At 71.6% G+C, this 55,397-nt stretch carries 56 protein-coding genes (2 of these 56 only partly in view); 20 read left to right on the forward strand and 36 right to left on the reverse strand.

The window, feature by feature from the left end; genetic code table 11:
- A protein-coding gene (locus AAT21_RS25735) for a CocE/NonD family hydrolase (RefSeq protein ID WP_046779288.1) crosses the window boundary here: on the forward strand, positions 1-477 show its end. 1,530 nt of this gene lie to the left of the window's left edge; 477 of the gene's 2,007 nt are visible here — the last part of the coding sequence; its start codon lies off the left edge, out of view; it ends in the stop codon at positions 475-477.
- 62 nt (positions 478-539) lie between these two features.
- Here the strand turns inward: AAT21_RS25735 and AAT21_RS25740 are convergent, their stop codons facing one another.
- On the reverse strand, positions 540-1,358 hold the full coding sequence (locus AAT21_RS25740) for an HAD family hydrolase (protein ID WP_046779289.1): 819 nt from the start codon (positions 1,356-1,358) through the stop codon (positions 540-542).
- Between the two features lie 141 nt (positions 1,359-1,499).
- On the opposite strand from AAT21_RS25740, the gene fahA reads away from it, so the two are divergent.
- Positions 1,500-2,723, forward strand: coding sequence for a fumarylacetoacetase (fahA, locus tag AAT21_RS25745; protein WP_046779290.1), 1,224 nt, complete (start codon positions 1,500-1,502; stop codon positions 2,721-2,723).
- Between the two features lie 151 nt (positions 2,724-2,874).
- On the forward strand, positions 2,875-3,489 hold the full coding sequence (locus AAT21_RS25750; RefSeq protein ID WP_046779291.1) for a hypothetical protein: 615 nt from the start codon (positions 2,875-2,877) through the stop codon (positions 3,487-3,489).
- A gap of 265 nt (positions 3,490-3,754) precedes the next feature.
- Here AAT21_RS25750 and AAT21_RS25755 read toward each other — a convergent pair whose 3' ends face one another.
- Positions 3,755-4,417 (reverse strand): response regulator, encoded by a 663-nt coding sequence (locus AAT21_RS25755; protein WP_046779292.1) that lies wholly within the window; start codon positions 4,415-4,417, stop codon positions 3,755-3,757.
- Positions 4,392-5,564, reverse strand: a complete 1,173-nt coding sequence (locus AAT21_RS25760; RefSeq protein ID WP_046779293.1) for a sensor histidine kinase — start codon at positions 5,562-5,564, stop codon at positions 4,392-4,394. Before AAT21_RS25760 ends, AAT21_RS25755 begins: the two co-directional genes overlap by 26 nt.
- Before the next feature lie 177 nt (positions 5,565-5,741).
- Here AAT21_RS25760 and AAT21_RS25765 point away from each other — a divergent pair, with 177 nt between their 5' ends.
- Together AAT21_RS25765 and AAT21_RS25770 are read left to right on the forward strand one after the other, a co-directional pair.
- Positions 5,742-7,994, forward strand: a complete 2,253-nt coding sequence (locus tag AAT21_RS25765) for an MMPL family transporter (RefSeq protein WP_046779294.1) — start codon at positions 5,742-5,744, stop codon at positions 7,992-7,994.
- An 84-nt stretch (positions 7,995-8,078) separates the two neighbouring features.
- Positions 8,079-8,699 carry a Uma2 family endonuclease gene (locus AAT21_RS25770; protein ID WP_046779295.1) on the forward strand — a complete coding sequence of 207 codons (621 nt, stop codon included), beginning with the start codon at positions 8,079-8,081 and terminating at the stop codon, positions 8,697-8,699.
- Positions 8,700-8,765: 66 nt separating this feature from the next.
- On the opposite strand, the gene nuoN is transcribed toward AAT21_RS25770, so the two are convergent.
- Genes nuoN through AAT21_RS25840 form a run of 14 tightly spaced genes read right to left on the reverse strand, consistent with a single transcriptional unit; the run spans position 8,766 to position 24,576 of the window.
- The gene (gene nuoN, locus AAT21_RS25775; RefSeq protein WP_412180341.1) at positions 8,766-10,412 is read right to left on the reverse strand and encodes an NADH-quinone oxidoreductase subunit NuoN; all 1,647 of its coding nucleotides are present in this window, start codon (positions 10,410-10,412) and stop codon (positions 8,766-8,768) included.
- Between the two features lie 5 nt (positions 10,413-10,417).
- Positions 10,418-12,010: an NADH-quinone oxidoreductase subunit M gene (locus AAT21_RS25780; RefSeq protein ID WP_046779297.1), complete on the reverse strand. Its 1,593-nt coding sequence runs from the start codon at positions 12,008-12,010 to the stop codon at positions 10,418-10,420.
- Position 12,011: 1 nt separating this feature from the next.
- Positions 12,012-13,907 carry an NADH-quinone oxidoreductase subunit L gene (nuoL, locus tag AAT21_RS25785; protein ID WP_046779298.1) on the reverse strand — a complete coding sequence of 632 codons (1,896 nt, stop codon included), beginning with the start codon at positions 13,905-13,907 and terminating at the stop codon, positions 12,012-12,014.
- A gap of 9 nt (positions 13,908-13,916) precedes the next feature.
- Complete coding sequence (gene nuoK, locus AAT21_RS25790; protein ID WP_030958925.1) at positions 13,917-14,216, reverse strand: NADH-quinone oxidoreductase subunit NuoK; 300 nt, start codon at positions 14,214-14,216, stop codon at positions 13,917-13,919.
- Positions 14,213-15,019, reverse strand: a complete 807-nt coding sequence (locus AAT21_RS25795; RefSeq protein WP_046779299.1) for an NADH-quinone oxidoreductase subunit J — start codon at positions 15,017-15,019, stop codon at positions 14,213-14,215. The genes nuoK and AAT21_RS25795 overlap by 4 nt, the downstream gene beginning before the upstream one ends.
- Positions 15,016-15,618 (reverse strand): NADH-quinone oxidoreductase subunit NuoI, encoded by a 603-nt coding sequence (nuoI, locus tag AAT21_RS25800; protein ID WP_046779300.1) that lies wholly within the window; start codon positions 15,616-15,618, stop codon positions 15,016-15,018. The genes AAT21_RS25795 and nuoI overlap by 4 nt, the downstream gene beginning before the upstream one ends.
- Before the next feature lie 3 nt (positions 15,619-15,621).
- Complete coding sequence (gene nuoH / locus AAT21_RS25805; RefSeq protein ID WP_046779301.1) at positions 15,622-16,974, reverse strand: NADH-quinone oxidoreductase subunit NuoH; 1,353 nt, start codon at positions 16,972-16,974, stop codon at positions 15,622-15,624.
- Positions 16,971-19,475, reverse strand: coding sequence for an NADH-quinone oxidoreductase subunit G (locus AAT21_RS25810; RefSeq protein WP_046779302.1), 2,505 nt, complete (start codon positions 19,473-19,475; stop codon positions 16,971-16,973). Before AAT21_RS25810 ends, nuoH begins: the two co-directional genes overlap by 4 nt.
- Complete coding sequence (gene nuoF / locus AAT21_RS25815; protein WP_046779303.1) at positions 19,472-20,821, reverse strand: NADH-quinone oxidoreductase subunit NuoF; 1,350 nt, start codon at positions 20,819-20,821, stop codon at positions 19,472-19,474. The genes AAT21_RS25810 and nuoF overlap by 4 nt, the downstream gene beginning before the upstream one ends.
- Complete coding sequence (nuoE, locus tag AAT21_RS25820; protein ID WP_046779304.1) at positions 20,821-21,576, reverse strand: NADH-quinone oxidoreductase subunit NuoE; 756 nt, start codon at positions 21,574-21,576, stop codon at positions 20,821-20,823. The genes nuoF and nuoE overlap by 1 nt, the downstream gene beginning before the upstream one ends.
- Positions 21,573-22,913: an NADH-quinone oxidoreductase subunit D gene (locus AAT21_RS25825; RefSeq protein ID WP_046779305.1), complete on the reverse strand. Its 1,341-nt coding sequence runs from the start codon at positions 22,911-22,913 to the stop codon at positions 21,573-21,575. The genes nuoE and AAT21_RS25825 overlap by 4 nt, the downstream gene beginning before the upstream one ends.
- Complete coding sequence (locus tag AAT21_RS25830) at positions 22,913-23,650, reverse strand: NADH-quinone oxidoreductase subunit C (protein WP_046779306.1); 738 nt, start codon at positions 23,648-23,650, stop codon at positions 22,913-22,915. The genes AAT21_RS25825 and AAT21_RS25830 overlap by 1 nt, the downstream gene beginning before the upstream one ends.
- Positions 23,647-24,201 carry a NuoB/complex I 20 kDa subunit family protein gene (locus AAT21_RS25835; protein WP_030028258.1) on the reverse strand — a complete coding sequence of 185 codons (555 nt, stop codon included), beginning with the start codon at positions 24,199-24,201 and terminating at the stop codon, positions 23,647-23,649. The genes AAT21_RS25830 and AAT21_RS25835 overlap by 4 nt, the downstream gene beginning before the upstream one ends.
- Before the next feature lie 15 nt (positions 24,202-24,216).
- Positions 24,217-24,576, reverse strand: coding sequence for an NADH-quinone oxidoreductase subunit A (locus AAT21_RS25840; RefSeq protein ID WP_030010013.1), 360 nt, complete (start codon positions 24,574-24,576; stop codon positions 24,217-24,219).
- A gap of 801 nt (positions 24,577-25,377) precedes the next feature.
- Between AAT21_RS25840 and AAT21_RS25845 the strand changes: the two genes are divergently transcribed.
- Together AAT21_RS25845 and AAT21_RS25850 are read left to right on the forward strand one after the other, a co-directional pair.
- Complete coding sequence (locus tag AAT21_RS25845; protein ID WP_046779307.1) at positions 25,378-26,211, forward strand: C40 family peptidase; 834 nt, start codon at positions 25,378-25,380, stop codon at positions 26,209-26,211.
- Positions 26,212-26,392: 181 nt separating this feature from the next.
- Complete coding sequence (locus tag AAT21_RS25850) at positions 26,393-26,665, forward strand: hypothetical protein (RefSeq protein ID WP_046779308.1); 273 nt, start codon at positions 26,393-26,395, stop codon at positions 26,663-26,665.
- 16 nt (positions 26,666-26,681) lie between these two features.
- On the opposite strand, the gene AAT21_RS25855 is transcribed toward AAT21_RS25850, so the two are convergent.
- Positions 26,682-27,965: a geranylgeranyl reductase family protein gene (locus AAT21_RS25855; RefSeq protein ID WP_046779309.1), complete on the reverse strand. Its 1,284-nt coding sequence runs from the start codon at positions 27,963-27,965 to the stop codon at positions 26,682-26,684.
- 97 nt (positions 27,966-28,062) lie between these two features.
- On the opposite strand from AAT21_RS25855, the gene AAT21_RS25860 reads away from it, so the two are divergent.
- Entirely contained in the window at positions 28,063-28,602 is a 540-nt protein-coding gene (locus tag AAT21_RS25860; RefSeq protein WP_046779310.1) for a GNAT family N-acetyltransferase, read from the forward strand.
- A gap of 60 nt (positions 28,603-28,662) precedes the next feature.
- Here the strand turns inward: AAT21_RS25860 and AAT21_RS25865 are convergent, their stop codons facing one another.
- Both AAT21_RS25865 and AAT21_RS25870 read right to left on the reverse strand, forming a co-directional pair.
- Positions 28,663-29,580, reverse strand: a complete 918-nt coding sequence (locus AAT21_RS25865) for a glutaminase (protein ID WP_079025972.1) — start codon at positions 29,578-29,580, stop codon at positions 28,663-28,665.
- A 32-nt stretch (positions 29,581-29,612) separates the two neighbouring features.
- Positions 29,613-30,305, reverse strand: coding sequence for a demethylmenaquinone methyltransferase (locus AAT21_RS25870; protein WP_046779312.1), 693 nt, complete (start codon positions 30,303-30,305; stop codon positions 29,613-29,615).
- Between the two features lie 265 nt (positions 30,306-30,570).
- On the opposite strand from AAT21_RS25870, the gene AAT21_RS25875 reads away from it, so the two are divergent.
- Together AAT21_RS25875 and AAT21_RS25880 are read left to right on the forward strand one after the other, a co-directional pair.
- Positions 30,571-31,476, forward strand: coding sequence for a DUF3152 domain-containing protein (locus AAT21_RS25875; RefSeq protein WP_046779313.1), 906 nt, complete (start codon positions 30,571-30,573; stop codon positions 31,474-31,476).
- A 50-nt stretch (positions 31,477-31,526) separates the two neighbouring features.
- A complete protein-coding gene (locus AAT21_RS25880; RefSeq protein WP_046779314.1) occupies positions 31,527-31,910 on the forward strand; it encodes a response regulator transcription factor in 384 nt (127 codons plus the stop codon).
- On the opposite strand, the gene AAT21_RS25885 is transcribed toward AAT21_RS25880, so the two are convergent.
- The 4 genes from AAT21_RS25885 to AAT21_RS25900 all read right to left on the reverse strand — a co-directional run bounded on the left by AAT21_RS25885 (position 31,876) and on the right by AAT21_RS25900 (position 36,685).
- Positions 31,876-32,520, reverse strand: a complete 645-nt coding sequence (locus AAT21_RS25885) for an imidazolonepropionase-like domain-containing protein (RefSeq protein WP_046779315.1) — start codon at positions 32,518-32,520, stop codon at positions 31,876-31,878. The genes AAT21_RS25880 and AAT21_RS25885 overlap by 35 nt on opposite strands.
- Positions 32,521-32,534: 14 nt before the next feature.
- The gene (gene mqnC / locus AAT21_RS25890; protein WP_030653412.1) at positions 32,535-33,734 is read right to left on the reverse strand and encodes a cyclic dehypoxanthinyl futalosine synthase; all 1,200 of its coding nucleotides are present in this window, start codon (positions 33,732-33,734) and stop codon (positions 32,535-32,537) included.
- Positions 33,735-33,812: 78 nt separating this feature from the next.
- Positions 33,813-35,606, reverse strand: coding sequence for a serine/threonine-protein kinase (locus AAT21_RS25895; protein ID WP_046779316.1), 1,794 nt, complete (start codon positions 35,604-35,606; stop codon positions 33,813-33,815).
- 215 nt (positions 35,607-35,821) lie between these two features.
- A complete protein-coding gene (locus tag AAT21_RS25900; protein ID WP_046779317.1) occupies positions 35,822-36,685 on the reverse strand; it encodes a menaquinone biosynthetic enzyme MqnA/MqnD family protein in 864 nt (287 codons plus the stop codon).
- 237 nt (positions 36,686-36,922) lie between these two features.
- Here AAT21_RS25900 and AAT21_RS25905 point away from each other — a divergent pair, with 237 nt between their 5' ends.
- Positions 36,923-37,126: a cold-shock protein gene (locus AAT21_RS25905; RefSeq protein WP_030012116.1), complete on the forward strand. Its 204-nt coding sequence runs from the start codon at positions 36,923-36,925 to the stop codon at positions 37,124-37,126.
- A gap of 176 nt (positions 37,127-37,302) precedes the next feature.
- On the opposite strand, the gene AAT21_RS37055 is transcribed toward AAT21_RS25905, so the two are convergent.
- Positions 37,303-38,997 (reverse strand): lytic transglycosylase domain-containing protein, encoded by a 1,695-nt coding sequence (locus tag AAT21_RS37055; protein ID WP_107081380.1) that lies wholly within the window; start codon positions 38,995-38,997, stop codon positions 37,303-37,305.
- A 462-nt stretch (positions 38,998-39,459) separates the two neighbouring features.
- On the opposite strand from AAT21_RS37055, the gene AAT21_RS25915 reads away from it, so the two are divergent.
- A complete protein-coding gene (locus AAT21_RS25915; RefSeq protein ID WP_046779318.1) occupies positions 39,460-40,056 on the forward strand; it encodes a dihydrofolate reductase family protein in 597 nt (198 codons plus the stop codon).
- Positions 40,057-40,164: 108 nt separating this feature from the next.
- Here the strand turns inward: AAT21_RS25915 and AAT21_RS25920 are convergent, their stop codons facing one another.
- Positions 40,165-40,713 carry a hypothetical protein gene (locus tag AAT21_RS25920; protein ID WP_157879785.1) on the reverse strand — a complete coding sequence of 183 codons (549 nt, stop codon included), beginning with the start codon at positions 40,711-40,713 and terminating at the stop codon, positions 40,165-40,167.
- A 253-nt stretch (positions 40,714-40,966) separates the two neighbouring features.
- Here AAT21_RS25920 and AAT21_RS25925 point away from each other — a divergent pair, with 253 nt between their 5' ends.
- Complete coding sequence (locus AAT21_RS25925; protein ID WP_046779319.1) at positions 40,967-41,164, forward strand: hypothetical protein; 198 nt, start codon at positions 40,967-40,969, stop codon at positions 41,162-41,164.
- A gap of 24 nt (positions 41,165-41,188) precedes the next feature.
- Here the strand turns inward: AAT21_RS25925 and AAT21_RS25930 are convergent, their stop codons facing one another.
- The 4 genes from AAT21_RS25930 to AAT21_RS25950 form a co-directional block, all read right to left on the reverse strand.
- Entirely contained in the window at positions 41,189-42,556 is a 1,368-nt protein-coding gene (locus AAT21_RS25930; RefSeq protein WP_046779320.1) for an MFS transporter, read from the reverse strand.
- A gap of 314 nt (positions 42,557-42,870) precedes the next feature.
- Complete coding sequence (locus AAT21_RS25935) at positions 42,871-43,356, reverse strand: MarR family winged helix-turn-helix transcriptional regulator (RefSeq protein WP_046779321.1); 486 nt, start codon at positions 43,354-43,356, stop codon at positions 42,871-42,873.
- Between the two features lie 119 nt (positions 43,357-43,475).
- The gene (locus AAT21_RS25940; RefSeq protein ID WP_235439223.1) at positions 43,476-45,341 is read right to left on the reverse strand and encodes an AMP-dependent synthetase/ligase; all 1,866 of its coding nucleotides are present in this window, start codon (positions 45,339-45,341) and stop codon (positions 43,476-43,478) included.
- A 1,119-nt stretch (positions 45,342-46,460) separates the two neighbouring features.
- Positions 46,461-46,808 (reverse strand): GntR family transcriptional regulator, encoded by a 348-nt coding sequence (locus AAT21_RS25950; protein ID WP_046779323.1) that lies wholly within the window; start codon positions 46,806-46,808, stop codon positions 46,461-46,463.
- Positions 46,809-46,952: 144 nt separating this feature from the next.
- Between AAT21_RS25950 and AAT21_RS37760 the strand changes: the two genes are divergently transcribed.
- Together AAT21_RS37760 and AAT21_RS25960 are read left to right on the forward strand one after the other, a co-directional pair.
- On the forward strand, positions 46,953-47,600 hold the full coding sequence (locus tag AAT21_RS37760; RefSeq protein ID WP_046779324.1) for a hypothetical protein: 648 nt from the start codon (positions 46,953-46,955) through the stop codon (positions 47,598-47,600).
- A gap of 3 nt (positions 47,601-47,603) precedes the next feature.
- On the forward strand, positions 47,604-48,137 hold the full coding sequence (locus AAT21_RS25960) for a hypothetical protein (protein ID WP_157879787.1): 534 nt from the start codon (positions 47,604-47,606) through the stop codon (positions 48,135-48,137).
- Here AAT21_RS25960 and AAT21_RS25965 read toward each other — a convergent pair.
- From AAT21_RS25965 to AAT21_RS25975, 3 genes are all read right to left on the reverse strand, one after another.
- A complete protein-coding gene (locus tag AAT21_RS25965) occupies positions 48,134-48,883 on the reverse strand; it encodes a class I SAM-dependent methyltransferase (RefSeq protein WP_046779326.1) in 750 nt (249 codons plus the stop codon). The genes AAT21_RS25960 and AAT21_RS25965 overlap by 4 nt on opposite strands.
- A 9-nt stretch (positions 48,884-48,892) precedes the next feature.
- A complete protein-coding gene (locus AAT21_RS25970; protein WP_046779327.1) occupies positions 48,893-49,750 on the reverse strand; it encodes a helix-turn-helix domain-containing protein in 858 nt (285 codons plus the stop codon).
- Between the two features lie 214 nt (positions 49,751-49,964).
- On the reverse strand, positions 49,965-50,372 hold the full coding sequence (locus AAT21_RS25975; protein ID WP_235439224.1) for an ATP-binding protein: 408 nt from the start codon (positions 50,370-50,372) through the stop codon (positions 49,965-49,967).
- A gap of 155 nt (positions 50,373-50,527) precedes the next feature.
- On the opposite strand from AAT21_RS25975, the gene AAT21_RS25980 reads away from it, so the two are divergent.
- The 5 genes from AAT21_RS25980 to AAT21_RS26000 all read left to right on the forward strand — a co-directional run bounded on the left by AAT21_RS25980 (position 50,528) and on the right by AAT21_RS26000 (position 52,854).
- The gene (locus AAT21_RS25980) at positions 50,528-51,385 is read left to right on the forward strand and encodes a helix-turn-helix domain-containing protein (RefSeq protein ID WP_046779328.1); all 858 of its coding nucleotides are present in this window, start codon (positions 50,528-50,530) and stop codon (positions 51,383-51,385) included.
- The gene (locus tag AAT21_RS25985; RefSeq protein WP_046779329.1) at positions 51,382-51,573 is read left to right on the forward strand and encodes a DUF397 domain-containing protein; all 192 of its coding nucleotides are present in this window, start codon (positions 51,382-51,384) and stop codon (positions 51,571-51,573) included. The genes AAT21_RS25980 and AAT21_RS25985 overlap by 4 nt, the downstream gene beginning before the upstream one ends.
- Positions 51,574-51,635: 62 nt before the next feature.
- Positions 51,636-51,962, forward strand: coding sequence for a hypothetical protein (locus tag AAT21_RS25990; protein ID WP_046779330.1), 327 nt, complete (start codon positions 51,636-51,638; stop codon positions 51,960-51,962).
- Positions 51,935-52,273, forward strand: a complete 339-nt coding sequence (locus tag AAT21_RS25995) for a hypothetical protein (protein WP_046779331.1) — start codon at positions 51,935-51,937, stop codon at positions 52,271-52,273. Before AAT21_RS25990 ends, AAT21_RS25995 begins: the two co-directional genes overlap by 28 nt.
- A 50-nt stretch (positions 52,274-52,323) precedes the next feature.
- Entirely contained in the window at positions 52,324-52,854 is a 531-nt protein-coding gene (locus tag AAT21_RS26000; RefSeq protein ID WP_157879788.1) for a hypothetical protein, read from the forward strand.
- Positions 52,855-52,927: 73 nt separating this feature from the next.
- Here AAT21_RS26000 and AAT21_RS26005 read toward each other — a convergent pair whose 3' ends face one another.
- The 3 genes from AAT21_RS26005 to AAT21_RS26015 all read right to left on the reverse strand — a co-directional run.
- On the reverse strand, positions 52,928-54,274 hold the full coding sequence (locus AAT21_RS26005; RefSeq protein ID WP_046779333.1) for a dicarboxylate/amino acid:cation symporter: 1,347 nt from the start codon (positions 54,272-54,274) through the stop codon (positions 52,928-52,930).
- A 404-nt stretch (positions 54,275-54,678) separates the two neighbouring features.
- Positions 54,679-54,990 carry a DUF4229 domain-containing protein gene (locus AAT21_RS26010; protein WP_046779334.1) on the reverse strand — a complete coding sequence of 104 codons (312 nt, stop codon included), beginning with the start codon at positions 54,988-54,990 and terminating at the stop codon, positions 54,679-54,681.
- Positions 54,991-55,172: 182 nt separating this feature from the next.
- Positions 55,173-55,397, reverse strand: partial view of a GNAT family N-acetyltransferase gene (locus AAT21_RS26015; protein WP_046779335.1) — the 3' end only. 300 nt of this gene lie beyond the right edge of the window; only the last 225 of its 525 coding nucleotides appear in the window; its start codon lies off the right edge, out of view — the gene reads right to left on this strand; it ends in the stop codon at positions 55,173-55,175.

Consider the following 55,397-nt stretch of genomic DNA (forward strand, 5'->3'; position numbering starts at 1 on the left):
GCGGGCAGCTCGGTGACCCTGCCGGTGCGGGCGGCCTCCCCGGCCGGGGACGACGGGATCTTCTTCGAGGCCCCGGAGCAGTCGGAGCCGCTCGGCGTCTCCCACCCGGCCACCCTGGACGAGCCGCGCCCGGAGCGCCTCGTCGTCCGGGACGTCGCGCGCGGGACCTGGCGGCTGGAGGTGGACCCGCGCTACGGCGGCACCCGCGTGTACCCGGACGGCCTGGAGTACGGCGAGGACGCGACGGAGGTGTACGAGATCCAGGACGGGGACCCCCTGTCGGCCCGGACCCGCTCGCAGTGGCGGATCCGGCTCCACCGGCCGGAGCTGGGGTGGGACGCGCGGGTGGAGACGCGCTCGGAGATCACCTGCGACGAGGGCGGCTTCATGACGTCGAACGAGGTGGTGTGCCGGGAGGGCGACGAGGTGGTCTTCCACCGCACGTGGGAGCGCCGCCTCCCGCGCGGGGCGGGCTGATCGCGCGGCGCCGCCCCGGGGAGGCGGACGGCTCCGGGCGGCGGCGCGGCGGCGGCCGGCGGTCAGCCGAACAGCCGCTCCAAGACCACCGCGATGCCGTCGGCCGCATTGGACAACGTCACCTCGTCGGCCACCGCGACCAGCTCGGGGTGGGAGTTGGCCATGGCCACCCCGTAGGCGGCCCATGCGAACATCGGGATGTCGTTCGGCATGTCGCCGAAGGCGATCGTCGCGGCCGGGGACGCGCCCAGTACGGCCGCGGCCCGGGCGAGGCCGTAGGCCTTGTCGACCCCCAGCGGCTGCAGCTCCACGGTGTACTCACCCGCCATCGTGACGTTCACCAGGTCGCCGACCACCGACCGCGCCACCCGCGTCAGCTCGTCGTCGTCCAGCTCCGGGTGCTGCAGCAGCACCTTGCTGATCGGCGCCGACCACAGACCCGACCGCCGGGCCACCCGCACCGTCGGCAGGTGCGGGTGCCACATCCGGTAGCCCGGCCCCATCAGCATCTCCGCGTCAGGGCCCTCCTGGTTGACCGCCGCGTAGACCTCACCGACCTCCGCCTCGATCTTGCCGAGGGCGACCTCCGCCAGCTCCCGGTCCATGGAGACGGAGTGCAGCAACCGGCCGTGCGCCGCGTCGTACACCTGCGCGCCCTGCGCGCACACCGCGAGCCCCGTGTAGCCCAGTCCGGCCAGGACGTGCCGGACCTGAGGGACGGGGCGGCCGGTGACGATGATGTGCCGGGCGCCGGCCGCGCGGGCCGCCGCGAGCGCCGCAGTGGAACGGGCTGAGACGCTGTCCCCGGAACTCAGCAGAGTCCCGTCCAGGTCTGTGGCGATCAAGGCATAAGGGAGGGCCGGAAGCGGCGCGGAAGTCACGCCGCCAAGGATACGGACCCCAGTGGACAAGTCCTACAAATAGAGCGCGAATCCGGCCTCCCACGCGCCCCCTCAGCCACGTAACGTGTCAACCAGCCCCCGGGACACCCCCGGACCGCGTCGAAAGCGAGGCAGTACCCCATGCCCCAGCAGAGCCCCCTCGATGTCCCCGAGGGCGACCCGTTCGGGCCGCACAACCTCCCCTACGGCGTCTTCTCGACCGCCGGCGAGGAACGCCGCCGGATCGGCGTGCGCATCGGCGGGCACGTGCTGGACGCCGGGGCGGCCGCACTCGCGCTCGGCTCCCCGTACGCCGGGCTGCTCGGCCGGTCCTCCCTCAACCCGCTGCTGGCCGCCGGGCGCACCACCTGGCGCGACGTACGCCGTGCGCTGACCGCCTGGGTGACCGACCCGGGCCACCGCCCCACGGTCGAGCCGCACCTGCTGCCGCTCGACGAGGTCACGCTGCACCTGCCGTACGAGGTCGCCGACTACGTCGACTTCTACGCGAGCGAGCACCACGCCACCAACGTGGGCCGGATGTTCCGCCCGGACGGTGACGCGCTGACGCCCAACTGGAAGCACCTGCCGATCGGTTACCACGGCCGTTCCGGCACCATCGTGGTCTCCGGGACCGATGTCGTACGCCCCTCCGGGCAGCGCAAGGCGCCCACCGACCCGGCGCCCGTCTTCGGCCCGTCCGTCAAGCTCGACATCGAGGCCGAGGTCGGCTTCGTCGTCGGCGCCCCGTCCGAGCTGGGCCGCCCGGTGCCGCTGGGTGCGTTCGAGGACCACGTCTTCGGGCTGTTCCTGCTCAACGACTGGTCGGCGCGGGACATCCAGGCCTGGGAGTACGTGCCGCTCGGCCCCTTCCTCGGCAAGTCCTTCGCGACCTCCGTCTCGGCCTGGGTCACCCCCCTGGAGGCGCTGGACGCCGCCCGCGTCACCCCGCCCGCCCGGGACTTCCCGCTCCTGCCCTACCTGGACGACGCGGCCGTCGACCGCCCCGGCGGCTTCGACCTGCACATCACCGTCTCCATCAACGGCCAGGAGGTGGCGCAGCCGCCGTTCTCGACGATGTACTGGACGGCCGCCCAGCAGCTCGCGCACATGACCGTCAACGGCGCCTCCCTGCGCACCGGCGACGTCTTCGGCTCGGGCACCGTCAGCGGCCCCGAGGTCGGCCAGCGCGGCTCGCTGCTGGAGCTCACCTGGAACGGCCGCGACGCCATCGAACTCGCCGACGGCAAGCGCACCTTCCTGGAGGACGGGGACACCGTCACCCTCACCGCCTGGGCCCCGGGCCCGGACGGCACGCGCGTCGGACTCGGCGAGGTCACCGGCCGTATCACGGGCGCCGCGTAGCGGCCCTCGGAACACCTCGCGCCTCCGGACGGGCCCGACCCCCGTTCGGAGGCGCGCCGCGTGCGGTGCGCGGGGCGGGCCGGGATGGTGGACGGACGACCGGGTTTTCGGGAACCCGTACCCCGTACCCCCCTCGCGAGGAGCCGCCGCCATGACCCTACGCAGCCTGAAGTCCGTCGTCACCTGCGCGGCCGCCGTGACCCTCGGCCTGACCGCCGTGGCCCCCGCCCACGGGGTCGAGGGGCCGGCGCCCGACCCGCGCAACACGAAGGCCATGCGGGACATGGCGACGGCGATCGCGGCGACGGCCAAGTACGCGGACGAGCGGGTGGCCATCCGGGACGGGTACGTCCCGAAGGGCGAGGACTGCATGACGAACCCGTTCGGGGTGGGCGCCATGAACTACCACTACGTCAAGCAGGCCAACTGGGGTTCGAAGGACCCGGCGAGGCCCACGGCGCTCCTCTACAGCCGGGAGAAGGACAAGAACGGCCTGCGCAGGCTGGAGACCGTGGAGTGGATGTCCACCGACCGGGACCAGGACCTGAAGACCGCCGACGACCGGCCGAGCATGTTCGGCGTGCCCTTCGACGGCCCCATGCCGGGCCACTGGGCGGGCATGCCCAAGCACTACGACCTGCACATGTGGGCGTACAAGAAGAACCCGGCCGGCCGCTTCCACAACTGGAACCCGGCCCTGACCTGCCCGAGGAAGGCCCCCACCCCGGGCAAGCCGCCCACCGCGCCGCACGCGTACGGCCACTAGGTTCTGTCGTCAAAGTAGCGCCGGTCAGGCCCGCGGTGTCCGGTGCCGTGCCTCGCAAGGCGGAGGGGCGCCCGTGTACTGGACGTACTTGGGCGCCCCGACAACGCGGCGAGGTGCGGTGCCGGGCGCCGCGGGCCAGGCGGGACTTTGACGACAGGGNGGACGTACTTGGGCGCCCCGACAACGCGGCGAGGTGCGGTGCCGGGCGCCGCGGGCCAGGCGGGACTTTGACGACAGGGCCTAGGACCTGCCGCCGGCACCCGGATCAGGTTCCGGGGAGGATCCGGCGCGTTTCGTAGGCCCACATCGCGATCTCGACCCGGTTGCGGGCGCCGAGTTTGGCCATCAGGCTGGCCAGATGCGTCTTCACCGTGCTGAGGCTGATGTGCAGTGCGTCGGCGATCTCGGTGTTGGTCAGCCCGCGGGCGACGGCGAGGAGCACCTGCTCCTCGCGGGCGGTCACAGGGGAGACCGGCTGGGCCACCGGCCGGCCGGCGGGCAGGTCCGCGAACGCCTGGAGCAGACGGACGGTGACGCTGGGCGCGATGAGCGCCTCACCGTCGGACGCCGACCGCACGGCCTGCGCCAGAAGGTCCGGTCCCGTGTCCTTGAGCAGGAATCCGCGGGCGCCGGCACGCAGCGCGCCGTAGACGTACTCGTCGAGGTCGAACGTGGTGATGACGACCACGGCCAGCGGGTCCGCGGCGCCCGGGCCGGCGACCAGCCGGGTGGCCTCAAGCCCGTCGAGTACGGGCATCCGGATGTCGAACAGGCAGACGTCGGGGCGCAGTTCGCGGGCCATGCGTACCGCTTCCCGCCCGTCGGCGGCCTCGCCGACCACCTCGATGCCGGGCTGGGCGTTCAGTATGATCCGCAACCCGGTGCGGATGATCGTCTGGTCGTCAGCGACGAGGACGCGAATGGACACCGCTCTCGCTCCTCGCTCTCGGCAGTTCGGCATCGACATGCCAGCCCCGGTCGGTCCCCGGGCCGGCTCGTAGTGTGCCGCCGAGCAGCGTCGCGCGCTCGCGCAATCCGGTAAGTCCGTATCCGTCGCGACCCCGGCCGGTGCGCCGGCCGTCGTCGCGCACGCTCACCCGTACCGTGTGCCGTTCCGCGGCGACCCGGACGACGAGTTCGGTCGCGTCGACCGCATGGCGCAGCGCGTTGGTCACCGACTCCTGCACGATCCGGTAGACGGCCGCGTCCACGGCCGGGGGCAGCGCGTCCAGTTCGCCGTCGAGCCCCAGGTCGACCCTGAGGCGACCACCCGGGGTGCGCACCAGGCGCTCCAGATCCGCGACTCCGGCAGGGGGCGCCAGCTCGGCGCCGACCCCGCGGTCGCGCAGCGTGGCGACCATGGCGCGCATTTCCTCCAGCGTGCGCGCCCCTTCCTCCTCGACCCCCTCCAGCGCCTCGACGGCGGCGGACGGGTCGGTGCCCGCGAGCACCCGGCCCGCCTGGGCGATGATCACCATGGCCGACACGTGGTGGGCCACCGTGTCGTGCAGTTCCCGGGCGAGCTGCTCGCGCTCGCGGGAGCGCACCTGGTCCAACTGCCGCTCGCGAGCGGTCACCCGGAACCGCACGGCAGCCCCGACCACGCCGGGCAGCAGCAGGAAGGCGAGGCCCACGACGTTCTCGACGACCGGGGTCTCGTCCGTGACGGAACACAGCGCGCCGACGGCGAGGGTCACCGCGCCGCCCAGCACGATCTCGCGTCCCGATCCCCACCGGGGCAGCGCGTACACCAGCACGAGCACGACCGCGCCGGTGTACAGGCCGACGGGCTCGCGCGGCGCGGCGACGAGCGAGGCCACCGCAAGCAGGGACACCGAGCCGAACGCCAGCGTCACCATCGCCAGCGGGCGGGTCCGGCGCCACAGGGTCAGCAGGCACAGCCATACGGCGAACACCACCGCCACCGGCCGCCACACGACGTCCTCGCGCAGGATGGCCTCCAGCGCCACACCGGCGAGGCCCGCGGCGAGCAGCGCCCAGTCCCGCCGCACCCGGGCGGGCGCGTCGGGCGGCCGGGGTTCGGTCCACAGGGTTCTCAGGTCGTCTCGGAGCACGGTTCTCAGCCTAGGGACCGCGGCGCGCCGCGCATCGGCCGAAAGGACGGGTCGTCACTCCGCCCCGGGGCCGGCGGATCCGCGGCCCGCGGGCCGATGCCGCGGAGCGCCGTGGCGACGAACCTTACGCATCGGCGGCCGTACAAGGACGGCCGACGACGTGGTTGGAGGACCCCGATGCTCTCGAAAGCCCTGTTGCGCCTGGGTGGGGGCGCCGCCCGCCATCCCTGGCGGGTGATCGCGGCATGGCTGATCGTCGCCACGCTCGCCGTCCTCGCCGCCGTCGCCTTCGGCGGGCGGACCGCGGACTCGATGACCGCTCCGGGACTGGACTCCCAGCGGGCCGCGGAACTGATCGAGCGGGCCGGCACCGGCCAGGAGGGGATGACCGCCCAGGTGGTCGTCACCCCCGTCGCCGGCGGTGCGACGTTCTTCGGCGACGACGGCGCGCGCACCGCTCTCACTCGGCTGCAGACCGAGGTGAGGCGGCTGCCGCACGTGCTCGGCACGAGCGACCCGGCGGGGGCGCTCGACGCGGGCGGGGACACCGCCGTGCGCGGCGGCCTCGTCTCGGCCGACGGCAGGATCGCGGTCGTCCGGGTGCAGTACCCCGACCAGAGCCGGCTGTCGGCCGAGGACCTCGACGCCCTCGTCGCACTCGGCGACCGGCTGCGCGCCGAACTTCCCCTGCGCGTCGAGATGGGCGGGAACCTCTTCTACGCCTTCTCCGACCCCGACGGCGGCGTGAGCGAGCTGATCGGCCTCCTCGCCGCGGCCACGATCCTGTTCCTGGCGTTCGGTTCGCTCGTCGCCGCCGCGCTGCCGATCGGCATGGCGGTCTTCGGGCTGACCGTCGGGGTCGCCACGATGACGGTACTGGCGGGGGTGACGGACGTCCCCGCCTTCGCACCGGTCCTGGGCAGCATGGTCGGGCTCGGAGTGGGCATCGACTACGCGCTGTTCGTGCTCGCCAGACATCGGGAGTACCTCGCGTGCGGCCTCGATCCGCAGGCGGCGGCCGGACGAGCGGTGGCAACGGCGGGGCGGCCGGTGGTCTTCGCCGGCGGCATCGTCGTCGTGTCGATCCTCGGCCTGGCGGTCGCGAACGTGCCGTTCATGAGGGTGGGCGGGGTTGCCGTCTCGATCGTCGTCCTGACGATGGTGCTCGCGTCGGTGACGCTGCTGCCGGCCTTCCTCGGCGCGGCGGGCCCGCGCCTGGCCCGGGCCGGCCGGATCGTCCGGGCTCTGCAGACCAGGAAGCCGGGCGGGCTCGCACGGCGGCGGGACCCGGCGGCGGGCGCCGCCCCCGCCGCCGGGTGGCGCCGCTGGATCGGGCACGTCGGCCGGCACCCGGTGCCGTACGCGGTCGGCGCGGCGGGGCTGCTGCTGACCGCGACGCTGCCCGTGCTCGGCCTGCGCGTCGGCCTGCCCGACGACGGCTCGCTGCCCCACAGCCGTACCGAGCGCCGGGCCTACGACCTCGTCGCCGAGGGGTTCGGGCCGGGTACCAACGGTCCCCTCGTCATCGCCGCGGACCCCACCGGTGATCCGGGGGTGCTGGACCGACTCGCCGGGGCGGTCGCGGCGGATCCGGGCATCGCGTCCGTCACGCCGACGCACATCGACCGGGCCACCGGCATCGCGACCCTCGTGGTGTTTCCGACCACCAGCCCTCAGGACAAGGCCACGGCCGACACCATCGCCCGGCTGCGCACCGACGTGCTGCCCACGGCGATCGGGGACGGCCCGGCCAGGGCCCACGTCGGCGGCGCCGCCGCGAGCCTGTCCGATGTGGGCCTGCGCACCAGCCAACGCCTGCCGGTGTTCGTCGCCGCCGTGCTGGCGATGTCGTTCCTGCTGCTGATGCTGGTCTTCCGCTCGGTACTCGTACCGCTCAAGGCGGTGCTGCTGAATCTGCTGAGCATCGGCGCGTCCTACGGCGTCATGGTCGCGGTCTTCCAGTGGGGCTGGGGAGGCGCACTCATCGGGCTGGAAGCGACGGTTCCGATCGTGTCGTTCATCCCGATGTTCCTCTTCGCCATCCTGTTCGGCCTGTCGATGGACTACGAGGTGTTCCTCCTCTCCCACGTACGCGAGGAGTACCTGCGCACCGGCGACAACGGCACGGCGATCGTCGAGGGCATCTCGCGCACCGCCCGGATCATCACCTCGGCCGCCCTCATCATGGTGGCGGTCTTCCTGTCCTTCGCCGTCGCCGACGACCCCTCCGCCAAGATGTTCGGGCTCGGCCTGGCCACCGCGATCTTCATCGACGCCACCGTCGTACGCATGGTGCTGGTACCGGCGACCATGACACTCCTCGGCCGGACCAACTGGTGGCTGCCGAAGTGGCTGGACCGGATGCTCCCCCGCGGCCCGGTCGGCACCGACCACCGCCCGCCGGTGCAGTCAAGTGCCGTACGCATATGACTCACCCGTGAGGACGGTGCTCCGCGGATCCCCGGCGCTAGGCTGGTCGCACTCGCGAGACTCCGTGGCATGGGAGCACTACCGATGAGCGTCGACCCCGCAGCGCCGCAGCCTGAGCCGGAGCCGGGACCCCGCTGGCCCATCCCGCCCGCGGGTGGCTGGACAGCGGACGACCTGGACACGCTTCCGAATCTGCCTCCGCACACGGAGCTGATCGACGGGAGCCTGATTTTCGTGAGTCCGCAGAGCATCTTCCACGAGCGAGCCATTGACTTGTTCAAGTGGCAGCTGCGGTCGGCGGCCCCCGCCGACTTCGAGATCTTTCGCGAGTTCACGATCGACATCGACAAACGCAATCGGCCCGAGCCGGATGTGGTGGTCGTACGCACCGACGTCGTGGACGACCTGGAACAGACGCGGTTCCCTGCCGAGGCAGTTGTGCTGGCCATTGAGGTGGTCTCCCCCGACTCCGTCGGACGTGACCGCGAAACCAAGCCGTTGAAGTACGCCAGGGCCGGGATCGTGCACTTCTGGCGGGTCGAGAACAAGGACGGACGTGCTGTGGTCTACGTCTACGAGTTGGATCCCGCCACGGGCGCCTACGTCGCGACGGGGATCTTCCACGACCGCCTGAAGGTCTCCGTACCGTTCGCCATCGATGTGGACCTCACGGCGATCACACCCCGGCATCGTCCGGAGAAGTAGCCCGTGCACAGCCGAAGGGCCCGGCTCCCCCGAGGGGAGCCGGGCCCTTCGTCCGGGCCGGACCGGTCAGCGGACGAACGTGCTCGCCTGGCCCGCCAGGTCCAGGAAGTACTGCGGCGCGAGGCCCAGGACCAGGGTGACCGCGACGCCCACCGCGATGGTCGTCATCGTCAGCGGGGAGGGGACGGCCACCGTCGGGCCGTCGGCCTTCGGCTCGCTGAAGAACATCAGGACGATCACCCGGATGTAGAAGAACGCGGCGATTGCGGACGACAGGACACCGATCACGACCAGCACCCCGGCACCGCCCTGCGCCGCGGCCGAGAACACCGCGAACTTGCCCGTGAAGCCCGACGTCAGCGGGATCCCCGCGAAGGCCAGCAGGAACACCGCGAAGACGGCCGCGGTCAGCGGTGAACGCCGGCCCAGGCCCGCCCACTTGGACAGGTGCGTCGCCTCCCCGCCCGCGTCGCGCACCAGGGTGACGACCGCGAACGCGCCGATCGTCCCGAAGGAGTAGGCGGCCAGGTAGAAGAGGACGGACTGCACGCCCTCCGCCGACGTCGCGATCACACCGGCCAGGATGAAGCCGGCATGCGCGACGGAGGAGTACGCCAGGAGCCGCTTGACGTCCGTCTGGGTCACGGCGATCACCGCACCCGCCAGCATCGTGACGATGGCCACCGCCCACATCACCGGGCGCCAGTCCCAGCGCAGCCCCGGCAGGACCACGTACAGCAGCCGCAGCAGGGCGCCGAACGCGGCCACCTTGGTCGCCGCCGCCATGAAGCCGGTGACCGGGGTCGGGGCGCCCTGGTAGACGTCCGGGGTCCACATGTGGAACGGCACCGCGCCGACCTTGAACAGCAGGCCCGTCAGGATGAGCGCACCGCCCATGAGCAGCAGCACGTCGTTGCCCATGGTGCCGGCCAGCGCCGGGTCGATCTTCGTGATCGTGCCGTCGACCACGTCGGCGATCACCGCGTACGACATGGAGCCCGCGTAGCCGTAGAGCAGCGCGATGCCGAAGAGGAGGAAGGCCGAGGAGAAGGCACCCAGCAGGAAGTACTTCACCGCGGCCTCCTGCGACATCAGCCGCTGGCGGCGGGCGACGGCGCAGAGCAGGTACAGCGGGAGGGAGAAGACCTCCAGGGCGATGAACAGGGTCAGCAGGTCGTTGGCCGCCGGGAAGATCAGCATGCCGGCGATGGCGAACAGGGCCAGCGGGAACACCTCGGTGGTGCTGAACCCGGCCTTGACGGCGGCCTTCTCGCTGTCGCTGCCCGGTACCGACGCCGCCTGGGCGGCGAAGGAGTCCACCCGGTTGCCGTGCGCGGCCGGGTCCAGGCGCCGCTCGGCGAAGGTGAAGACCGCGACGACCGAGGCCAGCAGGATGGTGCCCTGCAGGAACAGCGCGGGGCCGTCCACGGCGATGGCACCCATCGCGGCGATGTGGGCCTTGGTCGAGCCGTACCCGCCGGCGGCGAGGCCGACCACCGCGGCGAAGGCCGAGGCCAGCGCGGCGAACGCGAGGAACACCTGCACGTAGTAGCGGGACCTGCGGGGCACGAAGGCCTCCACGAGGATCCCGACGACCGCCGCGCCCACCACGATCAGGGTGGGAGCGAGCTGTGCGTACTCGATGACCGGCGCCGGGATCCGGCCGGCCGGTGTGTCGGCCGCCAGTGTCCACAGGCTGTGGGCGGAAGTCAGTGTGCTCACTTCGCCTCCTCCCCGTTCTTGGCTTCGACGGCGACCTCGGGCTCCGGGTCCGTCTGCTTCACGTCCGACATGGTTTGTTCCACCGCCGGGTTGACGATGTCGGTGAGGACCTTCGGGTAGACGCCCAGTCCGATCAGCAGCGCGATCAGCGGGGCGACCACGAGCACCTCGCGCAGGCGCAGGTCCGGCATGGTGCGGACCTCCTCCTTCACGGGGCCGGTCATCGTGCGCTGGTAGAGGACGAGCGTGTAGAGAGCGGCCAGCACGATGCCGATGGTGGCGATGATCCCGACGACCGGGTAGCGGGCGAACGTGCCGACCAGGACCAGGAATTCACTGACGAACGGCGCGAGGCCCGGCAGCGAGAGGGTGGCGAGGCCGCCGATGAGGAAGGTCCCGGCGAGGACCGGGGCCACCTTCTGGACGCCGCCGTAGTCGGCGATGAGCCGCGAGCCGCGCCGGGAGATCAGGAAGCCGGCCACCAGCATCAGCGCCGCCGTCGACAGGCCGTGGTTGACCATGTAGAGGGTGGCGCCGGACTGGCCCTGGGAGGTCATCGCGAAGATGCCCAGGATGATGAAGCCGAAGTGCGAGATGGAGGCGTAGGCCACCAGCCGCTTGATGTCCCGCTGGCCCACGGCCACGAGTGCCCCGTAGACGATGGAGATCAGGGCCAGTACGAGGATCACCGGCGTGGCCCACTTGCTGGCTTCGGGGAACAGCCCGAGGCAGAAGCGGAGCATGGCGAAGGTGCCGACCTTGTCGACGACCGCGGTGATCAGTACGGCGACCGGGGCGGTGGACTCGCCCATCGCGTTCGGCAGCCAGGTGTGCAGCGGCCACAGCGGGGCCTTCACCGCGAAGGCGAAGAAGAAGCCGAGGAACAGCAGCCGCTCGGTGTTGGTCGCCATGTCGAGGGTGCCCGCGGCCCGGGCGGCGGTGATCTCCTGGAGCGAGAAGTTCCCGGCGACCACGTACAGGCCGATGACCGCGGCCAGCATGATCAGGCCGCCGACCAGGTTGTAGAGGAGGAACTTGACCGCCGCGTAGCTGCGCTGCGCGGCCGCGTTCTCGTCGCTGCCCGAGTGCGCCCGGTCCCCGAAGCCGCCGATGAGGAAGTACATCGGGATGAGCATGGCTTCGAAGAAGATGTAGAAGAGGAAGACGTCGGTGGCCTCGAAGGAGATGATCACCATCGCCTCGACCATGAGGATCAGGGCGAAGAAGCCCTGGGTCGGGCGCCAGCGCTTGGAGCTCGTCTCCAGGGGGTCGGCGTCGTGCCAGCCGGCCGCGATCACGAAGGGGATCAGGAGCGCGGTGAGCCCGATGAGGACCACGCCGATCCCGTCCACGCCCAGCTCGTAGCGGACGCCGAAGTCGGCGATCCAGGACCGGGATTCGGTGAGCTGGTAGCGGTCGCCACCGGGTTCGAAGCGGACGGCGATCAGCACGGCCAGGGCCAGTGTCGCCAGGGAGAAGAGCAGCGCGAGCCACTTGGCGGCGGTCCGGCGGGCGGCCGGGACGGCCGCCGTGAGGATCGCGCCGACCGCGGGCACCGCGGCCGTGACCGTCAGAAGCGGGAAGTTCATGTCACACCGCCCTCATCAGCAGGGTCGCGGCGATGAGGATCGCCGTGCCCCCGAACATCGAGACCGCGTAGCTGCGGGCGTAGCCGTTCTGCAGCTTGCGCAGCCGGCCCGAGAGGCCGCCGACCGAGGCGGCCGTCCCGTTGACCACGCCGTCGACCAGGCTGTGGTCGACGTACACGAGGGAGCGGGTCAGGTGCTCCCCGCCGCGCACCAGCACGACGTGGTTGAAGTCGTCCTGGTAGAGGTCGCGGCGGGCGGCCCGGGTGAGGAAGGAGCCGCGCGGGGCGAGGACCGGTACGGGCCTGCGTCCGTACATCCCCCAGGCGATGCCGACGCCGGCGAGGAGCATCACCATGGTGGCCGCGGTGACCGTCATGGCGCTGACCGGCGGGTTGCCGTGCTCGTAGCCGGTGACGGGCTCCAGCCAGGTCAGGAAGCGCTCGCCGATCTCGAAGAAGGCGCCGGCGAAGACCGAGCCGAAGGCCAGGATGACCATCGGGATCGTCATGGACTTCGGGGACTCGTGCGGGTGCGGCTCGTGGCCTTGCGCGTCCGGCTGCCAGCGCTTCTCGCCGAAGAAGGTGAGGAGCATGACGCGGGTCATGTAGAAGGCGGTGATGCCGGCGCCCAGCAGGGTGACCCCGCCGAGGATCCAGCCCTCGGTGCCGCCCTTCGCGAACGCCGCCTCGATGATCATGTCCTTGGAGAAGAAGCCGGACAGACCGGGGAAGCCGATGATCGCCAGGTAGCCGAGGCCGAAGGTGACGAAGGTGACCGGCATGTACTTCCTCAAGGCCCCGTACTTGCGCATGTCGACCTCGTCGTTCATCCCGTGCATCACGGAACCCGCGCCGAGGAAGAGACCGGCCTTGAAGAAGCCGTGCGTCACCAGGTGCATGATCGCGAAGACGTAGCCGATCGGGCCGAGGCCCGCGGCGAGGATCATGTAGCCGATCTGCGACATCGTCGAGCCCGCCAGGGCCTTCTTGATGTCGTCCTTCGCGCAACCGACGATCGCACCGAAGAGCAGCGTGACCGCGCCCACGACGACCACGACCAGCTGGGCGTCGGGCGCCGCGTTGAAGACGGCGCCGGAGCGGACGATCAGGTAGACGCCGGCGGTCACCATCGTCGCCGCGTGGATCAGGGCCGAGACCGGGGTCGGGCCCTCCATGGCGTCCCCGAGCCAGGACTGCAGCGGCACCTGTGCGGACTTGCCGCAGGCCGCCAGCAGCAGCATCAGGCCGATGGCGGTGAGCATGCCCTCGGAGGCCTCCCCCACCGCGCCGAACACCGGCCCGAAGGCGAAGGTCCCGAACGTGGTGAACATCAGCATGATCGCGATCGACAGGCCCATGTCGCCGACCCGGTTGACCAGGAAGGCCTTCTTCGCGGCCGTGGCCGCGCTGGGCTTGTGCTGCCAGAAGCCGATCAGCAGGTACGAGGCGAGGCCCACGCCCTCCCAGCCGAAGTACAGCAGCAGGAAGTTGTCGGCGAGGACCAGCAGCAGCATGGCCGCGACGAACAGGTTCAGATAGCCGAAGAAACGGCGGCGGCGCTCGTCGTGCTCCATGTACCCGATCGAGTACACGTGGATGAGCGTGCCCACGCCGGAGATCAGCAGGACGAAGGTCATGGACAGCTGGTCCAGCTGGAAGGCCATGTCCGCCTGGAAGCCCTCGACGGGGATCCAGGTGTACAGGTTCTGCGTCAGCGTCCGGTCGTCGGCGCTGCGCCCCAGCATGTCGGCGAACAGTGCGACGCCGATGCCGAACGAGACGGCCGCGAGCAGCGTCCCGATCCAGTGGCCGGTCCGGTCGAGGCGGCGGCCGCCGCAGAGCAGCACCACCGCTCCGAGCAGGGGCGCCGCGATCAGCAGCGCAATCAGGTTCTCCACAGCGACCCCTTACAGCTTCATCAGGCTGGCGTCGTCGACCGAGGCCGAGTGGCGGGTACGGAACAGCGACACGATGATCGCCAGGCCGACCACGACCTCCGCGGCGGCGACGACCATCGTGAAGAAGGCGATGATCTGGCCGTCGAGGTTGCCGTGCATCCGGGAGAACGCGACGAAGGCGAGGTTGCAGGCGTTGAGCATCAGCTCGATGCACATGAACAGCACGATCGCGTTCTTGCGGATGAGTACGCCGACGGCACCGATGGTGAACAGCAGGGCCGCCAGGTACAGGTAGTTGACCGGATTCACTTCGAGGCCTCCTCACGGCCGAGGCGCTCCGCGGAACGCTGCTCCAGCGCCTTGAGGTCGTCGAGGGCCTCTCCGGAGACGTCGCGGATCTGGCCGCGGGCGCGCAGCGTCTTGCTGACCGTCAGCTCGGACGGGGTGCCGTCCGGCAGCAGGCCGGGGACGTCCACCGCGTTGTGCCGGGCGTAGACGCCGGGCGCGGGCAGCGGCGGGAGCTGCACACCCTCGCGCACGCGGCGCTCGGCCAGCTCGCGCTGGGTCGCGGCCCGTTCGGTGCGCTCCCGGTGGGTGAGCACCATCGCGCCGACGGCCGCGGTGATCAGCAGCGCGCCGGTGAGCTCGAAGGCGAAGACGTACTTGGTGAAAATCAGCTGCGCCAGGCCCTCGACGTGGCCGCCGGAGTTGATCCGGCCGAGCCCGTTGAAGTGGTTCAGCCCGGCGTGGCCGATGCCGGTGAACAGCAGGATGCCGAAGCCGAGCCCGCACAGGAGGGCCATCCAGCGCTGCCCCTTGATGGTCTCCTTCAGGGAGTCCGCGGCGGTGACGCCGACGAGCATGACCACGAAGAGGAAGAGCATCATGATCGCGCCGGTGTAGACGATGACCTGGACGACGCCCAGGAAGTACGCCCCGTTGGCTAGGTAGAAGACGGCCAGGATGATCATCGTCCCGGCGAGGCTGAGTGCGCTGTGCACGGCCTTCTTCATGAGGATGGTGGCCAGCGCGCCGATGACGGCGACCGTGCCGAGGATCCAGAACTGCACGGCCTCACCGCTGGAGGTGACGGTCGCGGCGACGGTGCTCATGCCCCCACCTCCGCCGCGCTGCCGCCGGCGGCGTCGGCCGGCTCCTCGCCCTTGGAGACCGCCACCTGCCGGACGGTGCCCGGGGCGGCGCCCGTCACCAGCCCGCGGTAGTAGTCCTGCTCGTCGGTGCCGGGGAAGACCGAGTGCGGGGCCTCGACCATGCCCTCGCTCAGGCCCGCGAGCAGCTGCTCCTTGGTGTAGATGAGCGACTCGCGGCTGGCGTCGGCCAGTTCGAACTCGTTCGTCATCGTCAGTGCGCGCGTCGGGCACGCCTCGACGCACAGTCCGCACAGGATGCAGCGGGCGTAGTTGATCTGGTAGACGCGGCCGTAGCGCTCGCCCGGGGAGTAGCGCTCCTCCTCGGTGTTGTCCGCGCCCTCCACGTAGATGGCGTCGGCGGGACAGGCCCAGGCGCACAGCTCGCACCCGATGCACTTCTCCAGACCGTCGGGGTGCCGGTTGAGCTGGTGCCGTCCGTGGAAGCGCGGGGCGGTGGTCTTCTGCTGCTCCGGGTACTGCTCGGTGAGGCGCTTCTTGAACATGGCCTTGAAGGTCACGCCGAAGCCGGCCACCGGGTTCTGCCACTTCTCGTCAGACATTTCTCAAGCCTCCTCTCGGTCACTGTCGGTGTTCGCCCCGCCGCTGGCGATCAGCTCCCGCTCGCTGCGGGGCCGCCTGCGCGGTACGGGTGCCAGGTGCTGGCCGGGCTTGGGCGGTACGGGGAAGCCGCCCGCCAGCGGATCGAAGGGCGCGGTGTCCTTGGCCGCGTCCGCGGCCGCCGCCTTCTCGCGCTTGTCGCGGAAGACGTCAGCAACGAAGGAGAGCAGCAGGATCGCCACGACGGCGCCGCCGACGTAGAGCGCGATGTCCGCGATCTCGTACGCCTCGTTGCGCAGGGCCCGGACGGTGGCGACCATCATCAGCCAGACCACGGAGACCGGGATCAGGACCTTCCAGCCGAGCTTCATCAGCTGGTCGTAGCGCACGCGCGGCAGCGTGCCGCGCAGCCAGATGAAGAAGAAGAGGAGCAGCTGGACCTTCAGGACGAACCAGAGCAGCGGCCACCAGCCGTGGTTCGCGCCCTCCCAGAAGGAGCTGATCGGGTACGGGGCCCGCCAGCCGCCCAGGAAGAGGGTGACCGAGACCGCCGAGACGGTGACCATGTTGACGTACTCGGCCAGCATGAACAGCGCGAACTTGATGGACGAGTACTCGGTGTTGAAGCCGCCGACGAGGTCGCCCTCGGACTCCGGCATGTCGAAGGGGGCGCGGTTCGTCTCGCCGACCATCGTGACGACGTAGATGATGAAGGACACCGGCAGCAGCACGATGAACCAGCGGTCCTGCTGGGCCTCCACGATCGCCGAGGTCGACATTGACCCGGAGTAGAGGAAGACCGAGGCGAAGGCCGCGCCCATCGCGATCTCGTAGGAGATCATCTGCGCGCAGGAGCGCAGACCGCCGAGGAGCGGGTAGGTGGAGCCGGAGGACCAGCCCGCCAGCACGATGCCGTAGATGCCGACCGAGGCCACCGCGAGGATGTAGAGCATCGCGATGGGCAGGTCGGTCAGCTGCATCGAGGTGCGCTGGCCGAAGATGGAGACCTCGTTGCCGGCCGGGCCGAAGGGGATCACCGCGATGGCCATGAAGGCCGGGACCGCCGCGATGATCGGGGCCAGGACGTAGACGACCTTGTCGGCCCGCTTGACGATGATGTCTTCCTTGAGCATCAGCTTCACGCCGTCGGCCAGCGACTGGAGCATGCCCCAGGGGCCGTGCCGGTTGGGGCCGATGCGCAGCTGCATCCAGGCGACGACCTTGCGCTCCCACACGATGGAGAAGAGCACCGTCACCATCAGGAAGGCGAAGCAGAACACCGCCTTGATGACGACGAGCCACCAGACGTCCCCTCCGAAGAGGGACAGGTCCTCGGCAGCGAGTTGAACGGTGTTCACGCGCCCACCTCCGCAGTGGTGTCGCCTGCGCCGGCCGGGGTCGCCGGGCCGATCCGTACGAGGGTGCCCGGGCGGGCTCCGGCGTCGGCGAGGACGCCGGAGCCGGTGGAGTTCAACGGGAGCCAGACGACACGGTCGGGCATCTCGGTGATCCGCAGCGGGAGTTCCACGGTGCCGGCGGGGCCGGTGACCGCGAGGACGTCGCCGTCCTTGACCCCGGTCTCGGCGGCCGTGGCGGCCGACAGCCGGGCGCTCGCCTCGTGGCGGGTGCCGGCCAGGGCCTCGTCGCCCTCCTGGAGCCGGCCCAGGTCGAGGAGGAGCCGGTGGCCCGCGAGGACCGCCTCGCCGACGCCGGGACGGGGCAGCGGCACCGGGTCGGTGGACTGCTCGGCGGCGAGTCCGCCCTCCCAGGGGCCGAGCCGCTCCAGCTCCCGGCGTACGGCGTGCACGTCGGGCAGCGCGATCGGCCGGTCGGCGGCGTCGGCCAGCATGTGCAGCACGCGGGCGTCGGCCGGGGCGAGCCGGCGGGTCATCTGGTCGGGCTTGAGCGCGGCCTCGAACGGCCGGACCCGGCCCTCCCAGTTGATGAACGCGCCCGCCTTCTCGGCGACCGCGGCGACCGGCAGGACCACGTCCGCGTGGTCCGTGACCTCGGAGGGCCGCAGCTCCAGGGAGACCACGAAGGCCTCCTGCAGGGCGGTCCGCGCGCGGGCCGGGTCCGGCAGGTCGGTGACCTCGACGCCGGCGACCAGCAGCGCGGACAGTTCCCGGGTGGCAGCGGCCTCGACGATCTGGCCGGTGTCGCGGCCGTAGCGGTGCGGAAGTTCGTCCAGGCCCCAGGCGGTGGCGACCTCGTCGCGGGCCCGCGGGTCGGTGGCCGGACGGCCGCCCGGCAGCAGGGAGGGCAGCGCGCCGGCCTCGACGGCCGCCCGCTCCCCGGCCCGGCGCGGGATCCACACCAGCTTCGCCCCGGTCGCGGCGGCCGCCCGGACGGCGGCGGTCAGCGCGCCGGGCACGCCAGCGAGGCGCTCCCCGACGACGATGACGGCGCCCGGCGCGCGCAGCGCCTCGGCGGCTTCGGCGCCGCCCGCCTCCAGGCCGGTCCGCGAGGACAGCGCGTCGAGCCAGTCGGGCTCGGTGCCGGGGGCGGCCGCGAGCAGGGTGCCGCCGGCCTTCTCCAGCCCGCGGGTGGCGAAGGGGGCGAGGGCGAAGGTCCGCTGCTTGTGCTTGCGGTGGGCCTTGCGCAGCCGCAGGAAGACCCCGGGGGCCTCCTCCTCGGCCTCGATGCCGGCGAGCAGCACCGCGGGCGCCGCCTCCAGCGAGGTGTAGGTGACACCGTCGCCGTCGAGGTCCTTGCCGGTGCCGGCGACGGTGGCGGCCAGGAAGTCGGCCTCCTCCGCGCTGTGCACGCGGGCCCGGAAGTCGATGTCGTTGGTGTCGAGCACGACCCGGGCGAACTTGGCGTACGCGTAGGCGTCCTCGACGGTGAGCCGCCCGCCGGTGAGCACCCCGGCCCGGCCGCGCGCCGCGGCGAGCCCGTTCGCCGCGGCCTCCAGGGCCTCGGGCCAGCTCGCCGGTTCCAGCACCCCGGCGGCGCTGCGCACCAGCGGGGTGGTCAGCCGGTCCGGGCGCTGCGCGTAGCGGAAGGCGAAGCGGCCCTTGTCGCAGACCCACTCCTCGTTGACCTCGGGGTCCTCCGCTGCGAGGCGCCGCAGCACCTTGCCGCGGCGGTGGTCGGTACGGGTCGCGCAGCCGCCCGCGCAGTGCTCGCACACGCTCGGGGAGGAGACGAGGTCGAAGGGGCGGGAGCGGAACCGGTACGCGGCCGAGGTGAGGGCGCCGACCGGGCAGATCTGGATGGTGTTGCCGGAGAAGTACGACTCGAAGGGGTCGTCCTCGCCGGTGCCGACCTGCTGGAGCGCACCGCGTTCCAGCAGCTCGATCATCGGGTCACCGGCGATCTCGTTGGAGAAGCGGGTGCAGCGGGCGCACAGCACGCACCGCTCCCGGTCCAGCAGGACCTGGGTGGAGATCGGGACGGGCTTCTCGTAGGTGCGCTTGCGGCCCTCGAAGCGGGATTCGGCGTTGCCGTGCGACATCGCCTGGTTCTGCAGCGGGCATTCGCCGCCCTTGTCGCAGACGGGGCAGTCCAGCGGGTGGTTGATGAGCAGCAGCTCCATCACCCCGCGCTGGGCCTTGTCGGCGGCCTCGGAGGTCAGCTGGGTCTTGACGACCATGCCGTCGGTGCAGGTGATGGTGCAGGAGGCCATCGGCTTGCGCTGGCCCTCGACCTCGACGATGCACTGGCGGCAGGCGCCGGCCGGGGGCAGGAGGGGATGGTCGCAGAACCGGGGGATCTCGATGCCGAGCTGTTCGGCGGCGCGGATGACGAGGGTGCCCTTGGGCACCGAGAGCTCGACCCCGTCGATGGTCAGCGAGACCAGGTCCTCCGGCGGGACGGCCGCTCCTCCCCCGGAGGCGGCCGTAGTGGTGACGGTCATGCGTTCACCTCCGTGTCGGCCCAGAGGGTCGACTTCCTGGGGTCGAAGGGGCAGCCCTTGCCCGTGATGTGCTGCTCGTACTCCTCGCGGAAGTACCTGAGCGAGGAGAAGATCGGGCTGGCCGCGCCGTCGCCGAGCGCGCAGAAGGACTTGCCGTTGATGTTGTCGGCGATGTCGTTCAGCTTGTCGAGGTCGGACATGACGCCCTTGCCGGCCTCGATGTCGCGCAGCAGCTGGACCAGCCAGTAGGTGCCCTCGCGGCAGGGGGTGCACTTGCCGCAGGACTCGTGGGCGTAGAACTCGGTCCACCGGGTGACGGCCCGCACCACGCAGGTGGTCTCGTCGAAGCACTGGAGGGCCTTGGTGCCGAGCATCGAGCCGGCGGCGCCCACGCCCTCGTAGTCCAGGGGGACGTCGAGGTGCTCGTCGGTGAACATCGGGGTGGAGGAGCCGCCGGGGGTCCAGAACTTCAGCCGGTGCCCGGGCCGCATGCCGCCGCTCATGTCGAGGAGCTGGCGCAGGGTGATGCCGAGCGGGGCCTCGTACTGGCCGGGGCCGGCGACGTGCCCGGAGAGCGAGTACAGCGTGAAGCCGGGGGACTTCTCGGTCCCCATCGACTTGAACCAGTCCTTGCCCTTGTTCAGGATCGCGGGAACCGAGGCGATGGACTCGACGTTGTTGACGACAGTGGGGCACGCGTAGAGCCCCTCGACGGCAGGGAAGGGGGGACGCAGCCGGGGCTGGCCGCGCCGGCCTTCGAGGGAGTCGAGCAGCGCCGTCTCCTCGCCGCAGATGTACGCGCCCGCGCCCGCGTGCACCGTGATGTCGAGGTTGCGCCCGGTGCCGTCGATGTCCTTGCCGAGGTATCCGGCCTCGTAGGCCTCGCGCACCGCCTCGTGCAGGCGCCGCAGGACCGGTACGACCTCGCCGCGCAGGTAGATGAAGGCGTGCTCGGAGCGGATCGCGTAGCAGGCGATGATCATTCCCTCGATGAGGGAGTGCGGGTTGGCGAAGAGGAGGGGGATGTCCTTGCAGGTTCCCGGTTCCGACTCGTCCGCGTTCACGACGAGGTAGTGCGGCTTTCCGTCGCCCTGCGGGATGAACTGCCACTTCATGCCGGTGGGGAAGCCCGCGCCGCCGCGTCCGCGCAGCCCGGAGTCCTTCACGTAGGCGATCACTTCATCCGGCGTCATCGCGAGCGCCTTGCGCAGGCCCTCGTATCCCTCGTGGCGCCGGTAGGTCTCCAGCGTCCACGATGCGGATTCGTCCCAGAAGGCCGACAGGACGGGGGCCAGCAGCTTCTCCGGGCTGGTGCCGTTCTTGCTGAGCTCGGTGGACACGCTCATCACTCCCCTCCCTCGGTACGGGTCTCGCCGCGCGGGTGCACGATCGGGGTGTGCGGGGATTCGCCTCGGGCGATGCGCAGGCCGATCAGGGAGGCGGGTCCGCCGCCGCCGGTGGCCTCGACCGCGCCCGCACGCTCGTCCGGGAAACCGGCCAGGATCCGGGCGGTCTCCTTGTACGTGCACAGCGGCGCGCCCCGGGTCGGCGCGACCTCACGGCCGGCCAGCAGGTCGTCGACCATGGCCTTGGCGGACTCGGGCGTCTGGTTGTCGAAGAACTCCCAGTTCACCATCACCACGGGGGCGTAGTCGCAGGCCGCGTTGCACTCGATGTGCTCCAGCGTGACCTTGCCGTCTGCGGTGGTCTCGTTGTTGCCGACCCCGAGGTGCTCCTTGAGCTCCTCGAAGATGGCGTCACCGCCCATGACCGCGCACAGGGTGTTGGTGCAGACGCCGACCTGGTAGTCGCCCGAGGGCCTGCGCCGGTACATCGTGTAGAAGGTCGCGACGGCGGTGACCTCGGCGGTGGTCAGCCCCAGCGTCTCGGCGCAGAAGCGGATGCCGGTCTTGGAGACGTGGCCCTCCTCCGACTGGCACAGGTGCAGCAGCGGGAGCAGCGCGGAGCGGCTGTCGGGGTAGCGGGCGACGACTTCCCTCGCGTCCGTTTCGAGGCGCGCGCGTACCTCTGCCGGGAAGTCGGGGGCGGGCAGCTGGGGCATGCCCAGCGAGACCCCTCGGTTCTGAGGACTGGTGGTCATCGGTCGACGCCTCCCATCACGGGGTCGATGGAGGCGACGGCGACGATGACGTCGGCGACCTGGCCGCCCTCGCACATCGCGGCCATGGCCTGCAGGTTGGTGAAGGACGGATCGCGGAAGTGGACCCGGTAGGGGCGGGTTCCGCCGTCGGAGACGACGTGGACGCCGAGCTCGCCCTTGGGCGACTCGACCGCCGCGTACGCCTGCCCGGCCGGCACCCGGAAGCCCTCGGTCACCAGCTTGAAGTGGTGGATGAGGGCCTCCATGGAGGTGCCCATGATGTTCCTGATGTGGTCGAGGGAGTTGCCGAGGCCGTCGGGGCCCATGGCCAGCTGCGCCGGCCAGGCGATCTTCTTGTCGGCGACCATGACCGGGCCGGGCTCCAGCCGCTCCAGGCACTGCTCGACGATCCGCAGCGACTGGCGCATCTCCTCCAGGCGGATCAGGAACCGCCCGTAGGAGTCGCAGGTCTCGGTGGTCGGCACGTCGAACTCGTAGTTCTCGTAGCCGCAGTACGGGTCCGACTTGCGCAGGTCGTGCGGCAGGCCGGCGGAACGCAGGATCGGGCCGGTGGCGCCGAGCGCCATGCAGCCGGCGAGGTCGAGGTAGCCGACGTCCTGCATGCGGGCCTTGAAGATGGGGTTGCCGGTGGCGAGCTTGTCGTACTCCGGCAGGTTCTTCTTCATGGTCTTCACGAACTCGCGCAGCTGGTCGACGGCGCCCGGGGGCAGGTCCTGCGCGAGGCCGCCGGGGCGGATGAACGCGTGGTTCATGCGCAGGCCGGTGATCAGCTCGAAGATGTCGAGGATCAGCTCGCGGTCGCGGAAGCCGTAGATCATGATCGTGGTCGCGCCCAGCTCCATGCCGCCGGTGGCGATGCACACCAGGTGGGAGGAGAGCCTGTTCAGCTCCATCAGCAGGACGCGCAGGACGGTGGCGCGGTCCGGGATCTGGTCGGTGATGCCGAGCAGCTTCTCGACGCCGAGGCAGTACGCCGTCTCGTTGAAGAACGGCGTCAGGTAGTCCATGCGCGTGACGAAGGTGGTGCCCTGCGTCCAGTTGCGGAATTCGAGGTTCTTCTCGATTCCGGTGTGGAGGTAGCCGATGCCGCAGCGGGCCTCGGTGACCGTCTCGCCGTCGATCTCCAGGATCAGCCGGAGCACTCCGTGGGTGGACGGGTGCTGGGGACCCATGTTGACGACGATCCGCTCGTCGTCGGCCTTGGCCGCCGACTGGACGATCTCGTCCCAGTCGCCGCCGGTGACGGTGTAGACGGTGCCCTCGGTCGTCTCGCGGGCGGAGGAGTGGTTGTCTGCTTCATTCGTGATGGGGGACATCAGCTGTACGACCTCCGCTGGTCGGGAGCCGGGATCTGGGCGCCCTTGTACTCGACGGGGATGCCGCCGAGCGGGTAGTCCTTGCGCTGCGGGAAGCCCTGCCAGTCGTCCGGCATCATGATCCGGGTGAGGGCCGGGTGTCCGTCGAAGACCAGGCCGAAGAAGTCGTACGTCTCGCGCTCGTGCCAGTCGTTGGTCGGGTAGACGGAGACGAGCGAGGGGACGTGCGGGTCGCTGTCCGGGACGGACACCTCCAGCCGCAGGATCCGGCCGTGGGTGAGCGAGCGCAGGTGGTAGACGGCGTGCAGCTCGCGGCCCTTGTCCCCGGGGAAGTGGACTCCGCAGACCCCGGTGCAGAGCTCGAAGCGCAGGGCGGGGTCGTCGCGCAGGGTGCGCGCGACCCGTACGAGGTGCTCGCGGGCGATGTGGAAGGTGAGCTCGCCCCGGTCGACCACCGTCTTCTCGATGGCGTTCTCGGGGACGAGGTCCTGTTCCTCCAGGGCGCCTTCGAGTTCGTCGGCCACCTCGTCGAAGTACGAACCGTACGGGCGGGCGGTCGCGCCGGGCAGGGCCACGGTGCGGACGAGCCCGCCGTAGCCGCTGGTGTCGCCGCCCTTGGCGGCGCCGAACATGCCCTTGCGGACGCCGATGACCTCGGGGCCCTGGGCGCGCGGCGCGGGCAGGCCGCCGTCCGCGTCGGTGCCGTTGCCATGGCCGGGCTCTTGGGTCTCGCTCACCGGAGCAGCCCCTTCATCTCGATGGTGGGGAGCGCCTTGAGGGCCGCCGCCTCCGCCTCGCGGGCCGCTTCCTCCCGGTTCACGCCGAGCTTTCCGCCCTGGATCTTCTGGTGGAGCTTGAGGATGGCGTCCATCAGCATCTCGGGGCGGGGCGGGCAGCCGGGGAGGTAGATGTCCACCGGGACGATGTGGTCGACGCCCTGGACGATCGCGTAGTTGTTGAACATTCCGCCTGAAGATGCACAAACCCCCATGGAGATGACCCATTTGGGAGCCGGCATCTGGTCGTACACCTGGCGCAGCACCGGCGCCATCTTCTGGCTGACCCGTCCGGCCACGATCATCAGGTCGGCCTGGCGCGGGGAGCCGCGGAAGACCTCCATGCCGAAGCGGGCCAGGTCGTACCGGCCCGCTCCGGTCGTCATCATCTCGATGGCGCAGCAGGCGAGGCCGAAGGTCGCCGGGAAGACGGACGACTTGCGCACCCATCCCGCGGCCTGTTCGACGGTGGTCAGCAGAAAGCCGCTCGGCAGCTTCTCTTCCAGTCCCATGGGAAATTCAGCCCCTCAGTCCCATTCCAGGCCGCCGCGGCGCCAGACGTAGGCGTAGGCGACGAAGACGGTGAGCACGAAGAGCAGCATCTCGACGAGCCCGAAGATCCCCAGGGAGTCGAAGGTGACGGCCCAGGGGTAGAGGAAGACAACCTCGATGTCGAAGACGATGAAGAGCATCGCCGTCAGGTAGTACTTGATGGGGAAGCGGCCGCCGCCGGCCGGCATCGGTGTCGGCTCGATGCCGCACTCGTAGGCTTCGAGCTTCGCCCGGTTGTACCGTTTTGGACCGATCAGCGTGGCCATGACCACGGAGAAGATCGCAAACCCTGCGCCGAGGGCGCCGAGCACGAGGATGGGCGCGTACGCATTCACGCTCCTCGCTCCTTCCAGTCGTCCTTGACCGTTGGACCGCCGCCGGCCGGGACCCCTCCCAGTGGGAGCGGGGGGCGTGCCCCGCCTCGCGAAGATCGTGCACATGTGAGGCAGTTCACAAGCCGGACTGCTGCGCATCTTATGCCTGCTCGTCTGTGATCTGCGACACGGGTAACAACACGGAGTTTGTGATCTCCACCACCTGACGAACGATCATGAAGTCCGATGAGTGGTGATCTTCATACGCGAAGCATCCGCATGATCACCAAAGGTGACATTCGAGCCCGTTCCCGCAGGTGAACGGCGCGCTGCTCTATCAAACGTTGGCAGTTGCAGGCAAATTGGCCTGGATGCGATGGGGATGGTAAGGGGATCCGTGTCGCCCGGTCGGGGGGCCCGCGTGTACGGAGGTGGACGCGGGGCATACGAGGGCAGGGCGGGGCTCCGAGTGCGTGCATCCGTTCACGAACTTCCCGGCGGCGCGCGAGGGGCCCGCTTCACAGGAAGGTCACGGACCGGCCACAGCGTCCGCATGGCGTGATCCTCCTGTGACCTGCGCCACTCTGAACCAGGCGTTCCGAAAGCGGGCTTGGCCATCTGTACGGAGGGATGGTAGTCCGTGGATCAATTCGGACTTAATTCTGAAACCCCATGATCACAGCCTTGTGAAGGCGTGTCCGTTTCGCCCGTTAGGGCGTCAATAAGAAGCGTGACGCGCCCGGTTCGCGCCCTTCACGCGCAACTGTGGCGCACCCCACGTTTCTTGAAGGGACCCCTGGCGCCCTGATAGCGGTTGTTCTCATGTCCCACACCGCTCACATACCCAGCCACCGGAAGCCCCGCCGCAGCGCCTCGAAGCTCGCGGTCCGCGCCGGAGTTGCCGGTGGCGTCCTCAGCACCCTGGCCATGGCCGGCACCGCGAGCGCGTCCCCGTCCGAGCCCGTGGCCGAGACGACGCTCGAAATGCCGGTCCTGAACCTGGACCTGGCCGCCGAGGTCTCCTCCGCGGTCACCACGGCCGCCGAGAACACCCGTCTGGCCGCCGTGGAAGGCGAACTGACCGCCCAGGAGGAGAGCGCCCGCACCGGCGCCGCCGCCGAGGCGAAGCAGGCCAAGGAGACGGCTCAGAAGGCCGCGGAGAAGAAGGCGAAGGAGGAGGCCGACCGCAAGGCCGAGGCCGAGCGCGCCACCCGCGACTCCGAGCGCACCTCGCTGAAGAGCACCTCCACCGCCGCCGCCAAGGCCCCCCAGGGCACCGGCACCGTGACGGCCCCGGCCACCGGCTCCGCCGCCGCCATCGTCAACTTCGCCCGCGCGCAGGTCGGCAAGGCCTACGTGATGGGTGGCACCGGCCCGTCCTCCTTCGACTGCTCCGGCCTCGTCCAGGCCGCCTACCGCCAGGCCGGCATCACCCTGCCGCGCATGTCCCAGGCGCAGTCCACGGCCGGTACGTCCGTCTCCCTGAACGCCCTTCAGCCGGGCGACATCCTCTACTGGGGTTCCAAGGGCAGCGCGTACCACGTCGCCATCTACGTCGGCGGCGGCAAGTTCGTCGGCGCGCAGAACCCCAGCACGGGCATCGTCGAGCGCAGCCTGAGCTACGACAAGCCGACGGGCGCCGTCCGCGTCCTCTGAGCCCGCTCCTGAGCCCCGCTCAGGCCACGGCAGCAGACACGGCCGTAGGGCCGGTACTCCCCCGCTCGGGGGCGGAGTACCGGCCCTGCGGCCGTTGTCGTGGGCGCCGGTACGCGGCGTTCCGGTCCCTGCGAAGATAGCGGGGCAGGCCCCGAGCGCAGACCCTGGAGGTGGTGGTCCCGTGGGCACACAGCCGCACGAGCACCACGAGGCCGGCGACCCCACCGCGGTCCGGGCCGCCGTCGGCCTCGGGCTCCTCGCCGTCGGGGGCCTGCTGCTGAACACCCTCCGCCCCTGGCAGAAGCCGGGACCCGCCCTCCTCCTCACGGCCGGCTGGACCGCATCGGGCGCCCTGCTGGTGTGCGGGCTGGTCCTGCTGGCCCGGTGCGTGCGCAGCGTGCACGGCGGCCCCGGCCCCGAACACCCGGGGACCGGGGACCGCAGTCCATCGTGAGCGCCCTCCGCCGGCCTCAGGCCTTCGGGGCCACCTTCGAGAGGCCGTTGATGATGCGGTCCATCGCGTCGCCGCCCGCCGGGTCGGTCAGGTTGGCCAGCATCTTCAGCGTGAACTTCATCAGCAGCGGGTGCGTGAGACCGCGCTGCGTGGCGACCTTCATGACCTTCGGGTTGCCGATCAGCTTCACGAAGGCGCGGCCCAGCGTGTAGTAGCCGCCGTAGGTCTCCTTGAGCACCTTCGGGTAGTTGTGCAGCGCCAGCTCGCGCTGCGCCGGGGTGGACCGGGCCTGAGCCTGCACGATGACGTCGGCCGCGATCTGGCCCGACTCCATGGCGTAGGCGATGCCCTCGCCGTTGAACGGGTTGACGAGGCCGCCCGCGTCACCGACCAGCAGCAGGCCCTTGGTGTAGTGCGGCTGCCGGTTGAAGGCCATCGGCAGCGCCGCACCGCGGATCGGCTGCGTCATGTTCTCCGGGGTGTAGCCCCAGTCCTCCGGCATCGAGGCGCACCAGGCCTTGAGGACCTCGCGCCAGTCCAGCTCCTTGAAGGCGGAGGAGGAGTTGAGGATGCCGAGGCCGACGTTGGACGTGCCGTCGCCCATGCCGAAGATCCAGCCGTAGCCGGGCAGCAGCCGGTCCTGCGGACCGCGCCGGTCCCACAGCTCCAGCCAGGACTCCAGGTAGTCGTCGTCGTGCCGCGGCGAGGTGAAGTACGTACGCACCGCGACGCCCATCGGGCGGTCCTCGCGCCGGTGCAGGCCCATGGCCAGGGACAGCCGCGAGGAGTTGCCGTCGGCCGCGACGACCAGCGGAGCGTGGAAGGTGACCGGGGTCTTCTCCTCGCCCAGCTTCGCCTGCACGCCGGTGATCCGGCCGGTGCGGGCGTCACGGACCGGCTCGCCGACATTGCAGCGCTCGTACAGCCGGGCGCCGGCCTTCTGCGCCTGGCGGGCCAGGATCTCGTCGAAGTCGTCGCGCTTGCGGACGAGTCCGTATTCCGGGTAGGAGGCGAGTTCCGGCCAGTCCAGCTGGAGCCGCTGTCCGCCGCCGATGATCCTCAGGCCCTTGTTACGGAGCCAGCCGGCCTCTTCGGAGATGTCGACGCCCATCGCCACCAGCTGCTTGGTGGCGCGCGGAGTCAGGCCGTCGCCGCACACCTTCTCGCGCGGGAACGCCGTCTTCTCCAGCAGCAGGACGTCCAATCCGGCCTTGGCGAGGTAGTAGGCGGTGGTCGAGCCGGCGGGCCCGGCCCCGACGACGATCACGTCCGCGGAGTGTTCGGAGAGGAGCTCGGTCACTGCGGGGTCTCCCGAAGGCTCGATAAAGGGTGCCAGGCGGCACCGGACACGTGCAGTCTATGCAGCGAGAGTGATCGCGATCCGAAGGGCTGCCCCGATGACGACTTCGCCGACCCGGCCGCCGCTCCCCGCGGTGCGGCTGCGCGTGCCCACCGACGAGGACGCGCACGCCTGGCACCGTGTCTTCAACGACGCCGATGTCATGGAGTTCCTCGGAGGCCCGGCCGAGCTGTCGGAGTACGAGGAGTTCACCGCGCGCCAGCGCATGCACGACGCACAGCTCGGCCTCTGCCTGTGGACGCTGCTGGACGGCGACGGCGAGGTGATCGGCTTCACCGGGGCGCAGCCGTGGCCGGCGGACAAGGCGTGGGGCCCGGTCGGGGAGATCGAGATCGGCTGGCGGCTCGGGCGGGCGGCCTGGGGCCGCGGCTACGCGTACGCCGCGGCGCTGGCCACCCTGGAGCGGGCCCGCGAGGCCGGGATCGAGCGGGTGGTGGCGATGATCCACGCCGGCAACGCCCGTTCCGTGGCCGTGGCGGAGCGGCTGGGGATGACCCTGGCCGAGGAGTTCACCACCCCGGGCGGCAACCCGGCCCGCCGCTACACGCTCGCCCTCCGGGACGCGTCCGCCGGGTGACCAGGGGGTCCCCCGGCAGGGCGTAGTGCTGTGACCGGAAAGGTTCACCGGGTCACAGCACTAGAACACGGACAGGCCCGTCAGGGTCGTGAAGCGGTCCAGCGCCGCGACGCCCGCGACCGAGTTCCCGCGGGCGTCCAGGCCCGGGCTCCACACGGCGAGCGTGCACCGGCCCGGGACGACGGCGACGATCCCGCCGCCCACCCCGCTCTTGCCGGGCAGCCCGACGCGGTAGGCGAACTCGCCCGCCGCGTCGTAGGTCCCGCAGGTCATCATCACCGCGTTGACCTGCTTGGCCTCGCTGCGCGTCAGCAGCCGCGAGCCGTCGGCGCGCAGCCCGTGCCGGGCCAGGAACCGTCCGGCGCGCGCCAGGTCGGCGCAGCTCATCTCGATCGAGCACTGCCAGAAGTAGTGCTCCAGCAGCGCCGGCACCGGGTTGTCGATGTTCCCGTACGAGGCCATGAAGTGGGCCAGGGCCGCGTTGCGGTCCCCGTGGCCCTGCTCGGACGCGGCCACCTCGGCGTCGAACCCTATGTCCGGGTTCTGGCTCTCCTGCCGCAGGAACTCCAGCACTTCGCTGCTCGCGTCGCCCGTCAGCGTCTGGAGCCGGTCGGTGACCACGAGGGCGCCCGCGTTGATGAACGGATTGCGCGGAATGCCGTTCTCGTACTCCAGCTGCACGAGCGAGTTGAACGGATTGCCCGAGGGCTCCCGGCCGACCCGCTCCCACAGGCTGTCGCCCCCCTCGGCCAGGGCCAGCGCCAGCGCGAAGACCTTGGTGATCGACTGGGCGGAGAAGGGCACCTGCCAGTCCCCCACCCCGAAGACGTTCCCGTCGAGATCGGCGATCGCCATCCCGAACTGCCCCGGGTCCACGGCGGCGAGCGCCGGGATGTACTCCGCGGGCGTGCCGCTGCCCAGCAGCGGGGCGATGTCGGCGGCGATCCGCTCCAGCAGGGGCTTGTAGTCCGTGGACACGGCGTCGGGCGGCAGGGCGTGGGGCACGGCGGTCAGTCCTTGGTTCCTCTGTGCAGCGCGACGATGCCGCCGCTGAGGTTGCGCCAGGCGACCTTGGACCAGCCGGCCTTCTGCAGCAGGGCGGCCAGCGCCGGCTGGTCGGGCCATTCACGGATGGACTCGGCCAGGTACACGTACGCGTCGGGGTTGGACGACACGGCGCGGGCGACGGGCGGCAGCGCCCGCATCAGGTACTCGGTGTAGACGGTCCGCAGCGGCGCCCAGGTGGGCTGCGAGAACTCGCAGATCACGACCTGCCCGCCGGGCTTGGTCACCCGGTACAGCTCGCGCAGCGCCGCGTCGGTGTCCTGGACGTTGCGCAGGCCGAAGGAGATCGTCACCGTGTCGAAGACGTCGTCCTTGAACGGCAGCCTCGTCGCGTCGCCCGCGGTCAGCGGAAGCCAGGCGTTGCGCTTCTTGCCCTCCATGAGCATGCCCAGGGAGAAGTCGCACGGGACCACGTACGCGCCCGTCGCAGCGAAGGGCAGCGAGGACGTCGCCGTACCGGCGGCCAGGTCGAGGACCTTCTGTCCGGGGCGCGCGTCGACCGCCCTGGCGACCTCCTTGCGCCACACCCGGTCCTGGCCGAGCGAGAGGACGTCGTTGGTCAGGTCGTAGTTCGCCGCGACCCTGTCGAACATGGAGGCGACTTCGTGCGGCTGCTTGTCCAGGGATGCCCTTGTCACTGGCGTTCGCCCCTCGTGTTGCGATGCGGATCGGCGGGTACGTCCCCATCCTCTCAGGCCACACCCGCCCGGGCGGCGCGGGCTCCGCCGTACCGCGCCGTACCGGCCCCGTACCCGACCGTAGAACTGGTCCGAAGGACAGTTACGCTGCTACGTCGCATGCGCGTTGACTGCCAGGGTGCGGCCCGGTGAGGGTCACCCACCGGATCAGAACCGCAACCGTGGGCGGGTCCGGCAGTGGCCGCCACGAACAGGAAGCTTCACGATGCCGGCAGGCCATTCCACCGGTCGTTCCCGCCGTGACGGCCCGCGCGCCAGGCGCCGGGCCGCGCGGCGCAGGCGGCTGCGGCGCACGATCCTCATCGGCTCGGCGGCCCTCGTCGCCGTCTCGGCGACCGCCTACGCGCTGCTCCCCGAGGACGAGAGCACCACCGCAGCCAAGGGCCGCACCGCCTCCCGGACCGACGCACCGGACGGGGAGGGCACCGACGCCGCGGGGAACCCGCTCCCGCAGGGCGGCGCGAAGTCCCCCGAGGCCAAGCCGTCCCCCGCCGCGCCCTCGCCGCAGCCCGCCTCGCCCTCGCCGTCCACCGGCGCTCCCGCGACGCCGGGCAAGCCCGGCACCTTCGCCGGCTCGACCGGCTCCGGCGGCGTGCAGGGCAAGGGGACGACCCGGCGCTGGCGGCTGGAGGTCGAGGACGGCAGCGGGGTCGACCCGGAGGCGGCCGCCCGCTCCGTCGAGGCGATCCTCGGCGATCCCCGCGGCTGGACCAAGGACCCGCGGTACGGCTTCCAGCTCGTGGGAGCGGGCCAGCCGGTGGACTTCACCGTCAAGATCGCCTCGCCCAAGACCACCGACCTGCTGTGCGACGTGGTCACCCCGGAGCTCATCGGGGAGACCAACTGCCGGGTCGGGCACACCGTGGTGGTGAACCTCAAGCGCTGGAAGGAGGGTTCGCCGCAGTTCCGCGGTTCCGTGGAGGAGTACCGGGCGCTGATCGTCAACCACGAGGTCGGGCACGAGATCGGCCGCGGCCACGAGGGCTGCCCGGGCCCCGGAAAGCCCGCCCCTGCGATGATGCAGCAGATCAAGGGCCTGGACGGATGCACCTCCAATGCCTGGCCGTTCGACGCGAACGGAACCTATCTGTCGGGTCCGTCCGTCCTCTAGGGAAAGGACGGCCGACGGAGGGGCCGCCCGGGGGGTCGAGGAGTGGAACCGTGCGCGTCGTCAGCTTCAGCGTCCCATCGTGGTTCCCCTCGTACGAGGAGCCGGACGGGCCGCCCGCGCAGCACGGAAACCGGTCCTTCGAAGCGCTGCTGACCGAGCAGGAGTCCGCGGTGTTCCTGTGCCTGGCCACCGGCGCCTCCAACCGGGAACTCGCCGGGGAACTCCAACTGTCCGTCAGCACGGTCAAGTTCCACGTCGTGAACATACGGGCCAAGCTCGGCGGGATCAGCCGCCTCCAGGCCTGTCTGCTGGCCGCCCTCGCCCGGGAGGGCAGCAGACCGGCCGGCCTCCCGCCCCGCGAGCAGGCACCCGCCGCCGACGGGCCCCGCGCCGACCCGCTCAGCGGCGGCGGTGCAGCAGCCGTCCCCCGATGACCGTGGCCACGCACGTGGTCGCGCCCCGCGCCAGCAGCTCGGCCTCGTCCGCCACCGCGAACACCGCGAAGCGCGCCGCCGCGCCCGGCTCCAGCACCCCGTGGAAGGCCTCCGCCGCCGACGCCCGGCCCGCGAACGGATCCAGGGCCGGCCGCCCCTCGTAGGGCGCCGGCGGCAGGATCGTCAGGCCCGACCGGGACAGCGCCGTGCGCACCGCCGCGACCGTGAAGCGGCCGCACACCGCCACCACCCCGCGGGCCAGCAGCCGCTGCGTGCCGCGCCGTGCGCTGTTGCCCCACCGCGCCTCGGTCATCTTCAGGGCGTCCAGCGCCTCCGCGCCGCTGATCGGGTCCGCGCCGAGCTCCGTGACCTCGTACGGGTCGTCCGGGTAGTACGTCCGCTCCAGCAGCTCGTCCGCCCCGCGCACCAGCAGCCCCGGGGTGAGCACCCCGGGCCAGCGGCGGACCCGGGCGTGCGAATGGGCCGCGCCGAGCTCCTCGTACGGACCCACCCGGGCGATCCGGTCCCCCTCGACGAGGACCGCACCGCCTTCCAGCGGCGCGGATCCCGGTCCGGTGACGAGGAGTTCGGCGGCGTGCAGCGTCAGCATCGTGTCGCCACGCGTCAGTTCGCGGAGATGAGCTTCAGCTCGGGGTGCGCGGTGCCGCCCTCGATGGCGGTGGAGGAGATGTGCGAGACGACGCGGTCGTCGGCCGGGTCGTTCGCCGGGTCGTCGTGCACCAGGAGGTGCTCGTACGTCGTCGCGCGCTGCGCCGGCGTACGGCCCGCCTTGCGGATCAGGTCGATGATCTCCTGGCGGTTGGAGCGGTGCTTGGCGCCGGCCGAGGAGACGACGTTCTCCTCCAGCATGATCGAGCCGAGGTCGTCCGCGCCGTAGTGCAGCGAGAGCTGGCCCGCCTCCTTGCCGACGGTCAGCCAGGAGCCCTGGATGTGGGCGATGTTGTCGAGGAACAGGCGCGCGATCGCGATCATGCGCAGGTACTCGAAGATCGTCGCCTGGGTCCGGCCCTTGAGGTGGTTGTTCTCGGGCTGGTAGGTGTACGGGATGAAGGCGCGGAAGCCGCCCGTGCGGTCCTGCGTGTCCCGGATCATCGCGATGTGCTCGATGCGCTCGGCGTTGGTCTCGCCGGTGCCCATCAGCATGGTGGAGGTGGACTCCACACCCAGCTTGTGGGCGATCTCCATGATCTCCAGCCAGCGCTCGCCGGACTCCTTGAGCGGGGCGATCGCCTTGCGCGGCCGGGCCGGCAGCAGCTCGGCGCCGGCGCCCGCGAAGGAGTCGAGGCCGGCGGCGTGGATCCGCCGGATGGCCTCCTCGGCGGAGACGCCGGAGATCCGGGCCATGTGCTCGACCTCGGACGCGCCGAGGGAGTGGATGACCAGCTGCGGGAAGTCCTTCTTGATGGCGGAGAAGTGGTGCTCGTAGTACTCGACGCCGTAGTCCGGGTGGTGCCCGCCCTGGAACATGATCTGCGTGCCGCCGAGCTCGACGGTCTCCGCGCAGCGGCGCAGGATGTCGTCGAGGTCGCGGGACCAGCCCTTCTTCGTGTCTTTGGGGGCCGCGTAGAAGGCGCAGAACTTGCACGCCGTGACGCACACGTTCGTGTAGTTGATGTTCCGCTCGATGATGTACGTCGCGATGTGCTCGGTACCGGCGTAGCGGCGGCGGCGCACCGCGTCGGCCGCCTGCCCCAGCGCGTGCAGCGGCGCGTGGCGGTAGAGGTCGAGCGCCTCTTCCTTGGTGATCCGGCCCCCCGCGGCGGCGCGGTCGAGGACAGACTGGAGAACGGCCTGGTCGGTCACCGGGAGTCACCTTTCGGCGGTGTGTCTGTGTTCAAGGTCCGGACCGATCCAGCCTACGCCAGGGCCCGGCGGCGGATTTCAGGGGCTGCGGGTGAGGTCGCCTTCGGGGTTTCCGGCCGGGGAGTCACCCGACTTGTAGTGCAGGGTCCCGTTCTCGTTGAGGGTGAAGCGCTCGTTCGTGGAGCCGTTGGAGCACAGGCCGGGCGCCGGGTTGGGACCGGCGGAGGTGTCCAGGACCAGGGTGCGGTCCGTCGCCGAGACGAGCCTCCAGTCCCCGCCGCAGTCGGTGCCGAGGACGGGGATGATCGACTTGTCGCGGCCGACGATCTCACCGACCCGGCCCGCCTTGATGGTGATCTCGAACTCGGTGGTCAGGCGCGCGTTGGTGGTGACGGTGCCCTTCCACGTGCCGATGAGCCCCTGGGGGACGTCGGTACGGGTCCCGGCCGCGGGCGACGCGGGGCTCGCCTTCGGCTCCGGGGCCGAGGCGCCCGGGGCCGGCGAGGAGGCGGAGGGGTGCGCGCCGGCGCCGGCCGCGTCACGCCGCTCGCCGCCCTGCCCGGGCAGCAGTTCCAGGAAGTAGATCCCGCCGGACAGCACCGCCAGGACGGCCGCGGCGGCCAGCACGAGGGTGCAGCTGAACCGGCGCCCGGCGGCGCTGACGCTGACCTGCCGCCCGCCGGCGGCGGTCCGCGGCGGCGGCACCGCGCCCGCCCCGGGGGCCGCGCCGGCGGTCTCGGTGGGGCTGCCGTACGGGCCCGCGGCCGGGAGTGCGTACGGGGAGCCCGCGCCCTGGCCCCCGTACGAGGGGTCCGGCGCCCCGAAGCCGGCGCCCGGGCCCGCGGGGGTGTACGTCCCGGCGGTGAACGGCACCGGGCCGGAGGCGGCCTCCGGGACGGCCGGGCCGGCGACTCCGGCTGCGGCTGCGATTCCGGCAGAGGCCCCGGCCGGGGCCGGGCCGGCGTCCGCGGGGTCCTCGGAGGACTCGGCGTCCAGGTCGAGCAGGGCCACCGCGGCCCGGCTGGCCGCCTCGACCAGCGGGGCGGGGAGCCAGCCGGGAGCACCGAGGGCCCCGCCGAGGGCATCGGCGACCGCATCGGGGGCGGGCCGGTCGGCGGCCGTCTTGGCCAGGCAGGCCTCGATCAGGTCGCGGAGGTCACCGGCCGGGAGCTCGCCGAGCTCGGGCGGCTCGTGGACCACCTTGTAGAGGAGCGTGGCCGAGTTGTCCCCGCTGAAGGGCGGCCGGCCGGTCGCCGCGAAGGCCAGCACCGCGCCGAGCGAGAACACGTCCGCGGCCCCGGTGATCCCCTTGCCGAGGATCTGCTCGGGCGACATGTAGCCGGGCGAGCCGACGGAGACGCCGGTGGAGGTCAGCGAGGCGGTGCCGTCCGTGGCCCGCGCGATCCCGAAGTCGATCAGCCGCGGCCCGTCGAGGGTGAGCATCACGTTCGACGGTTTCACGTCCCGGTGGACCAGGCCCAGGCCGTGCACGGCCACCAGGGCGCGTGCCAGCCCCGCGCCGATGGCCCGAACCGAGGGCTCGGGGAGCGGCCCGTGCGCGGCGAGCGCGCGGTCCAGGGAGGGGCCCGCCACGTATCCGGTGGCCACCCATGGGACCGGGGCCTCCGGGTCCGCGTCCAGCACCGGGGCGGTCCACTCGCCGCCGACCCGCCGGGCCGCCTCGACCTCGCGGCGGAAGCGGGTCCGGAACTCCTCGTCGGAGGCGAAGTGCGGGTGCACGATCTTGACGGCGACGGTCCGGCCGCCCGCACTGCGGCCCAGGTAGACACGGCCCATGCCGCCCGCGCCGAGCCGGCCGAGCAACCGGTACGCGCCGATGGTGCGCGGCTCACCGGCTTCGAGCGGATGCATCCCGTCCCCCAATTCCCCGTGATCCCGGGCGTCTTGTGACACCCCGGCCGAGCAGCAGCCTAGGGGGTGCCTTGCCGATCATGCCGGGGAGAGGGGCGGGGCGTCACTCTTTTGCATTTCCCCGTGCCGGTGGAGGAATGCGGAAAGGACGGGAATTCCCGGGAAACCGGGCATTCAGCTGCCGGGCACTTCGGATCAACCGGCGGTAAAGCCGGTCAGCACTCCTGGACCATCGCACTCAGCAGCTCCACGGACACATCCGCGGGATACCCCGTCGTGGGTCCGGTTCGGCGGGCGAATTCCCGTACACCGGCGAGCTGATCGGGTCCGAAGCGGAAGTCGAGCGTCGTGAAGTACCGCTCCAGCAGCTCCGCGTCGAAGGCCTCCCAGCGGGCCGCCTGTTCGGCGACCTTGGTGACCTCTTCGAGGGACAGGTCACGGGAGGCGAGGAAGGCCTCGTGGACCTTCTGCACGACGGCGGGCTCGCGGGCGAGGTAGTCCTTGCGGGCGGCCCAGACGGCGAAGACGAAAGGCAGTCCGGTCCACTCCTTCCACATGTGCCCCAGGTCGTGGACGGTCAGTCCGAGCCGGGGCGCGTCGTGGAGGGAGGCCCGCAGCGCGGCGTCGCCGATCAGCACGGCGGCGTCGGCCTCCTGCATCATCACGCCCAGGTCGGGCGGGCAGGTGTAGTAGTCGGGGCGTACGCCGTACTGCTCGGAAAGCAGCAGCTGGGCCAGGCGTACGGACGTACGGGAGGTCGATCCGAGGGCGACGCGGGCTCCGTCGAGCTGCTCCAGCGGGACCTGCGAGACGATCACGCAGGACATCACGGGACCGTCGCAGCCGACCGCGAGATCGGGGAAGGCGACGAGCCGGTCGGCGTTGCGGAGGAATTCGACGAGGGTGATCGGGGCGATGTCCAGCTCCCCCTCGACGAGCCGCTGGCTGAGCTTCTCGGGGGTGTCCTTGGTCAGCTCCAGGTCCAGCAGCGTGCCGGTTCTGGCGAGCCCCCAGTAGAGGGGCAGGCAGTTCAGGAACTGAATGTGGCCGACGCGGGGCCGGCTGCGGTAGACGTCCACATCGCGAGACTAGTCCCACGGTCTGCGTCAGCCTTGCGGCGGGTCTCAAACGTCCGGGTGACGTGATCTTTCCCTCTGGTCTCCGCCGCAGGGTGCGTGCTAGGCTCGACGCAAGTTGCAGTTTGGTTTCCCTTGCAGTACGAGGCCTGCGGAGAATGTGACCCGCAGGCTTTTGTAGTTTTCAGACTTCTTAGCAGGTTCTGGAGCAGGGCGACCCTTTGGCCCATAGGAGGGCTCATGGCTACCGGAACCGTGAAGTGGTTCAACGCTGAAAAGGGCTTCGGCTTCATCGCCCAGGACGGCGGCGGCCCGGATGTCTTCGTCCACTACTCCGCGATCAACGCCTCTGGCTTCCGCTCCCTCGAGGAGAACCAGACGGTGAACTTCGACGTCACGCAGGGTCCGAAGGGCCCGCAGGCGGAGAACGTCACCCCGGCCTAGTCGCCTGGGCCAACCTCAATCGCGGGTTGGAAAAGCAGTACCCAAGGAGCCCCGTCACCCCTGCGCGAGCAGAGCGGCGGGGCTCCTGCCTTTCCCCTCCGGGGTGGGGGGACCGAAACGCCTCTGGGCCCGCACCGTGTGCACGGTGCGGGCCCAGAGGCGTGGTACGGCCGGTGTTACTTCGGGGCGGTGGCCGGGGCCGGGGCGGTGATCTCGATGTCGATGACCAGGGTCACGTCGTCCGGGGTGACCAGACGGAGCTGGTAGGTGCCCGGGGCGAGGTCCGCGTCCGTGTGGAGCTCCGGCAGGACGATCCGGCCGTCGGCAGCGGTCGCCGCCAGGGTGAGGCTGAAGACCTTCTTACCGGCCGCGTCCTTGAAGTACGGGCCCTTCGCGGTCGCCGGGTCGGCCGGCACCCACGTGCCGTCCTCCTTCTCCTGGCCGAAGCCTGCGACGACACCGGACACCGCGACGGCCTTGCCCTTGGCCGTGGCCAGGACCTCGACGCCCTTGATGCTCGTACCGGCGACCGCCGTCGGGGGCTTGGAGCCCGTGGGGCGGGCGAGCAGGTCGGCGGCCGGGGCCGTGACCTTGCCCGCGAAGTTCACCGTGAGCCGGCTCGTGGTGTCGTAGGCCGAGGCGCGCAGGGTGAAGGTGCCCGCCGCGGCGCCCGCCTTCAGGCCGGGGGCGGCGGCGATGCCGTCGGCGCCCGTCTTGACCACCAGGGACTTCGCCGTCCCGAAGAGGGTGCCGGGCGTACCGGTGGTGTCCTCCTCGACCGCGAAGATCACTTCCCGGCCGGCGGCGGGCTTGCCGTCGCTGAGGAGCAGCTTGACCCGCGGGACCACCGTGAAGGCCGCGCCCGCCTCGGCGGTGAGGCCCGGACCGTCCAGCACCGTCAGCTCGGCCAGGTGCGGGGCCGGCTTCTCCGGGGTCGGAGTCGGGGTCGGGGTGGGCGTGGGCGTCGGGGTGGGCGTCGGCTTGGGAGTCGGCGTCGGCGTCGGCGTCGGCTTGGGGGTCGGCGTCGGCGTGACCGGGTTCTGCGCCGGACGCGGCGTGGGCAGGGTGCCCGGCTGCGCGGGCGGGTAGTTCCCGACCGGCGGGTTGGCCACCTCGGTGGCGCCCTGCTGGTACTGGCGCATGTAGCCGAGCACGGTGTTCACGTACTCGCGGGAGTTGTTGTAGCTGAGGATCGCCTTGTCGAGCTCGGCGGCCACGGAGAGGTTCCGGTCGCCGCCGCACAGGTAGAGGCCGGCGCCCAGCGCGGCGTCGTAGATGTTGTTCGGGTCCCGCTTGGCGTCGCCGTTGCCGTCGGCGCCCCAGGTGGCCCAGGTCGAGGGGATGAACTGCATCGGGCCGACGGCGCGGTCGTAGACCACGTCGGCGTCGAACTCGCCCCGGTCGGTGTCGCGGATCTCGGCGAAGCCGTTGCCGTCGAGGCGCGGGCCGCGGATCGGCTTCTCGGTGGAGCCGTCGGCCTTGAGCCCGTAGCCGGAGGCGTGGACCGACTCGACCCGGCCGATGCCCGCGAGCAGCTGCCAGGGCAGCTTGCAGTTGGGCAGCGCGGCGGCCACGGACACCTCGGCGCGGTGGTAGGCGTCGAGGGCGGTCGCGGGTATACCGCTGGCGCCCTCCTGCGCGCCCGTTCCCGTCCCCGCGGCGGGCGGCGGGTCGGCGACGATGTCCGGCAGGTCGAGCCGGGCGTCACCGCGGTCGGTGGCCTGCGGGCTGTCCGGGGTCGGTTCGGACTCTCCCGCATCCGCGGTCGACGGAGTGGACACGACCGCGGCAGTGGTCAGGCTGGCCGCGAGCGCGGCCGTGCACAGGACCTTGCGCGAGGTGTTGACGATGTGGCGGTGAAGCGGCTTCACAGTGCGGCGATCCCCCCAAGGAGCCGTTCAAGGGTATGCGGCCGGTCCGGCCGTGAATATCCACTGTCTATCAGGTATTCCGACCCGACTCGCCGTCCCCCCGGCAGATGTGACGCACCATTCGTCTCGACTTCACCGGGGTCTGATGACAGAACGGACAACGGTGTCAACTCTCCGTCCGAAATGGCCCGAAGACCACCTGATTCCAGCCAGATCCCGCACGTTCAGGACAACCGAACGCGAGGGCGGTCACGCTGGCCATCGCTGCCGGCCACGGCCCGCCCGGCCACCCCGCCGAAATGTGACCCGGATCACTCGGGAAGAACCGGCGGGACCGATGCATTTTGCCGGGCCCGCCGGTCTTAGCTGCGTACACACCGACACACCGGTCAACGAACCGGTCAACGAACCGACCAACGAATCGGCCGACCGACCGACCCGGACAGCAGAGGAGCGCATCCCATGCGCATCGTCATCACCGAATTCATCAGCCTCGACGGCGTCGTGCAGGCCCCGGGCGGCCAGGGCGAGGACAACGACGGCGACTTCGCCCACGGCGGCTGGACCCACCCCTTCTTCGACCCGGAGGTCGTCGGCGGCTCCTTCACCGAGGCGCTGGAGAAGGCCGACGCACTGCTGTACGGGCGCCGCACCTGGCAGAACATGGCCGCAGCGTGGCCCGAGCGGGCCGGCGACCCGTTCGCCGACCGGATGAACGCCCTCCCGAAGTACGTCGTGTCCGACACCCTCGGCGACGACGAACTGACCTGGAACAACACCACGCGCATCGACGGCGCCAAGGCCGTCGCCCGCATCCGTGAGCTGCGTGACGGTGACGGCGGCGACCTGGTGGTCATGGGGAGCCCCACCCTCGTACGCACCCTGCTGAGCGAGGGCCTCGTCGACGAACTCCGGCTCATGATCATGCCGGTGCTGCTGGGCGGCGGAAAGTCGATCTTCCCGGAGGACGGCGGCCTGCACACCCTCGAACTGACCGCCACGGCCATCAGCCCGGCGGGCGTGCACGTGTGCACCTACCGCCCGGCCGCCAAGGCCTAGCCGCGACCGGAGCCGCACCCCGCCGACGGGACCGCGGGCAGGCCGCACGGCCGGGCCGGTCGGCGGGAGCCGGCCGTGCGGCCCGTCGGATCAGGGTGGTGCGCTCCGTCAGAACAGGGCGTTCCCGATCCCGGCCAGGAGGCCGGCCACCGCCGCCAGCACGATGGCGGCGAACAGACCGGCCAGGGACGCGAGAAAGTACCCGTCGCCGTTCGCCACGGTGCCGGTGCGCGCGCAGGCGAACAGCCAGGCCGCGAGCGTCAGGAACGGTACGAGCAGGAGACCGGCGGCCGCGCCGAAGTTGAACACGGCGCCCCCCGACAGCTCGTACGCCCGGCCCCTGGCCGTCCGCACCTCCACCCGGGCGCCGGGCCGGTACTCGTCGGCGGCCGTGGCCAGCACGATCTCGCGCGCCGCCTCGCCGGACCGGCGCGGGGTGTACCAGCCGGTGCAGTCGGTACCGGTCGTATAGCCCTCCGCGTCGGTGGCCTCGTAGCAGCGGTGGACCCTGAAGACCCCGTCGACGGGCCCAAAACCGAGCACGGCCCCCATCTGCGGTCCGGGCAGCACCCACATCAGCCACCCGGCCGCCGCCAACGTGACGACCACCCCGACCCCGGCCACACCCCGCCCCAACCCCCGCACAACAGCGCGCACACCGGCCCCCTCTCCCGTGCAGCCCGATACCCGCAAGGCGAAGCCGTAACGCACCACCGGCCCGCCGTTTCCGCGGGCCGCCGCCCCCGCCCCGCGCGTGGCCTCGTACACGCCCCCGCTTCGGGGCGTCAAGACCCGAGATGCCGTGGCGTGACCGGGTGGGGGTGGCGGGGCGCAATGGTCGTACGAGGTCCGGGCCGTTCAGACCGGTCGGCCGGGGACACCGCTCACCCGCAGCACCGAGGAGTACGTCATGACCAGCATCCACCGTCTCGCCCTGCTCAAGGCGGCCATCGCCGTGGGAGCCCTGCGCGTGGCGCCCGGCGCGATCAAGGGCTCCGGGGAGCGCGCGGCCACCGGCACGCTCGTCCCCATGCGGCCCGCCGCCCGGGGCGCGCCCGAGCGTCCCGTGCGGGCGTTGCCGCGCAGCCACCGGGCCGACGCCGCCTGATGCGGCGGCGGGGCCGCCGGCGTGTCAGGGCGCGGGGGTACGGGACGGGCGGCGCAGGACGGTGGCCGCAACGGCCAGGGCGGTGACGAGGAGGGCCGCGCCGACCGCGAAGGACAGGTGGTAGCCGCCGGTCAGGGCCTCGGAGACGGGGCGGCCGGCGGCGGCGAGGGACTCGGTGCGGGAGGCGGCGAGGGTGGAGAGGACCGCGACGCCGAGGGCCATACCGATCTGCTGGGTGGTGTTGAAGAGGCCGGAGGCCAGTCCCGCGTCCTCCTCCTTCGCACCGGACATGCCCAGCGAGGTCAGGGCGGGCAGGGCGAGGCCGAATCCGGCGGCGAGGAGCATCACGGGCAGCAGGTCGGTGACGTAGTCCGCCTCCCCCGCGCCGCCGGGGATCCGGGTCAGCAGACCCAGTACGCCGATCAGCAGGACGATGCCGGTCAGGAGGACCCTGCGTTCGCCGAAGCGGGCATTGAGGCGGGCCGAGACGGTCAGGGAGACCACGCCGATGACGGCCGCGGCCGGGAGCATCGCGAGGCCGGTACGGGCCGCTCCGTAGCCGAGCACGTTCTGCATGTAGAGCGCGACGAGGATCTGGAAGGAGAAGAGGGCGGCGACCATCAGCATCTGGACCAGGTTGGCGCCGGTGACGCTGCGCGAGCGGAAGATCCGCAGGGGCATGAGCGGGCTCTGCGCGGTGGCCTGGCGGACGAGGAATCCGGCGAGCAGGGCGAGGGAGAGGGCGCCGAGGCCGAGCGTGTGGGCCGAGGTCGCTCCGTACTGGTCGATCCCGACGACGGTGTAGATCCCGAGCATCAGTCCGGAGGTGACGAGCAGTGCGCCGAGCGTGTCCGCGCCGGCCTTCAGACCGAGGCCGCGGTCGCCGGGCAGGGTGGGGAGGGCGACGAGGACGGCCGCGATGCCGATGGGCAGGTTGATCAGGAAGATCCAGTTCCAGGCGAGCGCGTCGGTGAGGACGCCGCCGAGGACCTGGCCGATCGAGGCGCCGGCCGCGCCGGTGAAGCTGAACACCGCGATGGCCTTGGCCCGCTCGCGGGGCTCGGCGAAGAGCGTGACCAGGATGCCGAGGCTGACGGCCGAGGCCATCGCGCTGCCGATGCCCTGAAGGAATCGGGCGGCGATCAGGACCCCGGGGGACGCGGCGGCGCCTGCCAGCAGCGACGCGGCGGTGAAGAGCCCGGTCCCGGCGAGGAACATCCGCTTGCGGCCGATCAGGTCGCCGAGGCGGCCGGCGAGCAGGAGCAGGGAGCCGAAGGCGATGAGGTAGGCGTTGACGACCCAGCTCAGCCCGGCCGGGGTGAAGCCGAGGTCGCTCTGGATGGCCGGCATGGCGACGGTGACGATGCTGCCGTCGAGGACCGTCATGAGCATCCCGGTCGCCAGTACGCCGAGCGCGAGCCGACGGGAGCGGGTGGCTGCCGGGGCCGCAGCCGAAGTGACGGCTTGGGCAGGCTCGACTCTCGGCGCAGCCGCAGACGCGACCGCGGGGGTCTGCGTGGCTGCAGATGCGGAAGCGGCGGCCTCAGGCACGGACACGGGCACGGACGCAGTCGGGGACACAGACGGGGGAACGGACACGGACACGGCGGTCTCTCCTGTCGTCGGGAGCCAACAGGAAAGACCGTAGCAGATAGTTTTGTTGCAGACTATCTACTACGGACCCGAGCCTTGCGCCCGTCGCGTCGTCACCCCTTCTGCCGCGCCCTCCGCGCCGGCCGCGGCCCCTCGACCGGGGTCTCCAGATGCCCGGTGACCAGCCGGTTCAGCGCGCGCAGCAGCACCTCGCGCTCCTCCGCGGGCAGCGAGTCCAGCGCACCGGCGTGGACGCCGTCGACGATCTTCCGGCTCTGCTGCGCGACCTTCGCCCCCGCCTCGGTCACCGCGATGATCCGCGCCCGCCGGTCGGTGCTGGACGGCCGGCGCTCGGCCAGACCGGCCTTCTCCAGCGCGTCGACGGTGACCACCATCGTGGTCTTGTCCATGTCCCCGATCTCGGCGAGCTGCGCCTGGGTGCGCTCCTCCTCCAGGGCGTGCACCAGTACGCAGTGCATGCGCGGGGTGAGTCCGATCTCGGCGAGCTGCGCGCTCATCAGGGTGCGCAGCACGTGACTGGTGTGATCCAGGAGGAAGGACAGGTCCGGTTCGGTGCGCTTGGGTGCCATGGCCGTCATGTCCGCCAGCGTAACGGCATTCGATCCGTCGCGGATTATCGGCAAACGGACGACTCGCACGACCCGCCACACGACCGACCCGCACCACGACCGACCCGCACCACGACCGACCCGCACCCTCACCCCTCGCGCGGCCCCCGGTACAGCTCGTCGATGCGGTCGGCGTAGTCGCGCGCGATCGCGCCCCGCCTGAGCTTCAGCGACGGGGTCAGATGGCCGCGCGCCTCGGTGAAGTCGCCCGGCAGGACGGCGAACCGGCGGATCGACTCGGCCCGCGACACCAGCTGGTTCGCGTCGTCGACGGCCCGCTGGAGGTCGGCGAGCAGTTCCTCGTCCCGCACCAGTTCCCGCATCGGCACGTTCTGCTTCTTGCGCATCTGGCGCCAGTGCCACAGCCCGTCCGGCTCCAGGGTGATCAGCGCGGCGATGTACGGGCGGTTGTCGCCGACCACCATGCACTGTCCGACCAGCGGGTGCGCCCGCAGCCAGTCCTCCAGCGGCGCCGGGGCCACGTTCTTGCCGCCGGAGGTGATGATCAGGTCCTTCTTGCGGCCGGTGATGGTGAGGTACCCGTCCGCGTCGAGCTCCCCGATGTCCCCGGTGGCCAGCCAGCTGCCGGACGGGAGGGCCTGCCCGCTGTTCCAGTAGCCCGCGAAGACGTGCCGGCCGCCCAGCAGCACCTCCCCGTCCGGCGCGATCCGCACCGCCGTGCCCGGCAGCGGCCAGCCCACCGTGCCGAGCCGGGGCCGCAGCGGCGGGGTCACGGTGCTGGCGCCGGTCGTCTCCGTGAGCCCGTAACCCTCGAAGACCTCGATGCCGGCGCCCGTGTAGAAGGCGGCGAGTCTGCGCCCCAGCGGTGATCCGCCGCTCAGGATGTAGCGGACGCGGCCGCCGAGCGCGGTCCGGATCCGCCGGTAGACGAGCGGGTCGTAGAGCGCCCGCGCGGCACGCAGCATCGGCCCGGGCGCCTTGCCCTCGATGCTCTCGCCGAACCGGCGCGCGATGCGGGCGGCCCGGTCGAAGGAGGAGGCGCGGCCCATCTTCTCGGCGGTGGCGCGGGCGGTGTTGTAGACCCTCTCCAGGACGTAGGGGATGGCCAGCAGGAAGGTCGGGCGGAAGCCGGCGAGGTCGGCGAGAAGGTCCTCGGTACGGATGCTGGGCGCGTGCCCGAGCTTGACGCGGGCCCGCAGGCAGCCGACCGCGACCATCCGGCCGAAGACGTGGCTGAGCGGCAGGAAGAGCAGCGTCGAGGCCGGGTCCTTGCTGACCGATCTGAAGACGGGGTGCAGCAGCTCGATGGAGTTGTCGACCTCGGCGAAGAAGTTGGCGTGGGTGATGACGCAGCCCTTGGGCCGGCCGGTGGTGCCCGAGGTGTAGATGAGGGTCGCGACGGAATCGGGGGTCCGGTTGCCCCGCCGCGCGTGCACGAGGGCATCGGGGATGCGCTCCCCCGCCTTCACCAGCCGGCCGATCGCGCCCGTGTCGAACTCCCACAGGTGGGCCAGCCACGGCAGGTTCGCCCGCTCGGCGCTGATGATGCGGGCCTGCGCGGTGTCCTCGACGGCGCAGGCCACGGCGCCGGAGTCCTGGATGATCCAGCGCGCCTGGAGGGCGGAAGAGGTGGGGTAGATCGGTACGGTCACCAGCCCGGCCGCCCATCCGGCGAAGTCGAGCAGGGTCCACTCGTAGGTCGTACGGGCCATGATGGCGAGCCGGTCGCCCTCGCGCAGCCCTTCGGCGATCAGGCCCCTGGCGACGGCGAGGACCTCGGCCGCGAACTCGGCGGCCGTGACGTCGTGCCAGGTCCCGTCGGCGTCCTTGCGGGCGAGTACGGCCTCGTCCGGGGCCTGTGCGGCGTTGTCGAAGGGGATGTCCCCGAGGGAGCCGTGCGTGGGGACCGGGGCGAGCGCGGGCACCCGTACCTCGCGCACCACTCCGTCGACGACCGTCCGGACGGGCTCCACCAGCTTCGGCTCCGCTTCCACGGCGCACCCTCCTCGGCTCACACGAGTGTTACCGCCGGTAATTTACGGAGGGGAAACCCCGTCCGACCAGCCCTCGGAGCCCTTCTTCACCGACGCTCCACGCGGCCACCGCCGCCACCGCACCGCGCGAGGGAATTGAGGAGGGCCGCTCCGCGGGCCGCGTCGTCGACGCTCACCGCGAAGTCCTTGCCGCCCGCACGGACGACCAGGCACTCGCCGGCGCGCAGCATCACCGTCGTGCCGAGACCGCTCAGCCGGTAGCCCCAGCCGCCGACCTGCGCCGGCCGGCGCTCCTCCACCCGGGCCGACTCCACCACGGCCGCCGGCCAGCGCCGTACGGGCCATCCGAGCGGGCCGAACGCGACCTCCAGGCCCTCCCCCGTGACGCGTGCCCGTACGGAGGAGCACGCGAGGACCGCGAGGGCGGCGAAGGCGAGCGGCCCCACGAACCACACCGGCCCGTCCACCAGGCCGCCCGCCCCGGCGACCGCGCCGACGGCAGCGGCGGCGCCCAGCACGGCCGCGGTCAGCCGGAGCCACGGGTTCGACGTCCGCGCGAGCCATACGAGCCGCTCACCGGCGGGAACGTCCATGACGGGGCCGCGGGCCGACGGGCGGCCGGCGCCCGGCACCCCCGCCCGCCNCCGGCGGGAACGTCCATGACGGGGCCGCGGGCCGACGGGCGGCCGGCGCCCGGCACCCCCGCCCGCCGATCGACGAACCACCCGGTCGCGGCGGCCGCCACGACCGCGGCGCACACCGCCGCCGCGACCCACACATCCGGCAGGTCGGCCCGGCGCCAGTCCACCTGGTCCAGGTTGGCCCGTACGACCACCGCCTGCGCACCGGCCAGGGCCACACCGCCGGGCAGCAGCGCGGTCGCCGCCCAGGCCCGGGCGGCGGCGAACGCCGCGACCCCGAGGACCAGTACGGCCCACACCGCCACCGGGAAAACCACCGCGCCCGCGAACGACGAGGCTCCGTCGGGCGCGCCGGACGGGCCGCCCCAGTGCGTGGCCATCCGGTCGGGCAGCCGTCCGCGCGCCGCCAGCGGCAGCGCGACCAGCACCACCGGTATCCCGGCCGCCCAGCCGGCTAATCCCCAACCCCTGCCACCGTTCACGGCAACTCCCTGATCATCTCGATGAGATCGGCCTTCCCGTAGCCCAGGCGGGCTCCGTCCGCCACCAGTTCGCGTACGCGCTCCAGCAGCTCGGAGCGGCGGTCCGCGCCACCGGCCACGGTCACCCCGCGCCCGCGCCGGAACTCCAGCAACCCCTCGTCGCGCAGGGCCCGCAGGCCGCGCAGGACGGTGTTGGTGTTGACGCCCAGCGCCTGCGAGAGGTCCCGCGCGGGCGGCAGCCGGTCCCCGGGCGCGCACTCGCCCTCGGCGATGGCCCGCCGCACGGCCGCGGCGACCTGTTCGTGCAGGGGGCGGTGATCCGCGATGTTCAGCCTCAGCAGCATGGTGCCATTGAAGCTAGCACCATCGCTCTCATCTGTTCAACGGTCTTCGCCTCGGGCCGGGTTGGGCGGGGGCGATATTGCGCCGCGAGCTGCGGCGATGCCGTGCGAAACTCCTGCGACCGATCACGGAGGAAGAGACACCGCATGCGCACCACCATGACCAGACCGGGGCGGGCCGCCCGGGCCGCCCGGGCCGCGGCAGCCGTCGTCGGCGCGATACTCGTCGCCGGATGCGGTGGCGGCGACGCCGTACGGGCGGGCGCCGCGACACCCGCCGCCCCTGCCGCCCCCACCCCTGCCCCTGCCGCCGCCCCGACGGCCTTCGGCAAGGAAGCCGTACGGGCCGACCTGGCCGCGGCCACCGAGGCCGCCGGCCTCCCCGGGAAGACGACGCCCCTGACCCCTACACGCCCGGCCTCGCCCGACCCTGCCGACCTACCGACCACCGACAGGGAGCGGGCCCGGGACGAGGTGGTGGCGCGGATGGCGGAGTGCAGTGTCGGCTGGTCACTGTCGAACGGCCCGGACTCCGCGCAGGACCCCGCGGAGGCGCGCAAGCAGTTCTACGCCGCCCTCGCCGGTCTGGTGGAGCGGGGCTGGAAGGAGTTCCGCCCCGTCGAGGAGGTGCCGGTCGGCAAGAGCTCGATGGTCATGGCCCAGTACAAGAAGCAGGAATGGACCCTCCACGCCCGCCACGTCGCGGGAGTGCTGGACATGGCCACGATGATGGCCACCGAGGACGCGTGCGGCGCCCGCTTCACCGACGCCGAGCTGGACCTCCTGGAGGACTGACCGGTGCCAGTGCGCGAATACGTGGCCGGAATGTCCGTACCGTGGCGGTCCAGCGCCGCAGTGTTCGAGCAGATCGCGACCCGGCACGGCATCACGGCGGATGCCTGCACGATGGAGGCGGCCTGGGCCGCCTTCGCGGAATTCGTGCAGGTACCGGTCGAGGGGATCGCAGGACCCGAGGACGACGGGGACGGGTTCATCGTCGAGTGGGGCGTCCGGGACTGGAACGGCAACCGGCTGGCGCTGTCCCTCGGGCGACTGCTGGCCGTCAGCGAGCACGGCGACCGCAGCGATCCGTACTGGCAGCCCGAGTACTGGAAGGTGGAGCTCGAAGTGTTCTTCGCCGAGGACTCTCCCTGGGCGGGCCCACTGGCCGACGGGGGCGGCGACAGCGGCTTCGACTTCGCCGCCATCGGCACGCCCAGGGCGGATGCGCTCGCGGCCACACTCCGCTTCATCGACCAGGAACCCCTCCTCGGCGTGATGTGGCGATCCGCTCCGACCGGCGCCGAGGTCACGCTGGACCGGGCGGGCTAAGGGCCGGCGGACACCGACAGGGCCTCGACGACGAAGAACAGGAACGTCGGCTTGTGGGAGAGGTCCCGGAAGGCGTCGGGGAACAGGTCGCGGGCGGCCGGGTCCGGCTGGGGTTCGGCGATCGTGGAGAGGCGGAAGCCGGCGGTGGTGAAGGCCTCGGTCATCGCGTGCAGCGGCTTGCGCCAGAACCTCATCGGGGCGGAATGCCCGCCGATCACCCACTCGAAGGCGTAGTCGGTGGTCGCGAAGTAGTCGGGCCGGGGCTCCTGGAAGGTGTAGGCGACGAAGGGGTGGTCCACCGAGGCGAGCAGCCGCCCGCCGGGCCGCAGCACGCGCCGCAGCTCGGCCAGGGTCGACCCCCAGTCCTCCAGGTAGTGCAGGACGAGCGACGCGATCACGTCGTCGAACTCGCCATCGGTGAAAGGCAGTCGGTCCCGCAGGTCGACGCGGTGCAGCGGCACGCCCTCCCCGAGCCGCCGCCCGGCCAGGGCCAGCATGGCGGCGCTGACGTCCAAGCCGGTGACGACGGCACCGCGCTCGCGCAGTGCCGCGGCCAGGGGGCCCGAGCCGCAGCCGGCGTCCAGGATCCGGCGGCCGCGCACGTCCCCGGCGAGGGCCAGCATCGCGGGCCGCTCGTAGTGGGCGTTGACGAGGCTGTGCTCGTTCTCCGCCGCGTACGCCTCGGCGAAGCCGTCGTAGTCGTTCGCAGTGTTCGCGGGCTCGGGCAGATCGGATAAGCGTTCCATCTCCGCACCCTACGCAGCCACGGCCGGCGGGCAGCCGCTGCACCGACCCGGGGTCGGGGCACGGAAGGCGCGGTCGCAGCCGTCGCAGTTCTGGAGCGGGTCCGGCCGTGCGGGTTTCGCAACGGCCGGGGCCGGCGGGGCGGGCGGCAGCTGCGGCGGGAGCAGGGCGGTCAGCCGGTACGCCAGGACGGACGCGGGGCGGCGCATTTCCTCGGGCAGGTCCGTCGTCAGGGCCCACCGGATGTCATCGGGGTGGATGCCGCGCTCCAGCCAGGTCGAGACCTGCGGCGAGAGGCGGTGCACGTCGCGTTCGGCCAGCAGCAGCCGCGGGTCGAGCCGCCGCAGCCCGGCGAGCAGCTCGACGGCCCCGGGGTGCGGCGGCTGCGCTTCGGGGACCGCCGCAGCCTCCGGTTCCGGTGTCGGCTCGGGGTCCGGTGTCGGCTCCGGGTCCGGGTCGGGTTCCCGATCTGGCGGCTGAGGCGGGGGCGGGCCGTCCGGGGCGGGGCCCGGCTTGTTGTACGAGTACGTACGGGTCACCACCCGCCCGCCCTCCAGCCGCTCGCGCCGCCGCTCCAGGTAGCCGTGCCGCTCCAGCTCCCGCAGGGCGGAGGCGATCCGCACCTCGCCCTCCGGGAAGCGGCCGGCGAGGGCCTTGATGCCGACGGGGGCGCCGTCCGGCAGCGACTGGATGTAGGCCGCGACGCCGATCGCCGTCGCGGACAGCTCGCGGTGCTGGAGGAGGTGGTTGCCGACCACGGTGTAGTGACTCGCGTGCCACGTGTTGACGTGGATGACACCGGATCGGGCGGCGCCGGAGGGAACGAGGGACGTGGCGCGCGAGGGCGCGCTAGGGTGCTGTGGAGCCATTGGGAAGTGGTGCTACTTCCTTGTTGGTCAGGCCCTCGGCCGGGATGCCAGTCCCACCGGGGGCCGTCTCATGTCTGGGGTTGTCGCGGCGAGCATATGCCCGCCAACCCACCCGAAATCCAGCTCAGTTGACACCTTTCACCCGACCGAGCGACGGGGGCCGGGTTTGGTTGGTGGGTTGGTTCTTTCCCTCGGTTCTTTGGTCTTTATGCGTCTAAGCACGCCGGGTCGCGGACCCCCGTGACCCGGCCGTGAGGGGTACCTCCGCCCACACCACCTTGCCCGGCAGCGGCCCTTCCCTGACGCCCCAACGGTTCGCCAGCGCTTCGACGATGACCAGTCCGAGCCCCGCGTCGCGGATGCGCGGGATCCGGTCGCCGCGCGCGTCCGTCACCTCGATCAGCAGCGTCTCGGGGGTCGCCGTGAGGGCGAGCCGGAAGTCCCGGCCTGGCACGCGCCCATGGGTCACGGCATTGGCGGCGAGCTCCGCCACGACGTGCGCGGGTTCGATCAGGGGCAGTCCCCAGCCACGCAGTTGCTCGACGGTCAGGAGACGGGCGAGGCGTGCGGCGCGCGGGGTCGCGGACAGCTGGACCTGGAAGTCGACGAGTTGAGGAATCACATCACTCAGCGTGTCCGTGCGTGCGTACCGTGAGAAGCGGCACCGCCCCTGCGTCCCGGGTTTGTCCGGGGCTTGTCCGGACCCGTCCCGACTGTCCGGACCGACCCGACGGGTACGAGGCGTTGCGTACATCGGCTCGTCGGAGGTGGGCGCGCATGAGCGTGGACAGTGACGGTACGGAAGAGCCCGGCTGGGACGTCGATCCGGAGGATGAACAGGGCGCGGCGGTGGTGGCCGCGCTGGGCCGCCAGCTCAGGGCGTGGCGCGAGGCGGCCGGCCTGCGGCCCGCGGATTTCGGGGCGGCCATCCAGTACGGGGAGGACCAGGTCCGCAAGGTCGAGTCGGGCAAACGGATCCCCCGCCCCGAGTACCTGGACAGGGCGGACGAGGTCCTGGACGCCGGGGGCCGGATCTCCGCGATGAAGGCCGACCTGGAGCAGGTGCGCTACCCGAAGAAGGTGCGGGACCTGGCGAAGCTGGAGGCGAGGGCCGTCGAGATCGGGGCGTACCGCATCCACGGCATTCACGGAGTTCTCCAGACGGCGGAGTACGCCAGGGCACTCTTCGAGATGCGCCAGCCCGCCTACAGCCAGGACGAGGTGGAGCGGTACGTGGCCGCACGCATGGCTCGGCGTGCCCTCTTCAAGCGAAATCCGGCTCCGTCGCTCAGCATCGTCCAAGAAGAGGCGAGTCTGCGTCGGCGCATCGGAGGCACAATGGTGTGGCGCCGACAGCTCGAACGCCTGTTGGAGGTGGGCCGGTTGCGGCACGTGGCCCTGCAGGTGATGCCGATCGACCGGGAGGTCCATGCCGGCATGGACGGTGGGATCGAGGTCCTGAAGTTCGAGGACGGTACTGCCGTGGGTCGCTCGGAAGGCGCTTTCGGCGGACGACCGGTCTCCGACCCGAGGCAGCTCCGGATCCTTGAGCTGCGCTATGGCATGATCCGGGCCCAAGCCCTCACCCCCCTGGAGTCGCGGGACTTCATCGAGGAACTGCTGGGAGAGACATGACCGACAACCGCGAGCTCGACTGGTTCAAGAGCAGCTACAGCGACGGCAGCGAAGGCGACTCCTGCGTCGAGGTGGCCGCCACCCCCCACGCGGTCCTGGTCCGCGACTCCAAGGACACCGCACGCGCGCACCTGGCCTTCGGCCGCCCCGCCTGGGAAGGGTTCGTCGCCCAGGCGTCCGAAGTCTGACGGAACCGAAGGTTCCCGCCCCGCGTCTCCCGATGAACGGTCGCCAACCATGCGGGGGATGAATGTCGTTCGACGCGGAACGGGCGCAGCGCGAAGCCTCCGGGAGCCGTCGACCGGTGCGCTGGGTGTTCGCGCTGCCCCTCGCCCTGGTGCACGCCCTGAACGCCGTCCTCGTCTACGCCGCCGTGTTCAACGGCCCGCAGGCCGCATGGGACCACCAGGGATACGAGGGCACGGCGGCAGCCGTCTTCCTCTCTCTGTGCCTGAGCCTGCTCGGGGTCGTGATCACGTTCCTCCCGCCCGTCCGCAGGGCGCTGGGCCCGTGGTGGTTCGCGCCGCCGCTCGTGCTGGGGGTGATCGCGTGGGTTCGTATCGAGACGCTCGGCTGAGGCTCCCCCGCGAGGACATCGACCTCCCCGAGGACCGCGGCTGCCTGCGCCTGGTGCTCGCCGTCCCGCTCGTCGCGCTCTACGTCCCCGCGGCGTACACCTGCTGCCTCGCCCTGGCCATGCGCCCCGCCTCGCCCTACGACCAGATGCGCGAGGACGCCCGTTTCATGGGCGGCTTCTCGGTGTTCCTGTGCCTGCTGGGCCTGCTGATCACCGTCACCCCGCTCTACCGCCGCACGATGGGCCGCTGGTGGTTCGCGGCCCCGGTCCTGATAGCGGCGACCGCCTACGCCCGCGCCCGCACGGTCTGACGCGCGTGGCGACGCCCATGGCATCGATCCTGAAGGAGACTCGACGCCCGATGAGCAGAGAGCGGCGCGGCAGGTGGCGTCCGGTGCTGGTCTGCGGGCTGGTGTTGGTCGGCGGACTCGTGAGCGGGTGCTCGGGGACCGTGCAGGGCGGTGCCCCGGCCGCGGAGCGCTCGTCGGGGCAGCTGACGCAGTGGGTGGACGGTGCCACCGTGGAGTCGGTCTCCAAGACGCTCGGGGTGCAGCTGCCGGAGGCGGCGACCGAGGCGAAGGCGGCGCACCTGCAGGGCTTGCAGGACGACGGCCTGATCCTGGCCTTCGTCCTTCCGACGGCCGAGGTCGACGCGTTCGTCGGCTTGCTGAAGCCGGAGCGGCCGCTCCGGCTGCGGGAGCAGCCGCTCGCCCTGAGCACGAATCCGACGACGCCGTTCTCGCACCTCGGGCTGCCGGAGCCCGAACTGCTGGCCCAGGTCCGCGAGGGTCAGGTGTGTGCGCCGTGCGAGGAGGACCTCAACTGGCTGAAGGTCGCGGTGGCGCGGGTCGACGACCGCACCAGCCGGGTCTACCTCAGAGGAGTCGACTGAGCGGTGGACACGCCGCCGCTCCCGCCCAGACGGGGGCGGGAGCGGCGGCGAGTGCTGCGGGCGTGCGGCCGGGTCAGGCGGTCGCGGCGGCCGGCTGCGGCACGGTGTCGACGGATGCCGGGGCCGGGGCGGGCTCGTCCAGCGGGGAGGCCGAGGCGTTCGCGTAGGCGTCCTTGTCCAGGATGCCCTCGCGGGCCGAGACGATGACCGGTACCAGCGCCTGACCTGCGACGTTCGTGGCCGTGCGGATCATGTCCAGGATCGGGTCGATGGCCAGCAGGAGGCCGACGCCGGCGAGCGGGAGGCCCAGGGTGGAGAGGGTCAGCGTCAGCATGACGGTGGCGCCCGTCAGGCCGGCGGTCGCGGCGGAGCCGATGACCGAGACGAAGACGATGAGCAGGTACTCCTTGATGCCCAGCTGCACGTCGAAGATCTGCGCGATGAAGATCGCGGCGAGCGCCGGGTAGATCGCGGCGCAGCCGTCCATCTTGGTGGTGGCGCCGAACGGGACGGCGAAGGAGGCGTACTCCTTCGGGACGCCGAGGCGTTCGGTGACCTTCTGGGTGACCGGCATGGTGCCGACGGAGGAGCGGGAGACGAAGGCCAGCTGGATGGCGGGCCAGGCGCCCTTGAAGAACTGGACCGGGCTGACCTTGGCGACTGTCGCGAGCAGCAGCGGGTAGACGCCGAACATCACCAGGGCGCAGCCGATGTAGATGTCGGCGGTGAAGGTGGCGTACTTGCCGATCAGGTCCCAGCCGTACGTGGCGATCGCGGTGCCGATGAGGCCGATGGTGCCGATCGGGGCGAGGCGGATGACCCACCACAGGGCCTTCTGCAGGAGCTCCAGGGCGGACTCTGCGAGGTCGAGGACCGGCTTGGCCTTGGCGCCGAGCTGGAGGGCGGCGATGCCGGCGACGACCGCCAGGAACACGATCTGCAGGACCTTCAGCTCGGTGAACGGCGTGACGACGTCGGTGGGCACGATGCCGGTCAGGAAGTCGATCCAGGAGCCGGTCTTCTTCGGCTCCTTGCCGTCGGCGGCGGTGAGGCCGGTGCCCGCGCCGGGGTCGGTCAGCAGGCCGATGCCGATGCCGATGCCGACCGCGATCAGCGAGGTGATCATGAACCAGAGGAGGGTGCGGGAGGCGAGGCGCGCCGCGTTGTTCACCTTCCGCAGGTTGGTGATCGACACGAGGATCGCGAAGAAGACGAGCGGGGCGATGGCCAGCTTCAGCAGCTGGACGAAGATGTCGCCGGTCTTCTCCAGGGTGGTGGCGAGCCAGCTGACGTCCTGGCTGCGGGCTATCCAGCCGAAGAGGACGCCGAGGGCCAGACCGGCGACGATCTGGGCCCAGAAGGGGAACTTGAACGAGGCCTTGGCGGGGGCAGGGGCCTGTGGGGTCGCGGACACGGACACTCTCCGGAGGTGGCGCACGTAGTGAGGGGGTGGTTCTGCGTGGTGTTGCGGTGCGGCAGCAGCCAGGAAGGGCCGGCCGGGACCGCTGCTGTATCGATTCAGCTCAACAGCAACAGGCCGCGGACGCGCGGCGGCAGAGGTCGACGTGCAGGCGCGACACGAGCGGGACGCTCGTGATCATCGGGTGCGCAGCTGTGGTCGACATGTTGAACACGCTAACACTCCTCCTTTGAGATTCTCAAAGGGGTGCTTTGAGACAGCGGCGTGCGGGGCCCTCTTGCGCGGACCCGGAAAACACCAACGCCCCAGCACTACGGGTGGTGTACCCGGTGCTGGGGCGGTTCGATGTGTGATGAAGCCAACTGGGCCCTTACGGACCTGCGCGCGTGACGGGCCGAGGCGCGTTACGAGCCGACGCGTGCCGCGTCGTCCGCCTCGTCCTCCTGGGTGCGGTTGGCGGCGAGCCTGTCCTTCGCCCCGGCGACGCGCCCGGAGATCTGCGCGGACATCTCGTCGCGCTGCTTTCGCAGGAGGACGAAGGAGAGCGGGGCGGAGAGCACGAGGGCGAGCAGCACGACCCAGGCGCCGTTGGCGTCGCCCAGTCCGGCGGGGACCAGGCCGAAGTGGACGAGGACCGCGACGACGGCGAGGCAGCCGACGAAGATGCCCAGGCGCATCGCGGTGTATCGGATCGTTGCGCTCGGCTTGAGGGACACGGTGACCCCTTCTCTCTCGTCGTGGTCGGCACGTCGTGCGGCGCACGGTGCCCGTCCAGTGAAGCACGCCGGGACCGGCCCGCAGCCCGCCGGGGTACGGAGACCTCCCGCAGGGCCGTACGGATGCAGCCCCCGCCGGGGTACGCCGGCCACCCCCGCCGTACGGGCGCGGAGGCGGCCCGTCAGTGGAGGGGCAGCAGCATCACGACGTCGTCGCGGTCGTCGCCGGGGGCCACGCGGATGGCGCCGGGGACCCGGCCGACCTCCTTGTAGCCGCAGGAGGAGTAGAAGTGCTCCAGGCCGAGGCCGCCGCGACAGGTGAGGCGGACGGCGTCGATGCCCTCGACGGAGCGGGCGGCGGCCTCGGTCGCCGCCATGAGCTCGCGCCCGTAGCCCTTGCCCTGGTG

Source organism: Streptomyces yangpuensis (genome assembly GCF_001005295.1).
GTDB classification, from domain to species: domain Bacteria; phylum Actinomycetota; class Actinomycetes; order Streptomycetales; family Streptomycetaceae; genus Streptomyces; species Streptomyces yangpuensis.

Excerpts from the sequence above, each read along its gene's own strand:
- fahA (WP_046779290.1), top strand. The coding sequence starts at position 1,500 with ATGCCCCAGCAGAGCCCCCTCGATGTCCCCGAGGGCGACCCGTTCGGG.
- AAT21_RS25750 (WP_046779291.1), top strand. The coding sequence starts at position 2,875 with ATGACCCTACGCAGCCTGAAGTCCGTCGTCACCTGCGCGGCCGCCGTG.
- AAT21_RS25765 (WP_046779294.1), top strand. The coding sequence starts at position 5,742 with ATGCTCTCGAAAGCCCTGTTGCGCCTGGGTGGGGGCGCCGCCCGCCAT.
- AAT21_RS25770 (WP_046779295.1), top strand. The coding sequence starts at position 8,079 with ATGAGCGTCGACCCCGCAGCGCCGCAGCCTGAGCCGGAGCCGGGACCC.
- AAT21_RS25780 (WP_046779297.1), bottom strand. The coding sequence starts at position 12,010 with ATGAACTTCCCGCTTCTGACGGTCACGGCCGCGGTGCCCGCGGTCGGC.
- AAT21_RS25795 (WP_046779299.1), bottom strand. The coding sequence starts at position 15,019 with ATGAGCACCGTCGCCGCGACCGTCACCTCCAGCGGTGAGGCCGTGCAG.
- nuoI (WP_046779300.1), bottom strand. The coding sequence starts at position 15,618 with ATGTCTGACGAGAAGTGGCAGAACCCGGTGGCCGGCTTCGGCGTGACC.
- AAT21_RS25810 (WP_046779302.1), bottom strand. The coding sequence starts at position 19,475 with ATGACCGTCACCACTACGGCCGCCTCCGGGGGAGGAGCGGCCGTCCCG.
- nuoF (WP_046779303.1), bottom strand. The coding sequence starts at position 20,821 with ATGAGCGTGTCCACCGAGCTCAGCAAGAACGGCACCAGCCCGGAGAAG.
- nuoE (WP_046779304.1), bottom strand. The coding sequence starts at position 21,576 with ATGACCACCAGTCCTCAGAACCGAGGGGTCTCGCTGGGCATGCCCCAG.
- AAT21_RS25825 (WP_046779305.1), bottom strand. The coding sequence starts at position 22,913 with ATGTCCCCCATCACGAATGAAGCAGACAACCACTCCTCCGCCCGCGAG.
- AAT21_RS25835 (WP_030028258.1), bottom strand. The coding sequence starts at position 24,201 with ATGGGACTGGAAGAGAAGCTGCCGAGCGGCTTTCTGCTGACCACCGTC.
- AAT21_RS25845 (WP_046779307.1), top strand. The coding sequence starts at position 25,378 with ATGTCCCACACCGCTCACATACCCAGCCACCGGAAGCCCCGCCGCAGC.
- AAT21_RS25860 (WP_046779310.1), top strand. The coding sequence starts at position 28,063 with ATGACGACTTCGCCGACCCGGCCGCCGCTCCCCGCGGTGCGGCTGCGC.
- AAT21_RS25875 (WP_046779313.1), top strand. The coding sequence starts at position 30,571 with ATGCCGGCAGGCCATTCCACCGGTCGTTCCCGCCGTGACGGCCCGCGC.
- AAT21_RS25885 (WP_046779315.1), bottom strand. The coding sequence starts at position 32,520 with ATGCTGACGCTGCACGCCGCCGAACTCCTCGTCACCGGACCGGGATCC.
- AAT21_RS25895 (WP_046779316.1), bottom strand. The coding sequence starts at position 35,606 with ATGCATCCGCTCGAAGCCGGTGAGCCGCGCACCATCGGCGCGTACCGG.
- AAT21_RS25905 (WP_030012116.1), top strand. The coding sequence starts at position 36,923 with ATGGCTACCGGAACCGTGAAGTGGTTCAACGCTGAAAAGGGCTTCGGC.
- AAT21_RS25915 (WP_046779318.1), top strand. The coding sequence starts at position 39,460 with ATGCGCATCGTCATCACCGAATTCATCAGCCTCGACGGCGTCGTGCAG.
- AAT21_RS25925 (WP_046779319.1), top strand. The coding sequence starts at position 40,967 with ATGACCAGCATCCACCGTCTCGCCCTGCTCAAGGCGGCCATCGCCGTG.
- AAT21_RS25930 (WP_046779320.1), bottom strand. The coding sequence starts at position 42,556 with ATGCTCATGACGGTCCTCGACGGCAGCATCGTCACCGTCGCCATGCCG.
- AAT21_RS25935 (WP_046779321.1), bottom strand. The coding sequence starts at position 43,356 with ATGACGGCCATGGCACCCAAGCGCACCGAACCGGACCTGTCCTTCCTC.
- AAT21_RS25950 (WP_046779323.1), bottom strand. The coding sequence starts at position 46,808 with ATGCTGCTGAGGCTGAACATCGCGGATCACCGCCCCCTGCACGAACAG.
- AAT21_RS37760 (WP_046779324.1), top strand. The coding sequence starts at position 46,953 with ATGCGCACCACCATGACCAGACCGGGGCGGGCCGCCCGGGCCGCCCGG.
- AAT21_RS25965 (WP_046779326.1), bottom strand. The coding sequence starts at position 48,883 with ATGGAACGCTTATCCGATCTGCCCGAGCCCGCGAACACTGCGAACGAC.
- AAT21_RS25970 (WP_046779327.1), bottom strand. The coding sequence starts at position 49,750 with ATGGCTCCACAGCACCCTAGCGCGCCCTCGCGCGCCACGTCCCTCGTT.
- AAT21_RS25980 (WP_046779328.1), top strand. The coding sequence starts at position 50,528 with ATGAGCGTGGACAGTGACGGTACGGAAGAGCCCGGCTGGGACGTCGAT.
- AAT21_RS25985 (WP_046779329.1), top strand. The coding sequence starts at position 51,382 with ATGACCGACAACCGCGAGCTCGACTGGTTCAAGAGCAGCTACAGCGAC.
- AAT21_RS25990 (WP_046779330.1), top strand. The coding sequence starts at position 51,636 with ATGTCGTTCGACGCGGAACGGGCGCAGCGCGAAGCCTCCGGGAGCCGT.
- AAT21_RS26000 (WP_157879788.1), top strand. The coding sequence starts at position 52,324 with ATGAGCAGAGAGCGGCGCGGCAGGTGGCGTCCGGTGCTGGTCTGCGGG.